This is a genomic window from Streptomyces sp. NPDC006529 (genome assembly GCF_040611795.1).
Taxonomy (GTDB): Bacteria; Actinomycetota; Actinomycetes; order Streptomycetales; family Streptomycetaceae; genus Streptomyces.
In genome coordinates this window covers 1-55,171 of sequence record NZ_JBEXPB010000036.1, presented here as the reverse complement: position 1 = coordinate 55,171, position 55,171 = coordinate 1, and the positions used below count along the sequence as shown (strand labels likewise).

At 74.3% G+C, this 55,171-nt stretch carries 54 protein-coding genes and 1 pseudogene (1 of these 55 cut by a window edge); 27 read left to right on the top strand and 28 right to left on the bottom strand.

Translation table 11 applies throughout. From position 1 onward, the window contains the following. The 5 genes from ABZY31_RS23045 to ABZY31_RS23025 all read right to left on the bottom strand — a co-directional run. Positions 1-32, bottom strand: the start of a protein-coding gene (locus tag ABZY31_RS23045; protein ID WP_356413202.1) for an acyl carrier protein. It extends 223 nt beyond the left edge of the window; 32 of the gene's 255 nt are visible here — the first part of the coding sequence; its start codon is at positions 30-32; its stop codon lies beyond the left edge, outside the window. A 38-nt stretch (positions 33-70) separates the two neighbouring features. Continuing rightward, on the bottom strand, positions 71-1,336 hold the full coding sequence (locus tag ABZY31_RS23040; protein WP_356413200.1) for a beta-ketoacyl synthase N-terminal-like domain-containing protein: 1,266 nt from the start codon (positions 1,334-1,336) through the stop codon (positions 71-73). Next, the gene (locus tag ABZY31_RS23035) at positions 1,333-2,604 is read right to left on the bottom strand and encodes a beta-ketoacyl-[acyl-carrier-protein] synthase family protein (RefSeq protein WP_356413198.1); all 1,272 of its coding nucleotides are present in this window, start codon (positions 2,602-2,604) and stop codon (positions 1,333-1,335) included. The genes ABZY31_RS23040 and ABZY31_RS23035 overlap by 4 nt, the downstream gene beginning before the upstream one ends. After that, positions 2,601-3,068 (bottom strand): cupin domain-containing protein, encoded by a 468-nt coding sequence (locus ABZY31_RS23030; RefSeq protein ID WP_356413196.1) that lies wholly within the window; start codon positions 3,066-3,068, stop codon positions 2,601-2,603. Before ABZY31_RS23030 ends, ABZY31_RS23035 begins: the two co-directional genes overlap by 4 nt. Positions 3,069-3,183: 115 nt before the next feature. Further along, positions 3,184-4,290, bottom strand: coding sequence for a SchA/CurD-like domain-containing protein (locus ABZY31_RS23025; protein WP_356413194.1), 1,107 nt, complete (start codon positions 4,288-4,290; stop codon positions 3,184-3,186). A gap of 228 nt (positions 4,291-4,518) precedes the next feature. On the opposite strand from ABZY31_RS23025, the gene ABZY31_RS23020 reads away from it, so the two are divergent. Next, positions 4,519-6,156 (top strand): FAD-dependent monooxygenase, encoded by a 1,638-nt coding sequence (locus ABZY31_RS23020; protein WP_356413192.1) that lies wholly within the window; start codon positions 4,519-4,521, stop codon positions 6,154-6,156. 102 nt (positions 6,157-6,258) lie between these two features. Here ABZY31_RS23020 and ABZY31_RS23015 read toward each other — a convergent pair whose 3' ends face one another. The 3 genes from ABZY31_RS23015 to ABZY31_RS23005 form a co-directional block, all read right to left on the bottom strand. Continuing rightward, on the bottom strand, positions 6,259-6,489 hold the full coding sequence (locus tag ABZY31_RS23015) for an acyl-CoA carboxylase epsilon subunit (RefSeq protein ID WP_356413190.1): 231 nt from the start codon (positions 6,487-6,489) through the stop codon (positions 6,259-6,261). Positions 6,490-6,665: 176 nt separating this feature from the next. Then, positions 6,666-8,135, bottom strand: a complete 1,470-nt coding sequence (locus ABZY31_RS23010) for a UDP-N-acetylmuramoyl-L-alanyl-D-glutamate--2,6-diaminopimelate ligase (RefSeq protein ID WP_356413189.1) — start codon at positions 8,133-8,135, stop codon at positions 6,666-6,668. Between the two features lie 218 nt (positions 8,136-8,353). Then, positions 8,354-8,521 (bottom strand): hypothetical protein, encoded by a 168-nt coding sequence (locus ABZY31_RS23005; RefSeq protein ID WP_356413188.1) that lies wholly within the window; start codon positions 8,519-8,521, stop codon positions 8,354-8,356. Positions 8,522-9,372: 851 nt separating this feature from the next. Between ABZY31_RS23005 and ABZY31_RS23000 the strand changes: the two genes are divergently transcribed. The 4 genes from ABZY31_RS23000 to ABZY31_RS22985 all read left to right on the top strand — a co-directional run bounded on the left by ABZY31_RS23000 (position 9,373) and on the right by ABZY31_RS22985 (position 14,720). After that, the gene (locus tag ABZY31_RS23000) at positions 9,373-11,232 is read left to right on the top strand and encodes a galactose oxidase early set domain-containing protein (protein ID WP_356413186.1); all 1,860 of its coding nucleotides are present in this window, start codon (positions 9,373-9,375) and stop codon (positions 11,230-11,232) included. 44 nt (positions 11,233-11,276) lie between these two features. Then, complete coding sequence (locus ABZY31_RS22995) at positions 11,277-11,840, top strand: GNAT family N-acetyltransferase (protein WP_356413184.1); 564 nt, start codon at positions 11,277-11,279, stop codon at positions 11,838-11,840. A 29-nt stretch (positions 11,841-11,869) separates the two neighbouring features. After that, positions 11,870-13,681 carry a glycoside hydrolase family 15 protein gene (locus tag ABZY31_RS22990; protein ID WP_356413182.1) on the top strand — a complete coding sequence of 604 codons (1,812 nt, stop codon included), beginning with the start codon at positions 11,870-11,872 and terminating at the stop codon, positions 13,679-13,681. A 154-nt stretch (positions 13,682-13,835) separates the two neighbouring features. After that, complete coding sequence (locus tag ABZY31_RS22985; protein ID WP_356413233.1) at positions 13,836-14,720, top strand: glycoside hydrolase family 19 protein; 885 nt, start codon at positions 13,836-13,838, stop codon at positions 14,718-14,720. Between the two features lie 45 nt (positions 14,721-14,765). Here the strand turns inward: ABZY31_RS22985 and cynS are convergent, their stop codons facing one another. Both cynS and ABZY31_RS22975 read right to left on the bottom strand, forming a co-directional pair. Next, a complete protein-coding gene (cynS, locus tag ABZY31_RS22980) occupies positions 14,766-15,236 on the bottom strand; it encodes a cyanase (RefSeq protein ID WP_356413181.1) in 471 nt (156 codons plus the stop codon). A gap of 74 nt (positions 15,237-15,310) precedes the next feature. Next, positions 15,311-15,886 carry a carbonic anhydrase gene (locus ABZY31_RS22975; protein WP_356413179.1) on the bottom strand — a complete coding sequence of 192 codons (576 nt, stop codon included), beginning with the start codon at positions 15,884-15,886 and terminating at the stop codon, positions 15,311-15,313. Positions 15,887-16,023: 137 nt separating this feature from the next. Between ABZY31_RS22975 and cynR the strand changes: the two genes are divergently transcribed. From cynR to ABZY31_RS22925, 10 genes are all read left to right on the top strand, one after another. Beyond that, positions 16,024-16,962: a transcriptional regulator CynR gene (gene cynR / locus ABZY31_RS22970; RefSeq protein ID WP_356413177.1), complete on the top strand. Its 939-nt coding sequence runs from the start codon at positions 16,024-16,026 to the stop codon at positions 16,960-16,962. A 125-nt stretch (positions 16,963-17,087) separates the two neighbouring features. Then, entirely contained in the window at positions 17,088-17,930 is an 843-nt protein-coding gene (locus ABZY31_RS22965; RefSeq protein WP_356413175.1) for a methyltransferase domain-containing protein, read from the top strand. Between the two features lie 258 nt (positions 17,931-18,188). Then, positions 18,189-18,857, top strand: coding sequence for a uracil phosphoribosyltransferase (upp, locus tag ABZY31_RS22960; protein ID WP_356413173.1), 669 nt, complete (start codon positions 18,189-18,191; stop codon positions 18,855-18,857). Continuing rightward, positions 18,854-19,819, top strand: a complete 966-nt coding sequence (locus tag ABZY31_RS22955; protein WP_356413172.1) for an EamA family transporter — start codon at positions 18,854-18,856, stop codon at positions 19,817-19,819. The genes upp and ABZY31_RS22955 overlap by 4 nt, the downstream gene beginning before the upstream one ends. Then, entirely contained in the window at positions 19,816-23,733 is a 3,918-nt protein-coding gene (locus tag ABZY31_RS22950; RefSeq protein ID WP_356413170.1) for an amino acid adenylation domain-containing protein, read from the top strand. Before ABZY31_RS22955 ends, ABZY31_RS22950 begins: the two co-directional genes overlap by 4 nt. Positions 23,734-23,762: 29 nt before the next feature. Next, positions 23,763-23,996, top strand: coding sequence for a tautomerase family protein (locus ABZY31_RS22945; protein ID WP_356413168.1), 234 nt, complete (start codon positions 23,763-23,765; stop codon positions 23,994-23,996). Then, complete coding sequence (locus ABZY31_RS22940) at positions 23,993-24,946, top strand: pseudouridine-5'-phosphate glycosidase (RefSeq protein WP_356413166.1); 954 nt, start codon at positions 23,993-23,995, stop codon at positions 24,944-24,946. The genes ABZY31_RS22945 and ABZY31_RS22940 overlap by 4 nt, the downstream gene beginning before the upstream one ends. After that, positions 24,943-25,620, top strand: a complete 678-nt coding sequence (locus ABZY31_RS22935) for an HAD family hydrolase (protein ID WP_356413164.1) — start codon at positions 24,943-24,945, stop codon at positions 25,618-25,620. The genes ABZY31_RS22940 and ABZY31_RS22935 overlap by 4 nt, the downstream gene beginning before the upstream one ends. 105 nt (positions 25,621-25,725) lie before the next feature. Continuing rightward, a complete protein-coding gene (locus ABZY31_RS22930; protein ID WP_356413162.1) occupies positions 25,726-26,706 on the top strand; it encodes a DJ-1/PfpI family protein in 981 nt (326 codons plus the stop codon). 96 nt (positions 26,707-26,802) lie between these two features. Next, a complete protein-coding gene (locus ABZY31_RS22925) occupies positions 26,803-27,432 on the top strand; it encodes an isochorismatase family protein (protein WP_356413161.1) in 630 nt (209 codons plus the stop codon). An 8-nt stretch (positions 27,433-27,440) separates the two neighbouring features. Here the strand turns inward: ABZY31_RS22925 and ABZY31_RS22920 are convergent, their stop codons facing one another. Further along, on the bottom strand, positions 27,441-28,103 hold the full coding sequence (locus tag ABZY31_RS22920) for an NAD(P)-binding domain-containing protein (protein ID WP_356413159.1): 663 nt from the start codon (positions 28,101-28,103) through the stop codon (positions 27,441-27,443). A gap of 179 nt (positions 28,104-28,282) precedes the next feature. Here ABZY31_RS22920 and ABZY31_RS22915 point away from each other — a divergent pair, with 179 nt between their 5' ends. Then, entirely contained in the window at positions 28,283-29,404 is a 1,122-nt protein-coding gene (locus tag ABZY31_RS22915; protein WP_356413157.1) for a glycosyl hydrolase family 18 protein, read from the top strand. A 47-nt stretch (positions 29,405-29,451) separates the two neighbouring features. Here ABZY31_RS22915 and ABZY31_RS22910 read toward each other — a convergent pair whose 3' ends face one another. Then, positions 29,452-30,681 (bottom strand): hypothetical protein, encoded by a 1,230-nt coding sequence (locus ABZY31_RS22910; RefSeq protein ID WP_356413155.1) that lies wholly within the window; start codon positions 30,679-30,681, stop codon positions 29,452-29,454. A gap of 145 nt (positions 30,682-30,826) precedes the next feature. On the opposite strand from ABZY31_RS22910, the gene ABZY31_RS22905 reads away from it, so the two are divergent. Beyond that, positions 30,827-31,225 carry a hypothetical protein gene (locus ABZY31_RS22905; protein ID WP_356413153.1) on the top strand — a complete coding sequence of 133 codons (399 nt, stop codon included), beginning with the start codon at positions 30,827-30,829 and terminating at the stop codon, positions 31,223-31,225. 58 nt (positions 31,226-31,283) lie between these two features. On the opposite strand, the gene ABZY31_RS22900 is transcribed toward ABZY31_RS22905, so the two are convergent. Then, positions 31,284-31,742: a MarR family transcriptional regulator gene (locus ABZY31_RS22900; RefSeq protein ID WP_356413151.1), complete on the bottom strand. Its 459-nt coding sequence runs from the start codon at positions 31,740-31,742 to the stop codon at positions 31,284-31,286. Between the two features lie 121 nt (positions 31,743-31,863). Here ABZY31_RS22900 and ABZY31_RS22895 point away from each other — a divergent pair, with 121 nt between their 5' ends. After that, the gene (locus ABZY31_RS22895; RefSeq protein ID WP_356413149.1) at positions 31,864-32,412 is read left to right on the top strand and encodes a DoxX family protein; all 549 of its coding nucleotides are present in this window, start codon (positions 31,864-31,866) and stop codon (positions 32,410-32,412) included. 57 nt (positions 32,413-32,469) lie between these two features. On the opposite strand, the gene ABZY31_RS22890 is transcribed toward ABZY31_RS22895, so the two are convergent. From ABZY31_RS22890 to ABZY31_RS22880, 3 genes are all read right to left on the bottom strand, one after another. After that, positions 32,470-33,531, bottom strand: a complete 1,062-nt coding sequence (locus ABZY31_RS22890; protein ID WP_356413147.1) for a GNAT family N-acetyltransferase — start codon at positions 33,529-33,531, stop codon at positions 32,470-32,472. Positions 33,532-33,620: 89 nt separating this feature from the next. Continuing rightward, positions 33,621-36,389, bottom strand: coding sequence for a LuxR family transcriptional regulator (locus ABZY31_RS22885; RefSeq protein WP_356413145.1), 2,769 nt, complete (start codon positions 36,387-36,389; stop codon positions 33,621-33,623). Between the two features lie 310 nt (positions 36,390-36,699). Further along, the gene (locus ABZY31_RS22880) at positions 36,700-38,433 is read right to left on the bottom strand and encodes a S8 family serine peptidase (protein WP_356413231.1); all 1,734 of its coding nucleotides are present in this window, start codon (positions 38,431-38,433) and stop codon (positions 36,700-36,702) included. Between the two features lie 651 nt (positions 38,434-39,084). Here ABZY31_RS22880 and ABZY31_RS22875 point away from each other — a divergent pair. The 5 genes from ABZY31_RS22875 (at position 39,085) to ABZY31_RS22855 (ending at position 42,614) form a co-directional block, all read left to right on the top strand. Then, the gene (locus ABZY31_RS22875) at positions 39,085-39,714 is read left to right on the top strand and encodes a sigma-70 family RNA polymerase sigma factor (RefSeq protein WP_356413143.1); all 630 of its coding nucleotides are present in this window, start codon (positions 39,085-39,087) and stop codon (positions 39,712-39,714) included. Then, positions 39,711-40,439: a zf-HC2 domain-containing protein gene (locus ABZY31_RS22870; RefSeq protein WP_356413141.1), complete on the top strand. Its 729-nt coding sequence runs from the start codon at positions 39,711-39,713 to the stop codon at positions 40,437-40,439. The genes ABZY31_RS22875 and ABZY31_RS22870 overlap by 4 nt, the downstream gene beginning before the upstream one ends. Positions 40,440-40,627: 188 nt before the next feature. Further along, positions 40,628-41,572 (top strand): SCO0930 family lipoprotein, encoded by a 945-nt coding sequence (locus ABZY31_RS22865; protein WP_356413139.1) that lies wholly within the window; start codon positions 40,628-40,630, stop codon positions 41,570-41,572. A 124-nt stretch (positions 41,573-41,696) separates the two neighbouring features. Then, positions 41,697-41,897: a DUF5302 domain-containing protein gene (locus ABZY31_RS22860; protein WP_356413137.1), complete on the top strand. Its 201-nt coding sequence runs from the start codon at positions 41,697-41,699 to the stop codon at positions 41,895-41,897. A gap of 225 nt (positions 41,898-42,122) precedes the next feature. Next, entirely contained in the window at positions 42,123-42,614 is a 492-nt protein-coding gene (locus tag ABZY31_RS22855; protein WP_356413135.1) for a hypothetical protein, read from the top strand. A gap of 28 nt (positions 42,615-42,642) precedes the next feature. Here ABZY31_RS22855 and ABZY31_RS22850 read toward each other — a convergent pair whose 3' ends face one another. The 8 genes from ABZY31_RS22850 to ABZY31_RS22815 all read right to left on the bottom strand — a co-directional run bounded on the left by ABZY31_RS22850 (position 42,643) and on the right by ABZY31_RS22815 (position 48,002). Next, a complete protein-coding gene (locus ABZY31_RS22850; RefSeq protein ID WP_356413133.1) occupies positions 42,643-43,350 on the bottom strand; it encodes a hotdog fold domain-containing protein in 708 nt (235 codons plus the stop codon). Continuing rightward, positions 43,347-44,084 carry a DUF1838 family protein gene (locus tag ABZY31_RS22845; RefSeq protein WP_356413131.1) on the bottom strand — a complete coding sequence of 246 codons (738 nt, stop codon included), beginning with the start codon at positions 44,082-44,084 and terminating at the stop codon, positions 43,347-43,349. Before ABZY31_RS22845 ends, ABZY31_RS22850 begins: the two co-directional genes overlap by 4 nt. Before the next feature lie 137 nt (positions 44,085-44,221). Beyond that, positions 44,222-44,479 (bottom strand): hypothetical protein, encoded by a 258-nt coding sequence (locus ABZY31_RS22840; RefSeq protein WP_356413129.1) that lies wholly within the window; start codon positions 44,477-44,479, stop codon positions 44,222-44,224. Between the two features lie 29 nt (positions 44,480-44,508). Beyond that, a complete protein-coding gene (locus ABZY31_RS22835) occupies positions 44,509-44,730 on the bottom strand; it encodes a hypothetical protein (protein ID WP_356413127.1) in 222 nt (73 codons plus the stop codon). Between the two features lie 476 nt (positions 44,731-45,206). Continuing rightward, positions 45,207-45,380 carry a hypothetical protein gene (locus ABZY31_RS22830; protein WP_356413125.1) on the bottom strand — a complete coding sequence of 58 codons (174 nt, stop codon included), beginning with the start codon at positions 45,378-45,380 and terminating at the stop codon, positions 45,207-45,209. A 72-nt stretch (positions 45,381-45,452) separates the two neighbouring features. Beyond that, positions 45,453-45,845 carry a hypothetical protein gene (locus tag ABZY31_RS22825; protein ID WP_356413123.1) on the bottom strand — a complete coding sequence of 131 codons (393 nt, stop codon included), beginning with the start codon at positions 45,843-45,845 and terminating at the stop codon, positions 45,453-45,455. A 30-nt stretch (positions 45,846-45,875) separates the two neighbouring features. Then, positions 45,876-46,790 carry an AAA family ATPase gene (locus ABZY31_RS22820; RefSeq protein ID WP_356413121.1) on the bottom strand — a complete coding sequence of 305 codons (915 nt, stop codon included), beginning with the start codon at positions 46,788-46,790 and terminating at the stop codon, positions 45,876-45,878. Positions 46,791-46,793: 3 nt separating this feature from the next. Beyond that, entirely contained in the window at positions 46,794-48,002 is a 1,209-nt protein-coding gene (locus ABZY31_RS22815) for an RNA ligase (protein WP_356413119.1), read from the bottom strand. A gap of 210 nt (positions 48,003-48,212) precedes the next feature. On the opposite strand from ABZY31_RS22815, the gene ABZY31_RS22810 reads away from it, so the two are divergent. Beyond that, positions 48,213-49,973 (top strand): immunity 49 family protein, encoded by a 1,761-nt coding sequence (locus ABZY31_RS22810; RefSeq protein WP_356413117.1) that lies wholly within the window; start codon positions 48,213-48,215, stop codon positions 49,971-49,973. A 21-nt stretch (positions 49,974-49,994) separates the two neighbouring features. Here ABZY31_RS22810 and ABZY31_RS22805 read toward each other — a convergent pair whose 3' ends face one another. Together ABZY31_RS22805 and ABZY31_RS22800 are read right to left on the bottom strand one after the other, a co-directional pair. Beyond that, a complete protein-coding gene (locus ABZY31_RS22805; protein WP_356413115.1) occupies positions 49,995-50,372 on the bottom strand; it encodes a hypothetical protein in 378 nt (125 codons plus the stop codon). A 110-nt stretch (positions 50,373-50,482) separates the two neighbouring features. Further along, positions 50,483-51,085 carry a cysteine hydrolase family protein gene (locus tag ABZY31_RS22800; protein WP_356413113.1) on the bottom strand — a complete coding sequence of 201 codons (603 nt, stop codon included), beginning with the start codon at positions 51,083-51,085 and terminating at the stop codon, positions 50,483-50,485. 71 nt (positions 51,086-51,156) lie between these two features. Between ABZY31_RS22800 and ABZY31_RS22795 the strand changes: the two genes are divergently transcribed. After that, on the top strand, positions 51,157-52,164 hold the full coding sequence (locus tag ABZY31_RS22795) for a helix-turn-helix domain-containing protein (RefSeq protein WP_356413111.1): 1,008 nt from the start codon (positions 51,157-51,159) through the stop codon (positions 52,162-52,164). 90 nt (positions 52,165-52,254) lie between these two features. On the opposite strand, the gene ABZY31_RS22790 is transcribed toward ABZY31_RS22795, so the two are convergent. Next, on the bottom strand, positions 52,255-52,740 hold the full coding sequence (locus tag ABZY31_RS22790) for a MarR family transcriptional regulator (RefSeq protein WP_356413110.1): 486 nt from the start codon (positions 52,738-52,740) through the stop codon (positions 52,255-52,257). Positions 52,741-52,894: 154 nt separating this feature from the next. Between ABZY31_RS22790 and ABZY31_RS22785 the strand changes: the two genes are divergently transcribed. After that, positions 52,895-54,400, top strand: coding sequence for an MFS transporter (locus tag ABZY31_RS22785; protein ID WP_356413108.1), 1,506 nt, complete (start codon positions 52,895-52,897; stop codon positions 54,398-54,400). A 24-nt stretch (positions 54,401-54,424) separates the two neighbouring features. Here the strand turns inward: ABZY31_RS22785 and ABZY31_RS22780 are convergent, their stop codons facing one another. Further along, on the bottom strand, positions 54,425-55,039 hold the full coding sequence (locus ABZY31_RS22780) for a HutD family protein (RefSeq protein ID WP_356413106.1): 615 nt from the start codon (positions 55,037-55,039) through the stop codon (positions 54,425-54,427). 37 nt (positions 55,040-55,076) lie between these two features. On the opposite strand from ABZY31_RS22780, the pseudogene ABZY31_RS22775 reads away from it, so the two are divergent. After that, positions 55,077-55,171, top strand: a pseudogene (locus tag ABZY31_RS22775) (SAM-dependent methyltransferase); the annotation flags it as partial.

Sequence of the window (55,171 nt, the reverse complement as noted above, 5' to 3'; positions counted from 1 at the left end):
GCCAGTTCTTCCAGGGTGAGTCGGTCGGACATGGTGGGTGCCTTCTCTCTGCGACTGCTTCTTCCGTGGGTCACGGGTGCTGACTGCGGATCACGAGCGCCGAGTTGGAGCCCATCAGGCCCCGGCTCAGCACGAGGGCGGTGCGCAGCTCCGCGGAGCGGGCGCCGCCCGTGACCACGTCCAGGTCGTGGCACACGTCGAAGACGTTCGGGGTGGGCGGGAGGATGCCGTGCTCCAGGGCCAGGACGGCGGCGGCGACGTCGAGGGTTCCGGCCGCGCAATAGGCGCGCCCGATGCCGCTCTTGGGGGCGGTGACGGCCACCTTGCGGCCGTGGGCCCCCAGGGCCGCGTGCAGCGCGCGGGCCTCGGCGGCGTCGGCCTCCGGGGTGCCGAGGGCGTCCGCGAAGACGACGTCGACCTCCTCGGGGGCGCAGCCCGCCTCGCGCAGCGCGCCGCCGATGGCCCGGGCGAGGCCCTCCGCGGACTCCGCCCAGCGGCCGGGTCCGGTGAAGGTCGCCGCGTGCCCGGCCAGTTCGGCGCGCACGGGGGCGCCGCGCGCCACGGCGGCCCGTCCGTCCTCGACGACGAACATGGCGCCGCCCTCGGCCGGGACGAAGCCGCAGGCCTTGTCGGTGAAGGGGCGGTAGGCCCGTTCGGGGTCGTCGCTGAGGCTCAGCCCCTCGTACCCGAGCTGGCAGACCACCGAGTACGGGGCCAGCGGTGCCTCCGTCGCGCCGACCAGCATGGCGCGGCTGCCCTGGCGGACGGCCCGGGCTGCGTGGGCGAAGGCGTCCAGGCCGCCCGCCTCGTCGCTGGCCAGCACCCCGCAGGGGCCCTTGAACCCGCGCCGGATGGAGACCTGGCCGGTGCTCGCCGCGTAGAACCAGGCGATGGACTGGTACGGGCCGACGTAGCGGGGGCCCTGTCCCCAGAGCCGCTGCAGCTCGCGCTGCCCGAACTCGCCGCCGCCGGAGCCCGCGGCGGTGACCACGCCCACGGAGTAGGGGTCGTCCTCGTAGTCCGCGCGGCCGAGCCGGGCGTGTTCCAGGGCGAGGTCGGCCGCGGCGAGGGCGTGGTGGCTGAACCGGTCGGTCTGGACGAGGAAGCGGTCCTCGACGAGGGTGCCCGGGTCGAAGCCGCGGACCTCGCCCACGACGCGCAGCGGCAGGTGTTCGCAGCCCTGCCGGGTGATCCGGCCGATGACCGCGTCCCCGGCCTGCGTGGCCTTCCAGAAGGCGTCGGCGCCGGTCCCGTTGGGTGCGACGACCCCGACGCCCGTGATGACGACCGCCGGGGGGCCGGGCGACCGGCCGCCGGTGCGGGGGGCGGCGTTCACACGCTCACCTCCTTCGGCTGGGACATGACCACCGCGGACTGGAAGCCGCCGAACCCGCTGCCGACGGAGAGCACGCTGCGCAGCCGGTGTTCCCGGGCGGTGCGCGGTACGTAGTCCAGGTCGCATTCGGGGTCGGGGGTCTCGTAGTTGGCGGTCGGGGGGACTACCTGGTGGCGGAGCGCCAGGACGCAGGCGGCCAGTTCGATGGCGCCGATGGCGCCGAGCGAGTGCCCCACCATCGATTTGATGGAACTCATCGGGGTCTTGTAGGCGTGGTCGCCCAGGACGCGTTTGACGGCCGCGGTCTCGTGCCGGTCGTTCTGCTTGGTGCCGGAGCCGTGCGCGTTGACGTAGTCGACGTCCGAGGCGGCGATCCGGGCCTGCCCTAGGGCGGTTTCGATGGCCCGGGCCATTTCCAGGCCCTCGGAGGTGAGCCCCGTCATGTGGTGGGCGTTGCCGAAGGTGGCGTACCCGCCGATCTCGCAGTAGACGGTGGCGCCGCGGGCCCGGGCGTGCTCCAGCTCTTCCAGGACGAGGACGGCGCCGCCCTCGCCGAGGACGAATCCGTCGCGGTGCGCGTCGAAGGGCCGGGAGGCGTGGGCCGGGTCGTCGTTGTTCGCCGAGGTCGCCTTGATGGCGTCGAAGCAGGCGACCGTGATGGGGGACACGGGAGAGTCGGAGGCGCCCGCGACGCAGACGTCCATCCGCCCCTCCTGGATGGAGTGGACGGCGTACCCGATCGCGTCGAGGCCGGAGGTGCAGCCGGTGGACACGGTCTGTACCGGCCCCCGCGCGCCCGTCTGCTCCGCCACCGCCGAGGCGAGGGTGGCGGGGGTGAACGCGCGGTGCAGGAAGGGCGAGGCGAGGTGCTCGTCCACGTCCCACCACTCGCCCCGCTGGCTGACGGCGACGTAGTCGTGCTCCAGGCGGGTGGTGCCGCCGACGGCGGTGCCGAGGGAGACGCCGGTGCGCCAGCCCGCGTCGCCGGTGAGGTCGAGGCCCGCGTCGGCCACCGCCTCCCGGGCGGCGACCAGCGCGAACTGGATGTACCGGTCCGCGCGGGCCGTCGCGTCCTCGTCGAGGCCGTGCGCGGCGGGGTCGAAGTCGACCTCCGCGGCGATCCGGGAGCGGAAGCCGGCGGGATCGAAGAGGGTGATCCCACGGGTCGCCGTACGCCCGTGGGACAGCAGGTCCCAGAAGGCGGCCGTGCCGATGCCGCCGGGCGCGACGACGCCGACTCCGGTGACGGCCACCCGGCGGCGGGTCACGACACCGCTCCCGTACGGTCCGGCGGGCGATCCCATTCGACGGCCGTCGTGTGCGCCGTCGCGTGGGTGGTCGCGTGCGCCGCCTCCTCGGTGTCGACGTGGCCCAGTTCGGGCCGGGGGGCGAGCGGGCCGAGGTGGAAGACCATGCGCGCCTCGGTGTCGCCGACGTTGCGGAACCGGTGGCGCACGTTGAGCGGAACCAGGAGCCCCTGGTCGGTGCGCAGCGGGTGGGGCTCGCCGTCGAGGTCGACCTCGAGGTGTCCGGCCACCACGTACACGAACTCCTCGGAGTACGGGTGGTAGTGCTCGGCGATGGATTCTCCGGGGGCCATCACCGCCAGGCCCATGAAACCGCTGGTGCAGCCCACCGACGTCGGTGTGAGCACGGCTCGCAGATCTCCTCCGCGCCGGGTGTTGGGCTGCGTCTCGCTGAGGTCGACGATGCGTGGGCGTTCTCTGGTCATGGCGGACTTCCTCCGGGCGGAGACGGAGCCTGCGCGAGGCTGTCGTGGCTGGGGGTACGGGGGTGGAAGGGCGCCGCGGGGCAACCGCCGTGTGCGGGCGGTCGCCGCGGCCGGATCAGGACGCCGCGGGTGCGTGGCGGTCCGTGATCAGCTTCATGGGGCGGGGCGCGGCCGGGGCGTGCCCGGCCGGTCCGGCGAGCAGCCGCGCCAGGACCGCCGCCGCGCGGGGTCCCTCGAGGCCGACGGCGGCCGCGGGGCGCGCCTCGGGGGGACCGCTCACGTCCAGGAGGCGCACGACGACGTCGTCGCGCTGGAAGATGCTGCTGCTGCGCACCGGCCCGCCGGGGCGCCGGGCCGCGGCCTCGTCCTGCCGGGAGAGGAACCGGGCGAGGGCGGGCCCGCAGCCGGGCTTGGCGGGGTAGAGGACGGCGTGGCGGTGGACGTCGGCCGCGCCCGGCTCCTCCTCGGGGGCGGCGATGTGGTGGACCGCGGGGAGTCCGGCGCGCATGAAGAACATGCGGGCCGATTCCGGGTCGGCCAGGTCCCGGTCCTGTTCCAGGTAGGGGTTCAGGGCCTCCTCCACGGCGCGGACCTCGGGCTGTTCGGACACGTGCCGCAGGGCCGCCATCAGGTCGCCCTGGACCTCGACCGTACGCACGACCCGGTTGCCGTGCATGAAGAGGGAGGTGCGGCGCAGCCGGGTGTGGTCGTCGACCCGGGCGGCCGGGGAGGCGTAGGAGGAGAGGATCTCCGCCACCGCGTCCTCGCTGCCGGGCTTGACCGTGAAGGTGAGGCCGTGGCGGACGATGCCGGCGCCGAGCCGGGGCGCGGGCTGGAGCCGGGCCCGTACCGCGGGGGCGGCGGGGGCGTCGTAGCGCTTGCCCGTCTCGCGCAGGACGGTGAACTTGAGCGGCTTCATGGCGCGGGCGCAGGCGCCGAGCGGGCGGACCTGTTCGGCGTGCGCCTCGCTGTTGACCCAGGCGAGGTACTGGGGCGCGCTCTCCCATTCGCTGGTGATGAGCCATTGGGAGGGGTTCTCGAAGGACTGGCAGAGCTGGTCGCCGAGGTGGCCCGGGACGGACGCGATGTCGTGGCGGAGCTGCTCGTACGCCTCGAAGAAGCGCTGCTGGGTCCCTTCGTGGAGGTCCATCAGCAGGACGACCCGGAGCATCGAGCCGTCGAAGGCGGACTGTGACACCCGTTCGGCCAGGGTGTTGGTCATCTGCTCGCTCCTTCGTGAAGACGTGGGGGCCAGCCCGTTCCGGTCCGGGGGCGGTGCCGCTGTCCCTCATGGTCATCCCGACCGCCACGTACCGCTACATCTCACAATCAAGCGGGTGACAACCGGCGAATCGCCCGGGCTTGCGGACGGATCCGGGCATAAAGGACTTCGCACAAAGGACTTCACCGCCCCGCACCGACCCGCACAGAAATCAGGAGCCCTTCGCCAATGGAAGAGAACGTCGATGTCCGCGTACCGGTCCTCGTCGTGGGCGGCTCCCTCGTGGGCCTGTCCACTTCGCTGTTCCTGAGCCGTCACGGGGTCAGGCACCTGCTCGTCGAGAAGCACGCCGGGACCTCGGAGCACCCGCGCGGACGCGGGATCAACGCCCGGACCATGGAACTGTTCCGCACGGCCGGAGCGGAACCGGCGATCCGGCGGGCCGCGTCCGTGCTGGAGGGCAACAACGGCATCCTGCAGACGGAATCGCTCACCGGCGACCAGCACAACTGGCTGGTCAAGGCCATCGACCCGGGCGGGGCGCTGGCCCGCTTCAGCCCCACCGGCTGGTGCCTGTGCAGTCAGAACAACATCGAGCCCGAACTGGCCGCGCAGAGCCGGGCGCAGGGCGCCGACGTGCGCTTCTCCACCGAACTGATGAGTTTCACCCAGGACGAGGACGGTGTCGACGCCCTGGTGAAGGACCGGGAGACCGGCGAGCACATCCGGGTGCGCGCCGACTTCCTGATCGCCGCGGACGGTCCGCGCAGCCCCGTCCGGGAAGCCCTGCGCATCCCCCAGACGGGTGGCGGCGAGCTGTTCCACAACGTCAGCATCACCTTCCGCTCGGAGCGGCTCACCGAGGTGCTGGGCGACCTGCGCTTCATCGTCTGCTACCTGATCCGGCCGGGCGCGGACGGGGCGCTGCTGCCGGTGGACAACCGGTCGCAGTGGGTCTTCCACGCCCCCTGGCACCCGGACCGGGGCGAGACGCTGGAGGACTTCACCGAGGAGCGGTGCGTGCGCCAGATCCGCGAGGCGATCGGCGTCCCGGACCTGGACGTGGTGATCGGCGGGAAGGCCCCGTGGCACGCGGCCGAACGGGTGGCCGTGCGGTACTCCTCCGGCCGGGTGTTCCTCGCCGGGGACGCGGCCCACGAGATGTCCCCCACCGGCGCCTTCGGCTCCAACACGGGCGTCCAGGACGGCCACAACCTGGCGTGGAAGATCGCGGCGGTGCTCGACGGATCGGCCGGCGCCGAACTGCTGGACACCTACGAGGCCGAACGGCTTCCCGTGGCCAAGGCCACCAGCGAGCGGGCGTCGGCGCGTTCGGCCGAACACAGCCACCCCGGGTACGCGCCGCCGCCGGTGATGGGCGGGGGCGGCCCCAAGAGCGGGGTGCTGCCCACGGCCATGGGCTACTGCTACCCGGTCGGCGCGGTCGTCGGCGGCGACCCCGGCCGTCCGGTCATCCCGGACGGGCTGCGCCTGACGGGTGACGTCGGCACGCGGGCGCCGCACCTGTGGCTGACCCGGGCCGGGCAGCGGATCTCCACCCTCGACCTGTACGAGCGCTCGTTCGTCCTGCTCAGCTCTGCGGGCACCCCGTGGGCGGCCGCGGCCGGGGAGGCGGCCCGGCGCACCGGCGCGCGGCTGGACTCCTACACGATCGGGACCGGGGACTCGGGGGCCGATCTGGTCCAGCCGGACGACGCCGACTGGGCGCAGGCCCACGAACTGCCGGCCGCGGGCGCCGTACTGGTCCGCCCGGACGGGTTCGTGGCCTGGCGCGCGGAGGGGGCCGCGGCCGACCCCGAGGCGGTCCTGGCCGACGTACTGCGTCAGGTGCTGCGCACGGCCTGAGGCCGGGCGGCGCCGGGCCCTCGCCGAGCCGGGTCACCGCGCCTCGCGGGGGCCCGGCCCGGGCGGGCCGGGTCACCGCTTGCGCGGGAGTGGCGGGCGCGGTCAGCCGCAGGCCCAGCATCCCGCCCAGCACCCGTGGCCCCGCGGCCCCGGATGGCGGTGGCGGGGGGCCCGGGCCGGCCGGTGGGCGGGGCGGGCTTCGCGGGCGGCGTGCGAGGCCCGGCCCACGAGGCAGGCCACCACGACCGCGACCGCGGCGAGTTCTTCGGGTTCGGCGGTGCCGCGGTGGACCCGCAGCAGGTTCGATATCGGCGCGTCCGACTGCATCGACATGGCCCCTCATCAGGAGAGTTCACCCTGTCGGGCCGCATGGGCCCCTGACGCTGACGACGCTACGAGCGCCGGAACGCCCTGTCGTGCCGGGGCGCTCCGTCCACACCCATCCGGGCGACACGCCCGAGCGCGCGGACCGTCTCGCGGCCGCCCGCTCGCGCCCGCCCGCGCCCGTGCTACGGCCCGACGAGTTCGCGGACCGTGGCCATGTCGCTGAAGGGGAACAGCCGGTCGCCGACGATCTGGTGCGGCTCGCTGCCCTTGCCCGCGATCAGGACCGTGTCCAGGGGACCGGCGACGGACAGGGCGTGGGCCACGGCCTCCCGGCGGTCGGTGAACCGCTCGAAGGGCGTACCGGTGGCCACCAGACCGGGCGCGATCTGGTCCAGGATCCCCTCCGGGTCCTCGTGGCGGGGGTTGTCCGAGGTCAGGACGCACAGGTCGGAGTGGGTGCCCGCGATACGCCCCATCTCGGCGCGCTTGGTGGTGTCCCGGTCCCCGCCGCAGCCGAAGACCGTGATGACGCGTCCGGCCGCGAACCCGCGGATGGCCGTCAGCACCTTGTCCAGCGAGTCCGGCGAGTGGGCGTAGTCCACGATGACCGAGGTTCCGTCCGGCGTCCGCATCCGCTCGAACCGGCCGGGCACCGGGGGCATCACGGCGAGCGCGGCCACGAGCCCGGGCAGGTCGTGCCCCAGGACGTGGCAGGCCGCCACGGTGGCCAGCGCGTTGGAGACGGAGAACCGGCCGGGGACGGGAAGGGAGGCGGCGTACCGCTGCCCGGCGTGGTGCAGGGTGAAGCGGGTGCCCGAGGCGTTTAGCACCAGATCGGTGGCCCGGTAGTCGGCCTCCGCGTCCAGGGCGTACGTGGTCACGGCGCCCGGCATCATCGCCCGGATGCCCGCGCCCACCGGGTCGTCGACGTTGACCACGGCGCGTCGGCAGAGCCCCTGGAAGAGGCGGAGTTTGGCGTCCCGGTAGTTGTCCATCGTGCCGTGGTCGTCCAGGTGGTCCTGGGTCAGGTTGGTGAAGACGCCCACGTCGATGAACGTACGGTCCACGCGGTGCGTCAACAGGGCCATCGAGGTGGCCTCCAGCACGGCGCTGGTGGTTCCGCGGTCGCGCATGGCGCCCAGCAGGTACTGCAGATCGGGCGATTCGGGGGTGGTCAGCGCCGAGCGGGGCATCGGGATCAGCTCGTCGCCGATGCGGCTGCCGGCCGTTCCGATGACGCCCACCTTCGCGCCCTCGGCGATCCGCAGCACCGACTCCACCATGTAGGACACGGAGGTCTTGCCGTTGGTGCCGGTGATGGCCACCACGTCCATCTGCCGCCCGGGTTCGCCGAAGTAACGGGAGGCGGCGACGGCGGCCGCCTTGCGGGTGTCCGCCACCCGTACGAGGCATCCGCCGGGCGCCGGGGCCGTCGGTACCCCCGCGCCGACGAGGACGGCGGCGGCGCCGCGCGCGAGGGCCGGGCCGACCGCGGCGGGGCCGCCCTCGACGTGCCCCGGAACCGCGATGAAGAGCGATCCGGGGGTCACCCGGTCGACGTCGAAGGTGGGCCCCGCGGTGATCGCCACCGCGTCAGGGTCGCCCCGGAGGACCTCGTGGTCGTGCCCTGCCAACAGCTCGCTGAGCTTCATGTGGTCCCTTCGAAGGTGGCGCGCGGCCCGGTCGTGCGGCGGCGGCCAGGCGGCAGCTCCGGCGGTGCGCCGGTGGCTGCGGTGAGAAGTGCGCGCACCCGCGGGCGGTACGTGGCTCCGCGGAGAGCGGGTGCGAACGGTGCGACCCGGGGAGCGACGGTGCGGGTGCGGGTGCGCTCTGCGGGGGTGGCGGTGGACGGTGCTGCGGCGGAAGACCGCTAGCCGTGGCCGTGCGGCGCCCCGCACCCGGCCCGGGGTGCCCCGGCCTCGTACGCCGCCGCCCCGCCGACCGCGGGGGCCCCGGGCCGCGCGGCCGCGGTCGCGCGCAGCGCGAGGGCGGCCCGGTGCGGGCTCTTCCCCGTGACGCGTGTGCGAGTGCGACCCATGCGCCGAGTGTACGTGCGGTGGAGCGGCCGGGATTCCGCGTGGCGGGGGGTCCCGCCGGTGGCCGGGGGCCGGGTCGGGGGATCGGGCTGGGGAATCCCGAAGTGGATCCCGCCCGGTCGGGCATCTGGCTCGGGGCACCGGCCCGGGGCCTGCGCCCGGGGAGCGGGCTCGGGGAGCGGGCTCGGGGCTCCGGACCAGAGCTCCGGCCCGACGTCCGCCCGGGCCCCGGCCGGGCATCCGGCCCGGGGGGCGAACCCTGGTCTCCGGCCCGGGGTTCCCGCCCGGGGAGCGGGCCCGGGACTCCGGCCCGACTTCTGCCCGGGGCACCGGCTGACCATCTGAGCCGGGGCTTCGGCCACAGACTCCCGCCCGGGGCACCGGCCCGAGGCTCCGGCCGGGGCCCGCTCGGGGAGTGCGCCCGACGTCCGCCGGGGCCCGACCGGGCATCTGGCCCGAGGACGGACCCGGGGCTCCCGCCCGGCGCACCGGCTCCCGCCTGGGCATCCGGCCCGGGGAGCGGGCCCGAGCATCCGGCCCGGAGGCGAACCCGGGCATCCGGTCCGGGCATCTGGCCCGAGGGCGAACCCGAGACTCCGGACCCGGGGTTCCCGCCCGGGGAGCAGACGCGGGGAGCAGACCCGGGGCACCGGCCCGGGGAACGGGCCGGGGCATCCGGCCCCGGGGCTCCGGCCGCCCGGCTGCCCCGTCGCCGCAGGGTCTGCGTGCGACAGGGCGGCACCGCGCGCGGCACACCGAGGGCGCCGTCCCTTTTCTCCTACTATGGGCCGCGATTCGGCCCGAGGGTGCGGGAGATCACCCGGTGGCGTCCCCTCTCGTGTCCAGGAGCCCCATGCCCCGCGCGCACCGGCCCGCCGTCCACTCCCCCCTCCGCTCCGCCGTCCTGGCCGCCTGCCTGGTCCTCGGCGCCGCCGGCGCCCTCGCGTCCGGCGGCGGGACCCTGGCCGCCGCCCCCGCCGCGGCCGCCTCCGCCGCTCCCCCCGTCCCCGACCCCGGCGAGGTCGCCCTGCTGGGCGAGGAGCACGCTCGGGAGCACGCCCGGCGGCGGTCCGCCGTCGGGAACGCGGGCGCCCCCGAGTACCCGCAGGCCGCACGCAGCGCGAGCCTCGATTCCCTGGCGGCCTCGCAGCGGGCGGCGAACGCGGCCTTCGACGCCGCCGCGTCCGGCCGGTTCACGGAGTACTTCCCCTCCCCCGACTTCGGCGTCCACGTGGCCCAGCTGCCGACGGGCAAGGTGCTGCTCTTCTCCTTCGAGCGCGTCAACACCGACCCCACCAAGGAGACCGGCCCCACCGACCGGATCGGCCGCACCAACGCGGGCCGCGCCTACCTCTGGGACCCGGCCAGGGGCACCGGCCCCCGCGCCTTCAAGAAGGTCGAGCCGCCGACCGTCCTGATGCCGGACGGGACGTACGTGCCCCGGCCGGCCCCGTTCTTCTGCGCCGGCCACGCCTTCCTGCCCAACGGCATGGTCGCCGTGTTCGGCGGCAACGTGGGCGGGAAGGGCGGGACCGGCGCCAAGCTGTCGTTCGTCTTCGACCCGTGGACCGAGACCTGGTTCCGCAACCGCGACATGTCCGTGGGCCGCTGGTACCCCTCGGTGGTGACCGGCGCGGACGGGCGCCAGCTCATCATGTCGGGCCAGTCCGAACGCGGTACGGGCACGCCCACCCCGGTCGTGGAGCGCTTCCCCGCGCGCTCGCGCCCCGTGCCGTGGCGCAGGTACGACCTCCCGGTCAACCTCCCCGTGGAGCGGTTCGGGGCGGACGCGCCCTTCCGCAACGACTACCCGCACCTCTTCTCGCTGCGGGACGGCATGATCTACGGGCTCGGGCGCGACGCGGACCAGCAGTGGCTCTTCGACCCGGTGAAGGAGACCCGCACCGGGCTGGCCCGGCGGCCCGCCGACTTCCGCGGATACGGCTCGGCCGTGCCGCTCCCCGCCGGATTCCGCGGACCGGACTCGGTCCTCGTCCTCGGCGGGGACCCGCACGACCCGAACACCTACCGGCTCTCGGGCGGGACGTGGACCGCCGAGGAGCCGCGGGCCTTCGGGCGGACGCAGGACGACACGCTGATCCTGCCGGACGCCACCCTGCTCACGGTCAACGGCGCCCTGGACACCCGCAACTACGGCAACGGCCCCTTCAACCCGCGGGCCGACCTCAAGTACCGGCAGACCGAGATCCGCGGCGCGGACGGACACTGGCGGCTGGGGCCCGCCCAGCGGCTCCCCCGCGGCTACCACTCCAACGCCCTCGTGCTGCCCGACGGGCGGATCATGGTCACCGGCGACGAACTCCAGCAGATCGCCAACGACCCGGACATCCACGACGGCATGGACGGCAGCATCGAACTGTACGAGCCCGCCTACCTGCATCGCGGCCCGCGCCCCTCGCTCGACCGCGTACCGGCCCGGTCCCTCGGCCACGGCACGGAGTTCCGCGCCGGGACCTCGACCCCCGGTGAGGTCCGGCGCGCCGTGCTGCTCGCCCCGACGACCGTCACGCACGCCGTGAACACCAGCCAGCGCCACCTCGAACTCCGCATCACCGCCGTCCGGGGCGACGGCGTCATCCTGCGCACGCCCGCCACCGCCGCCGACGCCCCTCCCGGCCACTACATGCTCTTCCTCCTCAACGCCCGCGGCGTCCCCAGCCGCGCCCAGTGGATCCAGCTCGGCACCCACTGACCCGCGGAGGCCGCCCGCCTTCCGCGTCTTGGCAGAATGCGGGCATGCGCTCCGACGTGGCCCTGCGACAACTCGACCCCGACCTGCTCGACGCCCTGCTGGACACCGCGGTGGCGGACGCCGATCCGCTGGAGGTGATGCCTGCGGTGCCCGGCTCCACCGGATGGACCGCCGAGGCCCGGGCGGCGTTCCTCCGCTTCCACCGCACGCGGTCCCTGTCCGCCGAGCCCGTGGAGGCCACCTTCGCCATCCTGGTCGGGACGGACGTGGTGGGGGCCGCCCGGTTGTGCCCGGTCGTACCAGCCCCTGCCCCGGCCGTGGCCGGCTCTACGGAAACGGCCGGCCCGTCGGGGACCGCCGATCCGGCGGAAGCCGTCGAGGCGGGGGTGTGGATCGGGCGGCGGCACCGGAGCGCGGGGGTGGGCGGCGCAGTGCTCCGGCACCTGCTCGACCGCGCCCGGGCGGACGGCTTCAGGACGCTGCTCATCAGCACCAGCCGGGACAACACCCGCGTCCACCGCATGATCGCCGGCCTCGGCGCCGACCTCGTCCACGGGCCGGACGGCGTGAGCGCGCGGGTGGATCTCACCCCCGGTCGGGCCGCTTAGTGGGTGGATCACCGGGGAACACGACTCGCGTGAACCAACGCATCGAGGACTACGCGCTGATCGGCGATCTGATGACCACCGCCCTGGTGGGCCGGGACGGATCCATCGACTGGCTGTGCCTGCCCCGCTTCGACTCGGGCGCCTGCTTCGCGGCGCTCCTCGGGGACGAGGAGAACGGCCACTGGCGGATCGCTCCGGCCGTGGCGGAGGCCGGCGCCGGGTGCACGCGGCGCGGCTACGTCGGCGACTCCCTCGTGCTGGAATCGGTCTGGGAGACCGACGAGGGCACCGTCAAGGTCACCGACTTCATGCCGCAGCGCGACGTCGCCCCCGATGTCGTCCGCATCGTCGAGGGCGTCTCCGGTGCGGTGCCCATGGCGGCGTCGCTGCGTCTGCGCTTCGACTACGGCGCCGTCGTCCCCTGGGTGCGGCGCAGCGACGGCCACCGGGTGGCCGTCGCCGGGCCCGACTCGACCTGGCTGCGCAGCGACCCGCCCGTGGAGACCTGGGGCGAGGACAACAGCACCCGCTCGGAGTTCACCGTCGAGGCGGGCGAGCGGGTGGCCTTCGTCCTCACCTGGCACCCCTCGCACGAACCGCGCCCGGACCTCGTCGACCCCTACGAGGCGCTGGAGCACAGCCTGGAGGACTGGCGGGAGTGGTCGGCCCAGTGCCGCTACGAGGGCCCCTACCGCGAGGCCGTCATGCGCTCGCTGATCACGCTGAAGGCGCTGACCTACGCTCCGACCGGCGGCATCGTCGCCGCGCCCACCACCTCGCTCCCGGAGGAGATCGGCGGCGTACGGAACTGGGACTACCGCTACTGCTGGCTGCGCGACTCGACCCTGGCCCTCGGCTCGCTCCTGCAGACCGGTTTCCTGGAAGAGGCGCGCGCCTGGCGCAAGTGGCTGCTGCGCGCGGTCGCGGGCAATCCGGCCGACCTCCAGATCATGTACGGCATCGCGGGCGAGCGCCGGATTCCGGAGACGGACCTGCCGTGGCTGGCGGGGTACGAGTCCTCCGCGCCGGTCCGGGTCGGCAACGCGGCCGTCGACCAGCTCCAGCTCGACGTGTACGGGGAGGTCATCGACTCCCTCTACCTGGCCCGGACCTCGGGGCTGGTCTCCGAGGCGCACGCCTGGCAGATCAACCTGGCCCTGCTGCGGTTCGTGGCGGAGAACTGGCGCCGGCCCGACGAGGGCCTGTGGGAGGTGCGCGGCCCCCGGCGGCACTTCGTGCACTCCAAGGTGATGGCGTGGGTGGCCGCCGACCGGGCGGTGCGCACCCTGGAGGCCCACCCGGATCTGGAGGGCGACGTCGAGGCCTTCCGCGCGATGCGCGACGAGGTCCACCGCGATGTGTGCGAGAAGGGCTTCGACCCGGTGCGGAACACCTTCACCCAGTCGTACGGCTCCACGGAACTCGACGCGGCGACCCTGCTGATCCCCCGGGTCGGCTTCCTGCCGCCGGACGACCCCCGGGTCATCGGTACGGTCGACGCGGTCCGCGAGGAACTGGGCCACGGGGGGCTCGTCCGCCGCTACTCGACGGAGGGCCCCTCCGTGGACGGCCTGCCCGGCGCCGAAGGCACCTTCCTGGCCTGCTCGTTCTGGCTGGCGGACGCGCTGCTGATGACGGGGCGGGAGAAGGAGGCGCGCGAACTCTTCGAGCGGCTGCTGGAGTTGCGCAACGACGTGGGGCTGCTGGCGGAGGAGTACGACCCGGTCGCGGGGCGCCAGCTGGGCAACTTCCCGCAGGCCTTCAGCCACATCGGCCTGGTCGGGACGGCCCTCGCCCTCGGCGGCGCCTGGCCGGTGGCCGACGGCCCGGCCGACCGCTAAGCGGAATCCCGGGCCCGCACACAGGACGAAGCTGGTCTAGACCTTGACAGGTCCAGACCAGCTTCGCTTGAGTGGCGGTAGTTGCCCCCACGGCAACTCCCCCCACCCAAGGAGCAGTTCCGTGATACGTGCGCTACGCCGCCGCGCCCTCGCCCTGGCATCCGCCGCGGCCGTGACCGCCGCCCTCGCCCTCGCCCTGCCCGCCACCCCCGCCGCCGCGGCCACCGCCTGCGCGGGGCCCTGGGCCTCCGCCGCCGTGTACACGAACGGGATGACCACCTCGTACGGCGGCCACAACTGGCAGGCCAAGTGGTGGACGCAGGGCGAGACGCCCGGCACCACCGGCCAGTGGGGCGTCTGGGCGGACCAGGGGGTCTGCGGAGGCGGCCAGGACCCCGACCCGGACCCCGGAACACCGTCCGGATTCGTCGTGTCCGAGGCCCAGTTCCGCCAGATGTTCCCGAACCGGAACCCGTTCTACACCTACAACGGGCTGGTCGCGGCCCTGTCCGCCTACCCCGCCTTCGCCCACACCGGCGACGACACCACCAAGCGCCGCGAAGCCGCCGCCTTCCTGGCCAACGTGGCCCACGAGACCGGCGGGCTGGTCTACATCGTCGAGCAGAACACGGCCAACTACCCGCACTACTGCGACGCTTCCCAGCCCTACGGCTGTCCGGCCGGGCAGGCCGCCTACTACGGCCGCGGCCCCATCCAGCTCAGCTGGAACTTCAACTACAAGGCGGCCGGCGACGCCCTGGGCATCAACCTGCTCGCGAACCCGTACCTCGTCGAGCAGGACCCGGCCGTGGCCATGAAGACGGCCCTCTGGTACTGGAACACGCAGAACGGCCCGGGCACCATGACCGCCCACGCGGCCATGGTCAACGGAGCGGGCTTCGGCGAGACCATCCGCTCCATCAACGGCTCGCTGGAGTGCAACGGCGGCAACCCGGCCCAGGTGCAGAGCCGGGTGGACAGCTACCGCGCCTTCACCCAGCTGCTGGGGGTCACCCCGGGCGACCGGCTGACCTGCTGACCCGCCGATCCGCCGAGGCGCCGGGGCACCCCGGCCCGGCCGCGCTCAGAAGGGCTTCGTCGGCAGGTACTTGCCGTCGAGCGTGATGACGGCGCGCTCCCCGCCCTCCGGGTCGGCGACCTTCTTCACGTCGAGCCGGAAGTTGATCGCGCTGATGATGCCGTCGCCGAACTGCTCGTGGACCAGGGCCTTCAAGGTGGTTCCGTAGACCTGGAGCATCTCGTGGAACCGGTAGATCGTCGGGTCGGTCGGGATGCCGCCCGGGATCGAGCCGCGGGTCGGCACCGTCTGCAGGAGGCGTACGGCGTCGTCGTCCAGGCCGAGCAGGCCGCCGACGGCGACGGCCGCGTCGGCCGGAAGGGGGTGCTGGCCGAGCAGGGCGGCGGTGACGAAGGCGACCGACAGACCCGTCACGTCGGCGATCTCCTGCCAGGACAGGTCCTTGCGGGTCTTGGCCTCGACGGCCGCGATCGCGAGGGCCTGCCGGGCGGAGGGGTCGAACTGGGCGTGCAGCATGGGGCTCTTCTTTCGTCGTGAGGGTGGAGACGTCGTGAGGGTGAAGGGGAAACAGCGGAGGGAAGGACGGGCGGTCAGGCCGCGGCCGTGAAGTCCTCGACGGCTCCCGTGGGGATGTCGTAGACCCAGCCGTGCAGGGTGACGCTGCCGGCGGCCAGCGCCCGGGCCACCGAGGGGTGGGTGGCCAGGTTGGCGAGCTGCGCGGCGACGTTGTCGCGGACCAGGGCGCCGACCCGGTCCGGGCCCGATCCGGCGCGGGCCACGGAGGCGTCGGCGTGCCGCAGCCAGCGGGCCACCGCGGGCAGGGCGGCCAGGTCCTGGTGCTCGGCGAGCGCGGTCATCGCGCCGCAGGCGGAGTGCCCGCAGACCACGATGTCGCGGACGCCGAGGACCGCGACGGCGTATTCGATGCTGGCCGCCACCCCGTCGGAACCGGGGGCGTAGGCGGGCACCAGGTTCCCGGCGGTGCGGATGACGAACAGCTCCCCCGGCTCCCGCTGCGTGAGCAGCTCGGGGACAACCCGGGCGTCGGAGCACCCGATGAACAGCGTCTGCGGCTCGTGGGTGGTCGCCAGGCGGGCGAAGAGGGCCGCCTTGGCCGGAAAGACGTCCTGCTGGAAGTGCGCGACACCTGCGGTGAGATCGTGCATGGCCACTCCTTCTTCGGGGTGCGTCGGTAGGGACGGGCTGACATGTTCCACCATGCATGAGCTGCCGCTATAGAGTCCAAGTCGCACTGATCATGACTCTTATAGGTGTCATCTATAGGCGGGTCTATGCTGGAGTCATGGCCCCCGAACTGCGCCACCTGCGCTACCTGCTCGCCGTCGCCGAACACGGCAGTTTCACCCGCGCCGCCGAAGAACTGCGCGTCTCCCAGCCGACCCTTTCGCAGCAGATCCGCCAGCTGGAGCGAGCGGTGGGGGTCCAGCTCCTGGACCGCAGCGGGCGGAGCGTGCGGGCCACCGACGCCGGGAGCACCTACCTGCACTACGCCCGCCGCGCGCTGCGGGACCTGGCCGCGGCCGAGCGGGCCGTCCTCGACGTCGCCGACCTGTCCCGGGGCTCGCTGCGGCTCGCGATGACCCCGACCTTCACCGCGTACCTGCTCGGGCCGCTGGTGGCCGAACTGCACCTGCGCCATCCCGGAATCACCCTGGACGTCCAGGAGATGACGCAGGCGCAGCTGGAGTCGGCGCTGCTGGCGGACTCCCTGGACCTCGCGATCGCCTTCGCGGGCCCGCACCTCGCGGGCATCGCCGCCACCGCCCTCTTCACCGAGAACCTCGGCCTCACCGTGGGCGCCGCCCACCCGCTCGCCGGGCGGACCGCTCCGCTGACGGCCGCGGAGCTGGCGGAGTGCGATCTGGCGCTGCTGAGCGGCGAGTTCGCCACCCGGACCCACGTCGACGGCTATTTCGCCGCACAGCGCATCGCGCCCCGCGTGGTGATGGAGGCGAACTCCCTCGGCGCCCTCACGGAGATCGTCCGGCGCACCGCCCTGGCCACGGTGCTGCCCGACGCCCTGGCCCTCGACCGCCCCGGGCTGCATCCCGTCGCCCTCACCCCGGCGCTGCCCGCCCGGGGCGTCGTCCTGCTGCGCCGTGAAAGCGCGTACGAGAGCGCGGCGGCCCGCGCCTTCTCGGCGCTCGCCATGCGCTGGACACCGCCCGGGCCGTCCGGACCGCAGGAAGAGCCGGGGCCGGCGGAGAAGCCCGCGCCGTAGGAGCCACCCGGGCCGCCCGCCGGAAAACCCGGTGACGCGGGGCCGCGGACGTGATGTCGTTCGGAACGGTCCACCATCAATGGCCCGCTCGAACCACCGTCTCCCACACAGAATCCGAGGACCACATGCCCCACGTCCCACCCGACCGCATCGCCGCGCTCACCACCGCCATGGCCGCCTCCGAGCTGGACCGCGAGGCCCAGGAGGTCCAGACCCGCTACCGGGCCGAGCTGGTACGCCGCTGGGACATCGCGCCCGGCGACCGGGTGCTGGAGATCGGGTGCGGGCAGGGCGACATGACCGCCGTGCTCGCGGACGCCGTGGGGCCGGACGGCCACGTGCTGGCCGTCGACGTCGCCGACCCCTCGTACGGCGCGCCGGTAACGGTCGGCGAGTCCGCCGCCCGGCTGACCGCCGGCCCGCTGGGCCCCCGCATCGACTTCCGCTTCGGCTTCGACGTACTGGACGAGGAGGCGGCGGGCATCCCGGACGGCGCCTTCGACCACGTGGTCCTCGCCCACTGCTCCTGGTACTTCGACTCGGCCGCGCGGCTCGGCCGCACCCTGGCCCGTGTGCGCCCGTGGGCCCGTACGCTCCGCTTCGCCGAATGGGACCTCACGCCGCGCGCCGCCGACCGCGTCCCGCACCTGCTCGCCGTACTGGCCCAGGGTCAGGCGGCCGCTTACGGGCACGGCGAGGGGGCCAATGTGCGCACCCCGATGTCCCGCGAGGCCCTGCGCGCGCTGCTCGGACCGGCGGGCTGGGAGCCCGTGGCGGAGGAGGGCGTGGAGAGCACCGGGCTCCAGGACGCCGACTGGGAGATCGCCATCTGCCGGGAGATGTACGCGGCCCTGGAGCCCGGCTCGGCGGTCGCCCGCGCCCTGCGGCCGACCCTGGACACCCTCGACGCCCTCGCCCTCCCGCGGGGCAACGCCACCCTCGACGCCTACGTGCTGACGGCGCGCTAGGCCGGCTCCTTGGCCCGTATCCGCTCCCCGCCCGACCGGATTCGGCCAAGGCGGGGAGCGGGGGCACGGGCCCCGGGCGAGCGGCGCGAGGAAGCAGGGGCAGGTCGCGCGGCCGGGGCGCGGGGGCGCGCGACCCGCCAGGGGGTCGCGCAAGGCGGGATTCGGTCAGGCGTGCGGAAGCCGGACCCTTGCGCACACCAAGTCACAGAGTGTTTGCTCTGTTTCCGACCGCGCCCCCACCGACGAAGAGCAGGACCCATGTCGACGACCCCGAAAGTCCACGAGCTGCCCCAGACCAACCAGCTGCGCGCCCTGCACACGGTCATCCGGGACCGTGGCGCCAGCCGCGCCGACTTCGTCCTGTACTCGCGCCGCGTGATCCGATTACTGCTCGAATCGGCGCTCGACCTGCTGCCGTTCGACAAGCACGAGGTCGTCACCCCTGTCGGCGAGACCTACCACGGGCTCAAGTTCACCGGGAAGCTGTGCGCCGTCCCGGTGATCCGCGCCGGGGACGCGATGGCCGAGGCGCTGCGGGAGTTCATCCCCGGCATCCGCATCGGCAAGATCCTCATCCAGCGGGACAAGACCACCAAGCTGCCGCACCTGCAGTACTGGAACCTGCCCGACGACATCGCCGAGCGGCACGTCCTGCTTCTGGAGCCGATGCTCGCCACCGGCGGCAGCGCGAACGCCGCGATCGGGGTGCTGACCGACGCCGGGGTGCGCGAGGAGAACATCGTCCTCGTCGACTTCCTCGCTGCGCCGGAGGGGATCGCCGCCGTCCACCGCGAGCACCCGGCCGTCACCATCATCACCTCGTCCATCGAGGAGTGCCTGAACCCCAACGCCTTCATGATCCCGGGCATCGGGGACTTCGGTGACCGCTTCTTCGGCACCACCGACTCGGCCGTGGCCGCGCGGTGAGCGGCCACCGGGTCGCCGCCGATTCCGCCGTCACCGCCCTCGCCCCCGCCGTGTGGGGATCGACGTATCTGGTGACGACCGAATTCCTGCCGCCGGACCGGCCGTTGCTCGCGGCCACCGTCCGGGCGCTGCCCGCCGGGCTGATCCTGCTCCTGATCGGACGCACGCTGCCGCGCGGGATCTGGTGGGCGCGGGCACTGGTCCTGGGCGTGCTGAACATCGGCGCGTTCTTCACGTTCCTCTTCCTCGCCGCCTACCACCTCCCCGGCGGCGTCGCCGCGCTGGTCGGTTCGGTCCAGCCGATGTTCGTCCTGATCCTGTCGGCCCTGCTCCTGGGGGACCGGATACGGGCCGTGCACGTGGTGGCCTGCGTCCTGGGCGCGGCCGGCATCGGGCTGCTCGTGCTCCAGCCGAACGCCGGGCTCAACGCGACCGGGGTGACGGCCGGCCTGCTGGCCGCGGTGAGCATGGCCTGCGGCATCGTCCTCACCAAGCGCTGGGGCCGCCCCGAGGGGGTCGGCCTGCTGACCTTCACCGGCTGGCAGCTGACCGTCGGCGGACTGGTCCTCGCGCCCATCGCACTGCTCGGCGAGGGCCTGCCGGACGCCGTCACCGGGCGCAACGTCGCCGGGTTCGCCTACCTCGGCTTCGTCGGGGCGCTGCTGGCCTACGCCGTCTGGTTCCGCGGGGTGGAGCGGCTGCCCGCCCTCGCCGTGTCCTTCCTCGGTTTCGTCTCCCCGCTCGCCGCCACCGCGCTCGGTTATCTGGTGCTGGACCAGACCCTGTCGCCGCTCCAGCTGGCCGGCGCCCTCGCGGTCGTCGCGGCGGTCGTGGTCGCCCAGCCGCGCGGCGGGCGCCGGGGGCCCGAGCGGCCCGCGCCGCCGTCGCCCGGCGAGCGTCCCCCCGTGTCCACCGGACGTACGGCGCCCGCCACGTCCCGACCGTCCGGAGTGGTCAGATGAACGCGGACCCGATCGACGCGCCGGCCGGCCCCGCCACCGTGCTGGTGGACCTGCTCGCCGCGCAGGTGCGGACCCGGCCCGGCGAGGTGGCCGTGAGCTGCGGCAAGGACCGGCTCACCTACCGCGAACTGGGCTCCGCGGCGGCCCTGTTGGGACGCCATTTGCGGCGGCTGGGGGCAGGGGCGGACACGCCGGTGGGGCTGTACGCGGAGCCCTCCCTCGACCTGATGACGGGGGCGTGGGGCATCCTCGCCTCCGGCGGGGCGTACCTGCCGCTGTCGCCGGACTATCCGGAGGACCGGCTGCGCTACATGATCGAGGACTCCGCGATGGGGATCATCGTGACGCAGCGCCACCTGGTGCCCCGGGTCCGCGAGCTGGCACCGGCCGGCACGACCGTGGTGGCCCTGGGCGGCGAACTGCCCGGGGCCCCGGACGGCGCGGACCTGGACGGCCCCCGGGCCTCGACGGGGCGGCCGGGTGACCTCGCCTACGTCATCTACACCTCGGGTTCCACGGGCCGCCCCAAGGGCGTGCTCATCGAACAGCACAGCATCGTCTCGCAGCTGCGCTGGCTCCTGGCCGAGGGCCACCTCGGTCCCGGCACCAGCGTGCTCCAGAAGACCCCGATGAGCTTCGACGCCGCGCAGTGGGAGATCCTCGCGCCCGCCGCGGGCGGGCAGGTGGTCATGGGGGCGCCCGGCTGCTACCGGGATCCCGAGGACCTCGTCGACACGATCACGGCGCACGGGGTGACCACCCTCCAGTGCGTGCCCACCCTGCTCCAGGCGCTGCTGGACACCGAACGCCTCGGCTCCTGCACCTCCTTGCGGCGCGTGTTCTCCGGGGGCGAGGCGCTGACCGTCAAGCTGGCCCGCGCCTTCGCGGCGCAGCTGCCCGGCACCCGCCTGGTGAACCTGTACGGGCCCACCGAGTGCACGATCAACGCCACCGCCCACACCGTCGACCTCGCGGCCCTCGACGGGGAGGAGGCCTCGGCGATCGTCTCCGTCGGCGTGCCGGTGGCGCACACCCGGTGCTTCATCCTGGATGTGGACCTGCGCCCGGTGGCCGGCGCCGGTGAGAAGGGCGAGCTGTACATCGGCGGGGTGCAGCTGGCGCGCGGCTACCTGAACCTGCCCGAGCAGACCCGCGAGCGCTTCCTCACCGCCCCCTTCCTCCCGGGCGAGCGGCTGTACCGCACCGGCGACCTCGCCTCGTGGAACGAGGACGGCACGATCCGATTCCGCGGCCGCGCGGACACGCAGGTCAAGCTGCGCGGCTACCGCGTCGAGCTGGAGGAGATCACCTCCGCCATCGAGGAGCACACCTGGGTGCGGCGGGCCGCCGCGGTGGTCACCGACGATCCGCGCACCGGTTTCCAGCAGCTCTCCGCGCTCGTCGAACTCAACCCGCGCGAAGCCTCGTTGATGGACCAAGGAGCACACGGCTCGCACCACCAGTCCAAGGCCAGCAAGCTCCAGGTCAAGGCCCAGCTCTCCAATCCGGGCCTGCGCCCCGCCGCGGACCTCGCGGGCCTGCCCGTGATCCCCTTGCCCGGCCGGGAGGCCACGGGCGACCAGCGGCGCGCGGCCTTCGCCCGCAAGACCTACCGCTTCTACGAGGGCGGCAAGGTCACCCGGGCCGATCTGCGCGAGCTGCTGGAGAGTCCCGCCGCCGTCGTGCCGCGGCCCGCGCGGTCGGCCGCCGACCTCACACGCGCCGAACTCGGCGAGCTGCTGCGCTGGTTCGGCCCCTTCGGCAGCGGCGAGCGGCTGCTGCCGAAGTACGCCTACGCCTCCCCCGGCGCGCTGTACGCCGTGCAGATGTACCTGGAGAGCGCGGGCGGCGTCGCCGGGCTGGCGGCGGGGATCCACTACTTCCACCCCGTCGACCACACCCTCGTCCGCATCGGTGACGCCCCGTCCGGCGCCGGCGCCCCTGGCCCCGGCGCGCTGCGGGTGCACTTCCTGGGGCGCCGCGCGGCGATCGAGCCGGTCTACAGCACCAACATCGAGGAGGTGCTGGAGTTCGAGACCGGTCACATGCTGGGCGTCTTCGAGGAGGTGCTCCCGGCGTACGGACTGACCGTGCGGCCCGCCGCGCACGGCGGCGCGGCGGTGCGGTCCGCCCTCGCGGTGGCGCAGGAGGACCACTTCGTCGGGACCTTCGAGCTGGTCCCCGCCGACCATGCCGCGCCGCCGGAGCCCGTGGACCTCTTCGTCCAGGCCCACCCGGGCCGGGTGCTCGACCTCCCGGGCGGCCTCTACCGGCTGGACGGCGGGGAGTTCACGCCCGTCGCCGCCGACGTGGTCGAAAAGCGGCACGTCATCGCGATCAACCAGGGCGTGTACGAGGCCGCGAGCTTCGGCGTCAGCGCCGTCAGCCGGGCCGCGGACGAGCGGCTCGCCTACGTGAGTCTGGGCCGGACCCTGCACCGGCTCCAGCGCAACGCCCTGCGGCTGGGCCTGATGTCCTCCGGCTACTCCTCCCGCTCGGGGCATCCCCTGCCCACCGCCCAGCGCATCGACGCCGTCCTCGCGGAAGCGGGCATCCCGTCGGGGCCCTCGTACTTCTTCCTCGGCGGCAAGGTCAGCGAGGAGCAGATCACCTCCACCGGGATGCGCGAGGACTCCGTCCACATGCGCGGCCCGACGGAGATGATCCGGGACGACCTGGCCCGGCTGCTGCCCGACTACATGATCCCCAACCGGGTGCTGGTCCTGGACGCGCTGCCGCTCACCGCCAACGGGAAGATCGACTACGCGGCGCTGACCGCCCGCGAGGAACTGACCGCCCCGGCCCGCGGTACCGGCGATCCCGTGCCGCCGCGGACCCGGACCGAACGCCTGCTCGCCGGGGCCTGGGGCAAGGCGCTCAAGTACGCGGACGTGTCCGGCGTCTCGATGACGGACAGCTTCTTCGCCTCGGGCGGCAATTCGCTGATCGCGATGACGCTCACCCGGTGGATCAACCGGGAGTTCGGGATCTCGCTGCCCATGCAGACGCTCTTCGGCCATCCCCGGCTGGCCGATCTGGCCGACCGGATCGCGGACGCCGATCCCGAACCGGCGTCCCGGCTGGTGCTGTTGCACGACAGCGGTCCGGCGGGCGGGCGGTACGCGCAGGGGCCCGGCTCCCCCGTGTTCTGCTGGCCCGGGCTCGGCGGCTACCCGATGAACCTGCGGCTGCTGGCCCGCGAAGCGCGTACGCAGGGCCCGTTCTACGGGGTCCAGGCGGCCGGCATCAACGCGGGCGAGGCCCCGTACCGGACCATCGGGGAGATGGCCGCCGCGGACGTGGCGGAGATCCGGCGGATCCAGCCCGACGGCCCCTACACGCTGTGGGGCTACTCCTTCGGGGCCCGGGTGGCCTTCGAGAGCGCCTGGCAGCTCGAACAGTCCGGCCAGCGGGTGTCCGACCTGCTGCTGATCTGCCCGGGCAATCCGAAGCTGCGCGACGCGCGCGGACGGCCGTACGGCCGCGAGTCCTCCTACGCCAACCCGGGTTACGTGACGATCCTCTACTCGGTCTTCGCCGGCGCCATCGCGCACGGACCGGACCTCGATGCGTGCCTCGCGGCCGCCGTGGACGAGGACGCGTTCGTGGAGTTCGTGGCCGGGCGCTTCCCCGAGCTGGACCCCGGCACGGTCCGGCGGATCACCCGGATCGTGGAGGAGACGTACGAATTCGACTACAGCTTCCACGAGATGGCCGAGCGGTGCCTGCGCGCTCCGGTGACCGTCATCCGGGCCGCCGGGGACGACTACTCCTTCATCGAGGGGCGCTCGGGGTACTCCGCCGCCCCGCCGGTCGTCATCGACCTGCCCGCCGACCACTACCAGGTGCTGCGCCGCGAGGGCATCGAGGCACTCGCGGCGGCCGTCCGCACCCGCATCCCGTCCCACGCCTGAACCGAACGCCGCCCGAAAGGAGGGGCCCCGTGCCCCACGTCCACATCCGCCACTTCCCCAAGGACCTCCCGCCCGAACGGCTCGCCGCCTTCGACGAGGCGCTCACGGCGGCCGTCATGGAGACCTTCGACGTCGGCGAGGAGGCCGTGTCCATCTCGCTCGAACCGGTGGCCGCCGAGGACTGGGACGGCCTGGTGCTCACCGACATCGCCGCCCGCCGGGAGCTGCTGCTGAAGGCACCGGGCTACTGGGACGGCGCGTGAGCGCCGCCGCGGGGGTCCCCCTCGTGTACACGGAGGAGGTCCGCGAGGCCCTCCACGAGGGCCGGCCGGTGGTGGCCCTGGAGAGCAACGTCATCACGCACGGCCTGCCCTACCCCGACAACGCGGCCACGGCCCGCAAGGTCGAGGACGCCGTCCGCGCGGGCGGGGCGGTGCCCGCGACGGTCTGCGTGGAGGACGGCGCCGTCCGCGTCGGCATGAGCGACGCGGACATCGAGCGGTTCGCGTCCCGGCCGGGCATCCCCAAGGTCTCCAGCAGGGACCTGCCGGTGGTACTCGCCCGGGGCGGCCCGGGCGCCACCACGGTCGCCTCCTCACTGGTGGCGGCCGAGCTCGCGGGAATCCGCTGGTTCTCCTCCGCGGGCATCGGCGGGGTCCACCGCGGCGCTCAGCAGACCTTCGACGTCTCCTCGGACCTGATCCAGTTCACCCGGTCCCGGGTCGCGGTCGTCTCCGCGGGCGCCAAGATGATCCTGGACCTGGGCCTGACCCTGGAGTACCTGGAGACCCACTGCGTGCCGGTGGTGGCGTACGGCTCGGACGACTTCCCGGCCTTCTACTGCCGTACGAGCGGCCACCGCGCCCCCCACCGCATCGACGACCCGGGCACCCTGGCCCGCGCCGTCGAGACCCACCGGGCGCTGGGCGGCCCGACCTCGTTCCTGATCACCACCCCGGTCGCCGAGGAGGACGCCATCGACTCCGCGGAAGTGGAGGCGGCCATCGCGCGGGCGGTGACCGCGGCCGGCCGGGACGGCGTCTCGGGCCAGGGGCTCACGAAGTACCTGATGCGGGCCGTCGACGCGGCCACCGACGGGCGGGCGGCCCGGGCCAACATGGCCGTGCTCGTGACCTGCGCCGAAGCGGCGGGCCGCCTGGCCGCCGCCCACACCGCACTGCTGCGGAAGACCCCGATAGGTTCACCCTCATGATCAGACTGGCCGTGTTCGACCTGGACGGAACGCTCGTCGACTCCCCGCGCGCCATCGTGGCGACCTTCGGGGCGGCCTTCGACGCCCTGGGCGTCACCCGCCCCGCGGACCTCGCCGTCCGGGCCACGATCGGGCTCCCCCTGGAGCGGGCCTTCGCACTCCTCCTGGAAGCACAGCAGGGACGGGGGGCGGACGAGATCCTGGTCGCCGAGGCCGTCCGGCTCTACCGGCGGTTCTTCGACACCATAGTCCTGCCACAGGCCCCTGACCTGGTCTTTCCCGGGGTCGCTGAGGGTCTTGCCCGGCTGCGGGAGGACGGGGTGGCGCTCGCCGTCGCCACGAGCAAGTACCACCGCCCCGCGGACGCGCTGCTCACGGCGGCCGGGCTGCGGGAGTACTTCGCCGAAGTGATCGGCGCGGACGAGGTCAGCCGGCCCAAGCCCGATCCCGAGTCCGGACAGGTGATCCTGGACCGGCTGGGGATCGTCGCCGAGCACGCGGTGATGGTCGGGGACACCACCCACGACCTGCTGATGGCGAAGGCGGCCGGGATGCGGTCGGTGGCCGTCACCTACGGAGTGCACTCCCCGGCCGAACTGGCGGTGGCCGGGCCGACCTGGGTGGCCGACACCTTCCTGGACGTCGTCGCCCACCTGGCGCCCGTCCCGGCGTAACGGCCGGGCTCCGCGCCGCTGCCCGCGCACGTCCGGTGGTCCGGTGTCCGGATGTGACAGAGAACCGTCATTGCGGCCCTCGGGGCGGGCGGTGAGGATGGACGCATGCCCACTCCCCACCGTGTCGTCATCGCGGTCTTCCCGGACGTCGACCTGCTCGATGTCACCGGGCCCGCCGAGGTCTTCGCGCTGGCCAACCGCGAGTCGGCCACCGCGGCCTACGAGGTGCGCCTCGCGGGACCCGGATCCGCTCTGGTGACCACCTCGGCCGGGGTCCGCCTCGCCGTCGACCTGACCTTCGCGGAGGTCGGCGCGGCGGTGGACACCCTGCTGGTGCCCGGGGCGGTGGAGCCGGGCCCGGCCGGGCCCGTTCCGCGCATCGACGACGAGGTGGTCGAGTGGATCAGGGCCACCGCCCCGCACGCCCGGCGGGTGGCCTCCGTCTGCGTGGGCGCGCACCTGCTGGCCGCGGCCGGTCTCCTGGACGGGCTGCGGGCGACCACGCACTGGTCCACCGCCGCGCGGCTGGCGGCCGACCACCCCCGGGTGCGGGTCGACCCCGACCCCGTCTTCGTCCGCTCCGGGCGGGTGTGGACCGGGGCCGGGATCAGCGCCTGCATGGATCTGGCGCTCGCCCTGGTCACCGAGGACCTCGGCGAGGAACTGGCCCTGGCCGTGGCCCGCCAGCTGGTCATGTACCTCAAACGACAGGGCGGCCAGAGTCAGTTCAGCGTCCCGCTGAGCCGCCCGGCCGCCGCGCGCCGGGACATCGACGAGCTGTGCGCGTACATCGCCGACCACCTCGACGGCGACCTCTCCGCGGCGGCGCTGGCGGAGCGCATGTGCGTCAGCGAGCGGCACTTCGCCCGCACCTTCCGCCGCGAGACGGGCGTCGGAGCCGCCGGTTACGTGGAGGCCGCCCGGGTGGAAGCCGCCCGGCGGCTCCTGGAGACCACCGACGAGCCGCTCGAACTGGTCGCGGCGGCCGCCGGCCTCGGGTCGGTCGAGACCCTGCACCGCGCCTTCCGCAAGCAGATCGCCACGACACCGGCCGCCTACCGGCGCCGCTTCCGCAGCGCGCTCTGACCCTCCCGCTCCCCCGACGCCGCGTCCGCGGCTTCGCCGTGCCCGTTTTCCATGAACGAACCAGCCGCACCACCGTCGAACGAGAGGTCTTCTCCCATGTCCGTCACCGCCACCGGCACGACCACCTCCGCCACACTGCGCGAACTGATCGGCCTCGACCCCGCGCTCCCCCGGCTCGGCGCCGGGACGACCGTCCTCCTGATCGACTTCCAGCAGACCTACCGCACCGGTGTGATGGAACTGGCGGGCGCCGAGGCCGCCCTGGCGGCGGGCGCGCGGCTGCTCGCGGCCGCCCGCGCCGCGGGGTCCGACGTGGTGCACGTCGTCAACGACGGCGGCGAGGGCGGCCCGTACGACATCCGCGCCGAGATCGGTTCGATCAGCCCCGAGGTCGCGCCCCGGGACGGCGAACCGGTGGTGGTCAAGACGGTTCCGAACGCCTTCCACGCCACGGACCTGGAGCAGATCCTGCGGGAGCGGGGCGCGGGCCCGGACCTGGTGCTCGCCGGGTTCATGACGCACATGTGCGTCACCTTCACCGCGCAGGGCGCCTTCAACCTGGGCTACCGGCCCGCCGTGGTCGCCGAGGCGACCGCCACGCGTACGCTGAGCGCGCCCGACGGGACCGTCGTGCCCGCCGCGGTGCTCCAGAGCGCGAGCCTGGCCACCATCGGCGACCTCTTCGGAGTGGTGGCCGGGACGGTCGCCGACCTCCAGGCCCGATAGGTGCGTCCTCAGCCCTTGAAGCTGTCCTTGCGGACCGGGGAGGCCTCGGCGAGGGCCTTGGTCACGGCCTCGACGCCCGCGCGCAGCCCGTACACGGGGGTTTCGGGCTGCTGGCGCCAGGAGTCGTCGAGGCCACCCGCGTCGACGGAGTCGAAACCGAGTTCGTCGATGAGGGCGCGGACGGTCTTCTTGGCCGCCTCGTCGTCACCCGCGACCGGCAGGGCGATGCGGCCGGGGTCGCCCGCCGGCAGCGGCCGGGCCAGCAGGTCTTCGGCGTAGGTGCCGTTGAAGGCCTTGACCACCGGGTGGCCGAGGTGACGCTCGGTCCAGCGGCTCTCGGTCAGGCCCCCGTCCTCGATGGCGTCGATCCGGCCGTCGCGCTGCTGCGGGTAGTAGTTGCCGGTGTCGATCACGACGAAGCCGTCGGCCGCGCCGTCGAAGAGGCCGGACGGCAGGTCCGGCACGTTCTTCAGGGGGATGGTGACGACGACGACCTCCGCGCCGCGCGCCGCCTCGGCGACGGTGACGGGGGTGGCCCCGGTCTCCTCGGCCAGCGCGGTCAGGGTCTGCGGGCCGCGCGAGTTGGCCACGGACACCTGGTGGCCGAGGGCGGTGAGACGACGCGTCAGGTTGCCGCCGATGTTGCCTGCGCCGATGATGCCGATCTTCATGGACTTCTCCAGTGCGTGCGGGTGGCCGGGTTGCCGATGATGATCCGAACCCCCGGCCGCCGCCGCGCATTCCCCCCGGGGCGGCCCTTCCTCCGAACGGGTGGCCGATCCGCATGCGCTCGGCCCCTTACGGCGCGTCCGGGGCCCTCCCGGGGGAAGCGGCGGGCGAGGTTCGCCCCATGACGACCGCACGCTTCCCGGCCCGGCCCCCGTCCGTGTCCCTCTCCCTGGCCCTGCGGTGCGCCGCCGCGCTGGCCGCCGTGCTGCTCACCACGGCGAGTGCGCCCGCCGCGCCGGCGGGTGCGGGGGCGGGCTCCGGCGGTGCGTCCGCCGATGCGGGACGCGCGGGCGCCCGTACGACGTCCGCGTGGCTGCCGTACTGGGACACCGAGGCCGGGTACGCCTCGGCCCTGGCCCACGCCGGCCAACTGCACACCGTCAGCCCCTTCTGGTACACGGCCTCGGCGGCCGGCACCATCGCGGGCGAGGCGGGCGCGGGTGACCGACGGATCATCGACGGCCTGCACGCCGAGGGGATCAAGGTCGTGCCGACCGTGGTCGAGACCCCGGGACCGGCCGCCATGGCGGCGTTGCTCGGGGATCCGCGCGAGCGCGCCACGCACGTGGACGCGCTGATGGACGTGGTGACGAGCCGGTCCTACGACGGTCTCGACCTCGACTACGAGCGGATGGCGGAGACCACCGACCCGGCGCTGGTCGAGCGCGTCCGCGAGGGGTACGACCGGCTCACCGAGGAGCTCTGCGCCCGGCTGCACGCGCGGGGCAAGACCTGCGTCGTGACGGTCGTGCCGCGGGTGGACGGCGAGGGGCTCGCCTTCGACTACGCGCACCTGGGAAAGGTCGCGGACACGCTGCGGATCATGGGCTACAACCTGCACAATGCGCTGGCCGAACCGGGCCCGCTGTCCTCGCTGGAGTGGTACGACCGGTTCGTCGGGTACGCCGTCGGGGTCGTCCCGCGCGAGAAGCTGGAGGTGGCGCTGCCCGCGTACGGCTGGAACTGGACCGTGGGCTCGGGGACCCGCGCGGGCCACGTGACCAGCCGGGAGGCCGAGGCCCTGCGCCGGACGGTGGGCGCGCCCTACACGTACGACCCGGTCTCCGGCACCCCCCACTTCGACTACACCGACGACGAGGGCGAGGAGCACGAGGTCTGGTACCAGGACGCGAAGGGTTCGGCGGCGCACCTGGCCGTGCTGGCCCGCCACGGGGTGCGGGGCAGCGGGCTGTGGGCCCTCGGTTTCGAGGACCCACGGCTCTGGGACGTGCTGGGGCGCTGAACAGCGCCGCCGGCGCCGCTCGGGGGCTGGAAGGGGTCTGGAAGGGGTCAGGAGGGGTTCAGCTTGATGGCGAACGCGTTGAAGACGGACCACACGTCGACCCAGGCCAGGCCGGTGCTGCACTCCTGGGAGGCGTTGCAGCCGTACCCGTAGCTGACGATGCCGTTCAGCTGGCGGGAGTTCTGGTCGTTGATGGAGATGACGGGGCCGCCGCTGTCGCCGCCGCGGCCGACGATGCCCCCGTAGTGGGGCACGCCGTAACTGCCGTTCACGGTCGTACCGTTGACGTTCCAGGCGGCATTGCCCGCGTAGACCGTCCTGATGTTGCAGAAGACCTTGGTGTTGTAGCCGAGCTGGCAGGTGAAGTCGCCGACGGCGACGTTGCGCACGCCGCCCAGGTAGCGGGTGTAGCCGATGGCGTCGAGGCCGTCCCAGGTGTAGCGGTAGGTGGGGGCCTCGATGAACGCGGAGTCGACCGCGGGGAGTTTGTACTTGACCTGGCCGATGTAGTTGCCGCCCATCGTGTAGACGTAGTCGTTCACGTTGTGGCAGTGGCCCGCCGTGACCAGCCACTGGCGCCCGTCCCAGGTGCTGACCGCCGGGATGCCGCTCGTGCAGTGGGCCTTGCCGCCGATGTTGGGTCCGAGCGCCGCTCCGGCGTAGAAGGGCGAGCTGTCGTTCTCCCGGGTCAGGGGCCGGGAGGGGGGTGCCTGGGTGAGGTGGACGGGGGTGGCCGCGGCCGCGGAGCGCCGCTGCGCGACGGCGGGCGACGCGAAGTACTTCGCGGCCGTTGCCGGGTCGTCGACGGCGAGCTCGATGACTGCGCCGTCCGGGGTGCTGCCCGCGAGGGCGACCTTGAAGGGGAGGGCGGCCGCGTCGGCGATCTCCCTGATCTCCTTCTTCAGCTGTACTCCGGATTTCTTTCCCTGGACGATGTGAAGGAGACGGGTGTCGGCCTTCGGATTCACCGCGCGGACCGCGGAAAGGAAATTGCGGCCTTGCGCGACATCGGTCAGATAAACATTGACCGACCGATAGGTGGGTGCGAGTTCGACCTGGGTGTACACATCCGCGCGCGCCCCTCGGCCCACCTGCGCCACGGCGTCGGCCGCCAGCCTCAGCGGCCCCAGCACCTCCGCCTGCCGCTCCGGTGACATGGCCGCCACCGCGTCGGCGGACAGCGGACCGGGCGTTTCCGCCCGTGCGGACACCGTCATGAGCGGAAGGACGGCCAGCGCCCCCGCGAGTGCGATGGAGCGCCGGATTCCGATGTTCATTCATCCCCCTCGCCGGACCCGTGCGTACGGGCCCTTTATGTGGACGCGGGAGACGTTAGCGGGATGAACGCGGGCCGATAAGGGGGAATACCGCTTTGTTCCGGAAGGGATTTCCGACTCGTACGCATGTGTTTCAATGGGCCGTGTGATCGAGTTCGTATGCGTGCTACTCGTGGCCGGCGGCGCCGGCTGGCTCGTCCGGCGCCGGCTCCGGCGGCGCGCCGCGGCCGGGCCCGACGCCGCCCCGCTCGGCATCCCCGGCATGGCCCGGCTGCCCGCCGGTCAGGGGCGCTGGCGGATGGGCCGGGTGTGCGGCGGTCCGGGCGAGGTGCGCTGGGTGCCGGCGCGCGGTGAGCCGGTGGCGCTGGACGGGGTCCGGTCCACGGGGGTGCGCAGTCCGTCCGTACGGGAGGGCATGAGCATCAACCCCGGGTCCCGGATCCTGTCGTGTGTCCACGCGGGCGGGACCGCGGACATCGCCGTCATGGCCCTGGACCTCGCCGAACTGCGCGGGCTGGTCCCGCAGTCGCCCGAGGCGACCTGACTCTCGCCCGGGCGGGCGGAAGAGGACGCCCCAGTCGCCCCGTCGGCCCGCGTCGCCGTCAGGCCTCGCGGAGGCGGCGGGCCACTTCGCCGAGGCCCGTGGCGAGGGCGGTGCGCTGCTCCGGGGTGAGGACGTCGATCAGGGCCTCGCGGACCGCGGCGACGTGGCCGGGGGCCGCCGCTTCGAGGCGGGCGCGGCCCGCGTCGGTGAGGACGGCGTAGATCCCGCGCACGTCGGAGGGGCAGCTGCGGCGGCGGACCAGCCCGGCCTTCTCCATCTGGTTGACCTGGTAGGTCAGCCCGCTCTTGGAGTTGATCAGGCCGTGGGCGAGTTCGGTCATCCGCAGCTCGCCGTCCTCTGCGCCGGCGAGGCGGACGAGGATCTCGTACTGCGCGTGCGAGAGGCCGGAGTCGTCCTTCAGCTGCTGGTCCAGGCGCCGGTTCACCAGTGCGGACGCGGCGAGAAAACCCTCCCATGCGCGCATTTCTTCGTCATCCAGCCATCTCGTTTCAGCCATGCCACCAGCTTACGCCTGGTTGTTCCAATTTGAATCAAGGGTTAGGGTCGATCCAGTTCGTTCAAATTCGAAGGACTCCACCCCTTCTACGGCCGGTCCCCACCCGGAAGGATCTCCCCCCATGACCCCCACCCCCACCGCCACGCAGGCCCCCGACCGCTCCCCCACCACCGCCGCGCCCGCGCACCCCTACGCGGGCAGCGGCCTGCTCATCCTGCGCCTCGTCCTCGGTCTCACCATGGCCGCCCACGGCTCCCAGAAACTTTTCGGCTGGTTCGGCGGCGGCGGGATCAGCGGCACCGGGAAGTTCTTCACCGCGAGCGGCTACCCCGCGGGCAACACCATGGCGGTCGTGGCCGGCCTCTCGGAGACCCTGGGCGGGCTCGGCCTCGCGGCCGGTCTGCTCACCCCGCTGGCCGCGGCCGCCATCGTCGGCACCATGATCAACGCGATCGCGGTCAAGGGCACCGGATCCTTCTTCGCCCCCGCGGGCATCGAGTACGAACTGCTGCTGACGGCCGCCGCCGCGGCCCTCGCGCTCACCGGCCCCGGCCGCTTCGCCCTCGACCGCTTCCTGCCGGTGCTGCGCGACCACCGTCCCGCGTTCGGCGCGCTGGCCGTGGTCCTCGGCGTCGTCCTCGCGGGCGCGGTGCTCCTCGCACGCTCCTGATCCCGGCCGGTGCGGCCGGTCACGGCTGATCCCCGTCGGCAGCGACCGGTCCCGGCGTCAGACGCCGGTGCGGGTGTAGCGGACCTGTCCCTCGCCCGCACCGGCGCGCGTGAATCCCGCCCGGCCGAGGACGGCGTGCGAGGCGAGGTTGTCGTCGTCGACCGTGGCGTGCAGCGTGGTCAGGCCGCGCTGCGCGAGGGCCCAGGCGGCCAGCGCCCGTACCGCCTCGGTGGCGTAGCCGTTCCCCCGGGCCGAGGGCACCAGGTCGTAGCCGATCTCCGCGTTGCCGTCGCCGTCGGGGGCCGCGTGGAAACCGATGCCGCCCACCGCGAGGCCGTCGGCCGCGCGGACGATCGCGTACGCACCCCAGCCGGGCCGGTACGTCCCCGCCTCCTTCGCCTGGGCCACCATGCCGCCGGCGAACCGGGTGCCCTCGAAGGGCCCGTCCTCGGTCCACGCGAACCCGCCCGTCCCCCCGCCCTTCAGCTCGGCGCCGGTCACCGGGGAGATCTCGCACAGCACGAGCCGCTCGGTGCGGATCGGATCGGCGTGCCAGCGCCACGCCGCCAGGCGGGGCAGGCCCGGCAGGTCGCCCCGCCCGGTCGCCCACAGCAGGGTCGGCCAGGGCGCGGCCGTGCGCGGCGCGTGCGGGAAGAGCCGGTCCAGGACCGCCGCGCACAGCTCCGCGGACGGCTCCCAGCCCGCGGACCCCAGGCCGTCGAGGACATCATGAGTGTGGACGAGCGCCTCCAGGACGCCCATGGCGGCGAAGGCGTCGGCGCCGCCCGCGCCGTAGGGGTGCCAAGCACGCGCCTCCGAGGGGCTGGTGGCGACGGCGGCGGAGAGGATGCCCCCGGTCGCCTCGATGATCCGGACCACCCCCGCGGGCGTGGTCCCCGGATCGGCGGTGATCTCGAAGGGCACCCACCCGTCGGCCGCCCGGGCGGCCAGCTGACCGGCGTAGGCCGTGAAGTCGCCCGCCACATGGACGGCGGTGTCGTAACAGCTCCAGTCCAGTCCGGCGGCCGGGACGCTCCAGTCCCGGTCCGCTACACCGCGCAGGGCCGCCGTGGTGAGGGACACCGCTTCGTCTATGTGCTGAGCACGCATGATCGTCATGCGCGCACCCTAGAGCGGGCCGCCCTCGCGGGGCCATCCGATTTCGTGCTCCCGCCGCGCCCGGACCGTCCCCCTTTTCGCGGACGCGCTCAGCGGGCCCGCAGCGCGGTGGCCAGCTGGGCGCGGGAGCGCACGTCGAGCTTCTGGTAGATGCGGGTCAGCCGCGCCTCCACCGTCTTCACGCTCACGAAGAGCCGGTCCGCCGCCTCCTGGTTGCTGGCCCCCTGGCCGACGAGCAGCGCGAGCCGGGTCTCCGCCTCGGTGAGCGCCGCCGCGCCCGGATGACCGGGCGCGCCGTCCGGGCCGGCCGCCGGGCCGGCCGGAGCCTCCGTGGCCAGGTCCGTCCACGGCTTCGCGCCGGCCTGGGCGAAGATCTGGGCCGCCGTGCGCAGGGCCGCGCGGGCCGGGGCGCGGCGGCGGCGCCTGCGCTCCACCCGGGCGAGGGCGAGCAGGGTCCGGCCGCGCTCCAGGGGCAGTTCCAGGCCGTCGAACCGGTCCGCGGTCTCCTCCAGCAGGGCGACGGCCGCATCGGTCTCGCCGCGCGCCGACAGCACCAGGCCGCGGGCCCGGTCGAGGGCGGCGACCACGCCGGCGCGGCCGAGGCCGAGGGCGACCGTACGGACGGAGCCGACCAGGTCGGCGGCCTCCTCGGGGGCGTCGGCGGCCACCAGCGCCTCGGCGAGTTCCCCGTGCCAGCGCAGCACCGAGGGGTCGACGACCTGCTGGGCGGCCTCCAGTTCGGCGACCCGGCGCAGGGTGGCCACGGCCCGCGCGGTCTCCCCCGTGGCCAGTTCGACCTGGCCGAGGGCGAAGAGGCTGCGCGAGAGGAAGACCTGGTCGTGCTCCTCCTCGGAGGCCTGGATGCCGCGCCGGGCGTAGCCGGTGGCGCGCGCGAAGCTGCCGGCCGTGGCCTCGGCGGTGGCGGCGACGTACCAGGCCGGGCCGGGCGAGAGTCCCGCCTCGATGGTCAGTTCCAGGGCGCGGCGGGCGTGGTCCCGGCCCGCCGCGCAGCGGCCGCGGCGCAGTTCGACCTCGGTGAGGCTGCGCAGGACCTCGAAGACGTCCTCGGCGGAGCCGGTGCGCCGTACGGCGGGCAGCAGGACCAGGAGCTGTTCGTGGGCGTCGGCGAGCCGGTCGTCGAAGAGGGCGTGGCGCACGGCGAGGTACTGCGGGGCGTTGCGCATGCCGAGCGGCACCTCGGGGGCGGGCAGCCGCAGGGCTTCGGCCAGGATGTCCTCGGCGGCCGGGTCGCCCAGGATCCGGCCCATGCGCGCCCGGACGGTCAGGGCCATGGCCTCGGCGACCTGGTCGCCGCCGGTGGCCGCCAGCACCCCGGCTTCCGCGGCGGCCGCGCGGGAGCGGACGGGGTCGCCGTCGCTGAGGTTGAGCTTCCACGCGATCCGCAGCTGTACGGCGGCTTGCAGCGAGGGGTCGGCGGCGGCGTCGGCGCGAGCGTGGGCGAAGGTCTCGTCGAGGTCGGCGAGGGCCTGCCCGGCGGCGTCGATCACGGCGAGCCGGGCCCGTACCCGGTCGGCGGGCGAGGCGTCGCGGGCCAGGACGGCGCGGGCTGCGCGGCGGGCGAGGTCGGCGCGGCCGGCCCAGCCCGCGTCCTCGGCGGCGCCGACGAGGCGGGCCAGTTCGGCGGCCGGGCGGCCGGGCGGGGTGCGTTCCGCGGCCAGCAGGCCGAGTTCGGCGGCCAGGGCCCGTCTGCCGCGGCGGCGGCTGGCCGCGGCGGCCTCGGTGATCTCGGCCGCGAGCTCCTCGTCGGGGGTGTCCACGGCGAGGGCCCGGTGCCGGACGGCCTGGACGGGGTCGTCGACGGCGGCGGCCAGCGCGGCGTGCCCTGCCGCCCGTTCGGGCCAGCCCGCGTCGGCGGCGAGGGCCGTGGGCAGGGCGCCGGCGGTGAACTCGACGGCGCCGTCGTCGCGTACGGTCACCAGCGCGGCCCGTTCGGCTTCGGCCAGCTCGGCCTCCGCGTCGGGGCGTCCGGCCCGGCGCAGCAGTGCGACGGTGGGGCGGGCCGCGAGGGCGGCGAGGAGCAGCGTGCGGTGGGCGCGGGCGGGGGCCTCGGCGAGCAGCCGCCGGGCCACCTCGCGGGCCTGTCCGGACAGGGGAAGGGTGTCGGCGTGGTGGGCGGCGCCGTCGCGGGCCTCGGCGAGGGAGTGGCCGAAGGCGAGGGCGAGGCGCGGGTTTCCGCCGCTGGCCTGGTGGATCCGGCCGGCGAGGCGCGCGGGCAGGCCGTGCCGGGCGAGGAGTTCGGCGACCTCGTCGGCGCCGAGCGGCGGCACCCGCACCGTGGGGGCGCCCGGTCCGCAGAGGGTTTCGGCCACCGGGGCGCCGCCCTGGACGCATTCGGCGACCAGGACCCGGACGCCGGCGGGGGTGAGGCGCAGGGCGAACCGGAGCAGGTCGGTGGTCTCGGCGTCCAGCCACTGGGCGTTGTCGAGCACGAGGAGCAGGGGGCTGCGGTCGGCGAGGGTGCGCAGGACCTCGACGACGGCGAGGCGCAGGGCGACGTGGTCGCGCCCGGCGCCGGGGGCGTCGGCCTCGCGGCGGAGCAGGGCGATGGCGGCGCGCTGCGGCGGGGCGAGGCGCTCCAGGGCGCTGTGCGGGACGCCGGCGAGGAGGGCGGCCGCGCTGGCCTCGGGTATCCACTGGTCGGCGGCTTCCGGGGCGAGGCGGAGCACGCGTTCGCGGCGGCCGGTGGCGGCCGCCGCGACGGCGAGCAGTACTTCGGTCTTGCCCGAACCCGCCGGTCCGGTGAGGACGGCGCGGCCGTGCGCGGTCAGCGCACGCTCGACCGTCTCGATGAGTTCACCGTGTCCGACGGTCGTGTCAGCGTTCCCCGTCGCCGCCACGCACAGCCACCAGCCTCTCGGTCCCCAGTTCCTGTGCCGCTTCTGTGAGCGCGACAATACGAGGTCCGCCGCCGGACGGACCCGGATTGTGACGCAGAAATCAGTCAGGTGACCGGAAAGCCCGGCGGACCTGCCGATACGCGGTGTATCAGCAGGTCCGGGGGCCGGCTTGGTCCGTACTATCGGTGCGTCAGGCCGGGGTGGTCAGTCGGGGCCGATGACGCGGGCCGATGGTTTCGGGCCAACCGGGTCGGGTGGTTGTGGCGGTGCCCGTGATGCCCGTGGTGCGGGCCGGGCCCGTCGGGCCGGATCAGAAGCCGAGGCTCCAGGAGTCGATGTAGCCGGTGTCCGCGGCGGCGACGTCCTGGACCTTCAGCTGCCAGGTGCCGTTGGCGGGCAGTGCGGACGCGTCCACGGTGTAGGTGGTGAGGACGTTGTCGCCGCTGTCGCTCGACGAGCTCTGCAGTCGCTTGACCACGGCGCCGCCGGGGCCGACGAGGTCGATGACGAGGTCACCGCGGTAGGTGTGCTTGATGTCCACGGACACCTTGAGCGTGGCCGGGGCGTTGCCGCTGCGGCCGGAGACGGTGATCGAGGAGGAGACCGCGCCGCCGTTGTCCGGGATGGCGACGTCGGTGGTGTTCGCGTAGGCCGGGGCCGGGGTGGTGGAGGTCACCGCGGCCACGGTCGCGGCCGCGTCCGCGAGACCGGCGCCGCAGCCTCCGGTGCAGGTGCCGGCCAGCGGGCGGGCGTTGGCCTTGATGGCCGCCTCGACCTGGGCCGGGGTGAGGGAGGACTTGGCGGAGACGAGGAGCGCGGCGAGCCCGGCGACGTGCGGGGCGGCCATGCTGGTGCCCTGGTAGGGCTTGTAGATCTCGGCGCCGGGGGTGGTGGTGCCCGCGTTCAGCGAGGACAGGATGCCGTTCTCGGGGGTGGTGACGGTGCCGGGCGTGTCGGTGGCGCGGCGGGTCTCACCGCCCGGGGCGGCGACGTCGATGAGCGAGCCGAAGTTGGAGTAGAAGGAGCGGTCGCCGGTCCGGTTGGTCGCGGCCACGGAGACCACGTTGCTGCAGCTGGCGGGAGTGAAGCCGGCGGCGTCCGCGTTGCTGTTGCCCGCGGCGACGACGACGGTGGTGCCGCGCGCGACGGCGGCGTTGATGGCGTTCTGGTAGCTGCTGCCGCAGGTGCCGGAGCCGCCCAGGCTCATGTTGATGACCTTGGCGGGGGTCGCGTTGGCCGGGACGCCGGCGACGGAGCCGCCGGAGGCCCAGGTGATGGCGTCGACGATGTCCGAGGTGGCGCCGCCGCACTTGCCGAGGACCCGGACGGGCTGGATCTTGGCGCCGTAGGCGATGCCCGCGATGCCCTTGGCGTTGTTGGTGGCCGCGGCGATGGTGCCCGCCACGTGGGTGCCGTGCCAGGACGAGTCGCTGGCCTTGGAGCCGGTGCCGCACTCCTCGGCCGCGCTCCAGTCGCCCTGGTCGGCGGGGTTGTTGTCGCGGCCGTTGCCGTCACGGGCGGCGCTGGAGCTGGAGATGAAGTCGTAGCCGGCGACGATGTTCGGGGCCACGTCGGAGTGGGCGACGTAGCCGGTGTCGATGACGGCGACGGTGACGCCGGAGCCGGTGGTCTTGGCCCAGGCACCGGGGACGTTCATGCCCGCGGTGGGCTCGAAGAGGTCCCACTGCTTGGCGTACTCGGTGTCGTCCGGGGTGGCCATGGCGTAGGCGCGGGAGTCCGGCTCGACGTAGGCGACGTCCGGGTCGGCGCGGAACTGGGCGATCACGCCGGCCGCCTCGGCCGGGGCGACGGCTCCGCCGAGGTTGACCAGGGCGGCGCCGGTGCCGAGGCGGCGCTCGAACTTCGCCTTCTTGCCGCTCTGGTGGCCCTTGGCGGTGGCGTCGGCGGCGGCGGCCGTGTTCGAACTGGCCTCCGAGGCGGAGGACTTGTATCCGACGATGAGGTTCTCGACCGGGGCGGTCCCCGCCGCCGGAGCGGCCGGAGCCACCGGAGCCGGAGCCGCGGCCGGGCGGCCGAGGGCCATCGAGGTGGTGGCGGTGCCGCCGAGCAGGGTGACGGAGATCGCCACCACGGATATGAGCCGACGTCTGGATGCGTGCACGGTGTTCCCTTTCGCGGGCCGTCCCCGGCGGACCGGGGACGGCCGGTGTGGTGCTGTGTGGGAGGTTGCGTGGGGGGTGGGCATCGGGGAGGAGGCGCGGTTCCCGCACGGCGGTGTGCGGGAGGGGACGGGGCGTAGCCGGAAGAACGGAGAAGACGGATGTGCGGGGAGGGGTGTGTGGGGCGGGCCCGCCGCGTCGGCGGCGGCGACCGGAGAGGGCTCCTCCACGCGCCCCGGCCACCACCGCTCGCCACGGCCCCGCTCGCGTCGACGAAGCGGGGCACCGGCGGTACCGGGGAAGCGCCGGGCCGCGGAGCGCCGCGCCATGTGGGGTTGGCGGTGCGGACCTTCGACCCGGGCGAGACCGCCGGTGGGCAGACAGTAGGCAACGCCGGGTTGAACTCGATACGGGGAAAACCCTTGCGCGGCCCCTGCCGCTCCCCCGCGACCCCCCGCCCCGACGGCCCCGCGGCCCGCCGACCGGTGCTGTGACGCGGGCCACATGAACCGCGGCCTCCCGGGCAGCGTGTACCGACCGCACCACGCACGCGAGCACGACGGAGAGGGTGTGAGATGGCCGGACCACTGTGGCCCCGCGGACGGCGGGGCTCGACCGACGAGGCACTGATCAGGGCGGTGTACGAGGAGCACGGCCACGCCCTGCTCGCCTACGCGACCCGGCTGACCGGGGACCGGGCCGCCGCCGAGGACGTCGTCCAGGAGACGGTCATCCGCGCGTGGCGGCACGCCGAGGTCCTGGTCAACGGGAAGGGTTCGGTGCGGGGCTGGCTGCTCACCGTGGCCCGCAACATCATCACCGACCGGTACCGCGCCAAGGCGGCCCGGCCGCCGGAGGTGTCCGGATCCGCGGCCGCGCCGCCGGTGGAGCAGGACCACGCCGACTCCGTCGTGGACTCGATGACCGTGCTCGGCGCCCTGGACCGGCTGACTCCGGAACACCGTGAAGTGATCAAGGAGTTGTACTACCGCCAGCTCAGCGTCACGGAAGCCGCGGACGTCCTCGGCATCCCCGCGGGCACCGTCAAGTCCCGTTCGCACTACGCCCTCAAGGCGCTCCGCGAAGCGTTCCGGGACGGCGGCGGCGCGGGCAGTGGCAGGGACGGCAGGAGCCATCGGGGCAGCAGGGGCAACCGGACGGGCAGGCCGCCCCAGCAGCCCGGACTGCGGGAGGTGGTGGCATGAACCGGGAGGTGCACGAGGAGGAACTGCTCGGCCCCTACGTACTGGGCGTGCTCGACGGGGCCGAGGTCCGCCGCGTCGAGGAACACGTCGGCGGCTGCGTGCGGTGCCGCGAGGAGGTGGCCGCGTTGCGTGAGATGGAGGCCGTGCTCGGCGAGGTGCCCGAGGAGGCGTTCCTGGACGGGCCGCCGGAGGGCGGCGACCTGCTGCTCCAGCGGACGCTGCGGCAGATGCGGGGCGAGCGGGCCGGCCGGGCCCGGCGCCGTACGGCCCTGGTGGGGCTGGCCGTCGCGGCGACCGTCGCGGCCGTGTTCTGGGCCGGGACGCGGCTGGGCGCGGCGGACGGCCGGGAGGTGGCCGCGGACCCGCCCCCGCCGCCCACGGCCACGGCCTCGCCGCAGCCGCCGCCGGGGACCCGGGTGGCCTCGGCCACCGATGCCGGGACGGGGGCGCGGATGACCGTACGGCTGACGCCGGCCGCTCGCTGGGTGCGGGTGCACGCGGCGGTCACCGGTGTGCCCGCGGGCGAGCGCTGCCTGCTGGTGGTGGTCGCCCGGGACGGCACCCGTACGACGGCGGGCAGCTGGGTCGTGGGCGCGCCGGAGAACGGCGCCGCCAAGGGCGCCGGCCTCGACGGTTCCGCGGCCGTCGACCCCGCGGAGGTCAAGGAGGTCGTGGTGCAGAACGAGGCGGGCACGCGGTTCGTGTCCGTACCGCTGCCGGCCTGAGTGACGCCGACCGCGGCGCGTACGGGAGCGCCGGTCGGGGGACGCCCCGACCGGCGCTTTCGCGTGCGCGAGCCGAATCTGCCGGGCGCGGCGGAGAAAGCCCCCGAAGTCCGTTGAACCCGCCCGCGAGGGGCCGCGTGTCTGGGGTGCGACCTTGCCGAACGAACCACCGGATTACGGGAGTTGTCATGATGAACCTGCGCGAGCTCACCCTCGCCGGAGCCGCCGCCGCACTGCTCCTCGGTGCGACGGCCTGCGGGACGCAGGTGAGCGGCACGAAGGACGCCGCGGCCGTCGGCGCACAGGTCCCGGCGGCCGCGCGGTCGGCGGCGGCCGACCCCTACGGCTCCGGCGCCGCGGGGGCGGCCCCCGCCGACGCCGCCGCCGGCCCGCTGCGGGTCCGTACGGACGCCGGGCTCGGCCGGGTCGTGACGGACTCCGCCGGGTTCACGCTCTACCGCTTCGACAAGGACACCGCCAAGCCCGCGTCGACCTCCGCGTGCTCCGGCGAGTGCGCCACGGCCTGGCCCCCGGCCCCGGCGAAGGGCGTCACCGCGGGCCCGGTGCCCGCCGCCTCCGTCGGCAGCCTCAAGCGGGCGGACGGCACGGAGCAGGTGACGATCGCGGGCCGGCCGGTGTACCGCTTCGCGAAGGACACGGCGCCCGGCCAGAGCAACGGCCAGGGGGTGGGCGGTACGTGGTTCGCGGTCACCCCGGAGGGCGGGAAGGCGGGCGCCCCGGCGACCGGGCAGGAGCAGCCGGCCGCGCGGCAGCCGGCCCTGCCCGCCCTGTCGGCCACGCCGGACAAGGCCCTCGGCAAGATCCTCCGGGATGCCAAGGGCCGTACGCTCTACCGCTTCACCAAGGACACCGCGTGGCCGATGAAGTCGAACTGCGAGGGTGCGTGCCTGGAGAAGTGGAAGCCCGCCCTGCCGGTCGACGCCGGTACGGCCGAGGGTGTCGACCCGAAGCTGCTGAGCACGTACACGCGTGCGGACGGCACGCGGCAGCTGGCCGTCGCCTGTCGGCCGTTGTACTGGTTCACCGGTGACCGCAGCCCCGGTGACACGGCCGGTCAGGGCGTGGGCGGCAGTTGGTTCGCCGTCACGGCGGACGGCGGACTCGCCATGTGACGGGGGCGACGGGGGCCGGGTGGCCTGTGCCAGACTGGGGAGCGCCGCCCTTCGGGAAACGCGCTGGTCAGCGAGCGCACAGGCTGACAGACTGAAACGGTTTCAGATCAACCCAGGAGGACACATGGCAGACACCGAGGACACCCCGGAGACCCCGGAGGACACCTCCCCCGCCGCCGAGGCCAAGCGCAAGTTCCGGGAGGCCCTGGAGCGCAACGAGCGCAACGCCCAGTCCCAGCAGGCGCACCAGAGCCGCGCCAAGATCTCGGGCACCAGCAGCGGTGGCAGCGGGAAGAACAAGAAGGTCCGCCGCAAGACCGGCTGACCCGTGCCCACGGCCGGGCCTCCGCTGACCGCGGGGACACTGCCGCTCCGGTCCCTGCGGGGTCACCGGGGCGGCACACGTGTATCCGGGCCCCTTTTCCGCGCGAAGCAGCTCGTTTTCGGCCATTCAGGGCAGGTCGAGAACCGTCCCGCGCGCTCCCCGCGTCGTTGCGTGCAGTGACAGTGAGCACACTGCACCCACCCGGAACGGGGAAAGGTACCCACCATGCTCCAGCGCCCGTCCAAGCGCACCGCCGCCGTCCTCCTCGCGGCCACCGCCGCCACCGCGGCCCTCTCCCTCACCTTCGTCACCACCGCCTCGGCGTCCGGCGACGGCACCCCGAAGGCCGCCCCGGCCGCGGCCGCCGCGCTCCCGTCCGTGTCCGGCAGCCCGGAGGCCGCGTTCACCCGGATCGCCGACTTCTACGGCGCCTACATCGACGCGGTCTACGACGGCAGCGACACGGCGGGCGCGCTGCGCTCCGCGTACCTCTCCAAGCCGCTCCAGGCGGAGCTGAAGCAGTGGGAGGAGGCCAACCACGCGAACGGCGTGCTGCGCGCGCAGAACGTGCCGTCGCAGTGGAAGGTCACCTCCACGGGCAGCGGAGCGGGCAAGACCAGTGCCACGGTCACCCTCACGTGGGGCGGCGGCTCGACGACCCTGATCCACGTCCAGGCCGATCTGGCGACCCGGAAGATCACCTCGATCAAGGACTGAGCCGTCGGGCACCGGCCCCCCTCGGGCTTCAGCTGCGGGGGTCCACCCACAGGGCCTCGCCGACGGCCAGCACCTCGCCCCCGGCCGTGGCCAGCGCCGTGCCCACCCGGTGCTTGCGGCCGGACTCGCCGAGCAGCCAGGCGTACGAGACGAGCCCGTCGGCGGCCGGCGCGGGGCCCAGCAGCCGTGCGGTCAGCGAGGCCGTCACCGCTCCGGCGCGCTGACTGCCGAGCAGCCGCCCGGCCGCGTTGCCGGGACAGTCCAGCGCGCCCCACACCAGGGCGGGCGGGAGCATGCCGTCGGCGTCGAGGAGCGCGGCCCCCGGGGTCCAGGCGGTGGCGACGACGTCCCGGCCCGGCACCCGGCCGCAGTGCAGCCGCAGCCCCGTGTCGGGGGTCCGCCCCAGCCCGCAGCCGAAGCAGTCGGCCACCTCGTCCGGCGGGGCCGCCCGGTAGGCCTCCGCGGCGGCCAGGGCCTCGTCCCAGGAGGGTGCCCGCGGGGCTTCCGCGTCCGCCTCGGCGGGGGTGGCGACGGCCAGGACCAGGACGCCGTTGGTCAGCTCGCTGCCGCCGTCCGGGGTCTCCGTGAGCCCCAGCGGGACGCCGGTGGGGGTGGGCCGCCGGAAATCCACCCGTACCGTCTTCGCGGCCGCCCGACCGGCCAGCACGCCCGCGACGTAGCCGCCGAAGGCGATCCCGGGATAGCCGTGCAGGGCGGCCGGCACCGTGAGGATCACAGGTCGCCCCGGTCTCTGAGCTTGCGGAAGTAGGTCCAGCTGGTCTCGTTCGGCTGGCTCCACGCGTCCGGGGCGTGCGCGAACTCGGGGTGGTGCGCGGCGATGTACGCGCGGGTCCGCTCCGGCACCTCGTCGTAGGAGTCCAGCTTGCGGCCGCGGCAGTGGAAGGTCAGGCCGCCCGGCCGCTGACCCTGTTCCATCCAGGGGAGCCAGGGCGACATGCGGGTCCACGACATCGTGGAGGGCACGCTCGGCGCGTCGGTCTCGAAGACGGTGGCCGGGGCGAAGAACTGGAAGAGTTCGAGCGCCTTGTAGGTGTCGTCCGCCGAGTTGGCCGGGAACTGCGCGACCGGCAGCGGCGACGGATAGGCGAGCGGGATCTCCAGGCTGAAGCAGACCTGGTCGCCGAGCCGGGTCAGCGGCACGGGGAAGGGCCGCCACCGCTGGTTCGCCGGGTCGTTCCAGACGTGGACGACCGGCTTGCCCTCCCAGGTCTCCAGGATCTCCCCGGTGTCCGGATCCAGGTAGAACGCCGCCTCGCGGGTCAGCAGTTCGTAGCCGTCGTCCGTGGTGACCAGGCGGGCCACGTTCAGCCCTTCGAACCCGAACACGCGTCGGTAGGGCTCGTCCGGGGACCAGGCGTGGACATGGCCGGACCACCAGAAGGTCACCTCCGCTCCGTCGAGCGAGGCGCGGGTACGGACGAAGGCTTGGAAAAGATCGGCCGGATTCATGGCGCCCACTGTGCAAGGTCACCCGTGCGCTCGGCAAGGACCCGGGCCTGCCGCCCCGCACGGACGTCCCCGGTCAACGGGGTTCGTAGAGCCCGTGGAACTGAGCGAGGAGCGCCCGCACCGCGACGTCGTGCCGGCTAGGCCTGCGGGGCGAAGGGGTCACGGAACCGGTCCCCGTCACCGGGGTCGTCGTCGTCCGTGAAGGAGGAGTCCTCGGGGCCGAAATCGGGGGCCCTGAAGGGGTTCGTCGTCGCCGGGAGCCGCGATGCGGGCGTCGTGGCGTAGGTCCGTACCGGTTCGGGTGCGGAGAACAGCGGGGATCCGTCGATGAGGGCGCTGCCTTTCGTGGTTCGGGATGCCGGTCTCGGGTGGGACCGAGCGGAGGCATGGCTCATCGCCACACCTCCACTCGGCTCTCACCGTTTCAGAGAGCGGTCATCTTGGTGTACGGGCTCAGGATCCGCATCCGCGACGAGCCGAAATCGACGAGTACCGCGATTCCGTCCTCGATCGCGATCACGCGGCCGAGGCCGTGCTGATCGTGTGTGACCCGGTCACCGACGGCGAACACCCTGAGAGGCGGAGCGGTCGCGGCCTTGAACGGGCTTGCGGGCAGGTGGCGCCGGGTTCCGGCTGACTTTGTCATTGTCACCAGTATGCGCCTGTCGCGCCGTCGTGCCGCCCGGTGCGGTCGTCTCTCTCATTGCGCCCTGATAACGCCGGGGCCGGATTCTGCCGGTTGGACCCGATCGGTCCCGAGCCGGGCCGCCGCTACGGACCCGGTCCGGCGCTCCCCCCGCCGCCCGTATCGCTCCCCGTACGCGCGAGCGGCCCGGAGGCCGGCGCGGGACGGGTGGCGCTCAGTAACCGTCCACGTCCAGTTCGGTGATGCCAACGAACACGTGCTCCCAGACCCCCGCGGCGGCCAGGTCCCGGTCGAGGGCGTCCGGCGCGATGGCGGCCACGGCGGCTAGGAAGGCCCGCGGCCCGTCCTCCGCCGGGTAGGGGTCCCAGACGCGCCCATGTGCCGCCGCACGGCCTCCAGCAGCCGCAGGAACGTTTCCGTATCCCGCGCGAAGGGGAACGGGGACAGCTCCTGGCCGCCCTCGGGGTCGCCCCGCGTCAGGACACCTCGCCGGTCTCCGGCCGCAGGAGGACCCTCCCCCGGTCGCGGTAGCCGAAGCCGAAGGTGCCCAGGTGGAGGAGCCCCCCGCCCCCGGGTGCGCCCGGGCCCTCCTCGCCGAAGGCCAGGGCGAAGTCGCACACCCCGACCGCCCAGTGCCGCGGCAGTCCCACCGCGGCGAGGAGGGCCCGGGTGGGCAGGTGGGCCAGGGGCCGCGGGCAGCCGCTCCCCGGGCACCCGGACCATCAGGCCGGCGCCGAAGGCGGCGTCCACCCGGGCCGCGTCCAGGGGCGCGGGCGCGGCGTCGGCGGACGGCGCCTCGTACCAGTCAGGCGCCGTGGCCTCTTCCCACGCACGGTGGTCGGCGCCGCCGGCCGCCACCACGCCCGCACCGTCCGCCAGGGCAGGCCCGGTTCGGCGGCGGCCAGCTGGTCGGCGTACGCGCGCCGCCCGAGCACCGTGGCCGCGAAGTGCAGCCGGGAGGCGAATTCGGCCCGCGTCACCTCCGCGGACCCGAAGACGGCCTCGGCCTGGGCGAACACCTCGCGCCCCCGCTCCGACGGGGACGCCGCATCGGCGAGTTCACGTGCGCGGGCGGGGCCGGCGGACCGCAGGGTGGCGGGACCGTCACAGGTCACCGGCCCATCCTGCCACCGGCTCGAACCCGCTCAGAAGGCGCCGTAGTTGACCTGCCAGGTGGGCAGGCCCATGCGGCGCCAGATGGCGACCACCCGGTCGCGGTCGTCCAGCGAGAGCCGGACCGCGAAGCGGTGGCGGACGTGGCGGTCGAAGAGTTCCGCCTTGACCACGTCGTCCTGCCGCTGGTCGCCGGAGGCCCGCATCCACAGCTCGTCGTAGGGCACGTCGTGGCGCGCCAGCCACTCCTGCGTCTGCGGGCGGTGCTCCTCGCTGCGCCCGGACAGCAGCACGACCGCGTCGCCGTCGGCCCGCCGGAACGCGGTCAGAGCGTGCCGGACCGACGGGTTGAGGAGGTCGGTGCCGCAGCGCGAGAAGTCGTACGGGCCGCGGTCGCCGCGCAGCGCGAGCGTGCCGTCGATGTCGCACAGCACGGCGGCAGGCAGGGCCGGGTCGGCCACGTAGGGCACGACCTCCGGCTGGTCGTTGAGCCAGGCGTCGGTGAGCCGCCAGCCGCCCTTGGTGGCCTTCCGGTGCTTCTCGGCAAGGATCCGGATGATCTCCTCGCCGACGGACCGCTCCCGCGCGGCGTCCCGGCGTACGCACTCCTCGACCGGGACGTCGGTGAAGTCGTGGACGACGAAGTCGGCCCGTCCGGCGACGGCCGCCTTCAGCCGCTTGGGGACGTGGCGCGTCAGGTGGGTGTTGTCGACGACCACGTCGAACCCGCCGTCGATCGCGGTCCGCACCGCCGCGTCCTGGATCGCAAGGACGGTCTGCTCGTGCGCGAACGACCGCTCCTGCGCGAGGCCGGGGACGTCGAGCATGGCCCGCAGGTCGTCGAGGTTGACGCGGCGCATCCGGCCCCCGGACTCCTCCTGGAGCGAGCGCGCGGCGGTGGTCTTGCCCGAGGCGGGCAGCCCCGTCATGACGTGGACGACAGGCACTGGTCAGTTCTCCTCATCGGTCGTGAACGGGTCGGACGCCCGCGGCCGCACCGCCCGCCAGGTGACGAGGTCGGTCGGCCGCCCGTCGAGCCGCAGGAACAGGGCCGCCCTGATGCCCGGGTCGGGCACCGCACGGGCGGCGCGGGCGAAGGCTCCCCGGTCGTCGCCGAGGTGCGCGATCTCCCGGAAGGCCCCGTCGATGGCGCGTTCGCGGTCGGCCGCGGCGCGTTCCATCCCCGCGATCATCTCCCGGACCCAGGTGTCGAACTCGTCCGGGACCTGTTCGAGGAGCGCGTCGAGCGGTGCGCCGCCGTGGGCCCGTACCTCGGCGAGGGAGCAGCCGAGGCCCTGGGCGACCTGGCGGGCGGGCAGGGCGGCGAAGCGCTGGATGCCGTGCCCGCGCCAGATGTCGCGTTCGGTGACGCCCGTGAGCACCTTGTGGAGCCGCACGTACTCGGCGATCTTGGCCTTCACCCGGACACCGGACGCGTAGCGCAGGACGAAGCCCTCGGCGTCGGTGCCGGTCGCGGCAGCGCCTCCCGGCAGGGTGCTGGATTCGGTGAGGGCGATCAGCTCGGCCAGCGGCAGGGCGGGCCGGGCCGTGACGACGGAACCGATCCCGTGCCACGCCCGGGCCGCGCTCGCCAGCGGCAGTTCGGCGCCGTCGCGGCCCATCGCGGCGAGCAGGACGAGGTCGCGGCGGTCGCCGTAGTCGACGACGATCCGGTTCTGCGGGTAGAGGGCCTCCGCCAGGTAGGTCACGCCCGGGGTGAGCGCGGAGGTGTCCCGGGTGTCGAGGTGGCGCCGTGCCCAGGTGGCCTGTTCGCTGATGAAGGACCCCTTGGAGGCGACCCGCCAGGCTCCCGCGTAGTGGAAGACGACCGCGAGGCTCCCGTCGACCTTGTCGTACACCTCGAACGGCTCGTCCGGCAGGGCGGGCGCGTAGGGCTGACCGGTCGTGTGCTCGCCGACGTTGAAGAACTTCGGCAGGGGCAGCGCGACGATCTCGCCGGTCGCGTCGTCCGCGACCAGCCCCCGGCAGCGCGTGGTGACGCGGTTCCAGATCCGCTCGTACTGGCACGTCCGCGTGTAGGTGTAGATCGACAGCGGCAGTTCGGGATGGGACTTGCGGGTGACGTGCCCGGCGTCGAGGGCCGCGGCGAGTTCGTCCGGCGGCATCAGCTCTTCGAGAGTCAGGGGCGCCTGGCTCATGGGATTCCTCCTGGTTGCGAGCCCACAGTCTGCCCCGGCAAGCGCGCCGACCGGTACCGGTTTTGGGCGCGCGGGCCACGGGGCGGGGGGCCGGCCGCGGCGGCGGAGACGGCCGCGGACGCGATGTCGGAGGCGGTGTCGGAGGTCGCTCCTATGCTGGACGGACATGATCGGGTGAGGGCATCCGGCGGGGAGTCGTGGGAGGTACGGGTGCGCATCGAGCGCCACGCGGTCGGGGAGGCGGCGCTGTCCGCCGCCGTCGGGGACTTCGCCGAGCGGATCGCCGGTGACGTGCACCGGATGCAGCACGACGAATCCCCGCGGTACGGCTGGGAGATGGTCTGCGCGTCCTTCCTGGACTACGTCGGTGCCCGGTCGGTGGAGAACCCGGCGCTCGCCGGCAGGGACTGCAGGCTGGCCCTGGAATCGGCCGCCGCGGCGGCGACGGGCGCCCTCGCCCTGACCGCGCGGCCGCGGGGGGTGGGGGACGTCTTCATCGAGTACACCGGCACCGGCGTGGTGTACGACCGGGAGGAGTCCGGCAGCGAAGTCCCGGCCGCCGACTGGCTGGACGCCTTCTTCCTCGCGTTCGTCGCCGGTGACACCGACCGGGACGGCAGGCTGTTCGTCGACGCCGCGCTCTCGCGCGCGGGCCGGGAGGACCGCGCCGACGTGGCCCTCGTCCACGCGCTGCTGGCCTACGTCCACGGCCACATCGAGGCGGCGCGGGTGCCCGGCGGACCGGGGGCCGTGTCCGACGAGCAGCGCGCCGCGTACGTCGATTCGCTGGCCCGGGACGTGGCGCCGGGCACCGACCGGGCCCCGCACCGGGCGGCGCTGGCGACCCTGCGGGCCCTGGCGGCGGGTGACCGGGACGGCTTCTCGGCAGCGCTGGCCGCGCAGTTGACGCATCACCGGGCGCGGCACGCGGCGGCGGCGAACCCGCGGCCGCGCACCCTGCTGCCGCTGGACGCCCTCGCGCTCGCCGCGATGGCCCGGCGGTGGAACGGCTGGGAGCCCGGGGTCGACTCCGCGTACCTGCCCGCGGCAGCGGTCGGCGGGTTCGTCCCGCCCGCCCCCCGGGTCCGGGCATTCGGCGCGGACAAGCGCGCGGACGCCGTCGCGGCGCTGGCGGCCGGGCCGCTGGTGGTGGACCGGCCGCGGCCGCCCGAGCGGCCGGGATCCGGTGATCCGGCGGACCACGAGCGGTTCCCGCAGCGCCGCGCGGCGGCCTTCGCCGACCCCGCCGAGGACCCCGAGGACCTCGCGTTCGGGCTGCCGCGGGTGATGGAGGACCAGTACCGGATCTTCCTGCGCCGGACGGCGGGCGACCCGGACGGTCCCGGCGAGCGCGCTCGCGCCGCGCTGCGCCTGGGCGCCGAGGCGGGGACGGCGGCGTTCCTGCTGGCCGCGGCGGAGCCGGGGACCACGGCGGAGGTGACCGTCGGGGGCGTGACGCGCGCGCTGCCCGCGGGGGGCGGCCGGGACCGGGTGGGCCCGGTCCAGTGGCTGCGGGCGACGGCGCTGGCCGTGGTCGCCGGGGAAGCGGACCTGCTGGCCGCGTGCGTGCGGATCGGTCCGGATCCGCTCGGGCCCGGCGGATACGCGTCGGCCGCCCGGGAGTACGCGACGGCGCTGTGCGACCACCTGCGCGGGGCCGACGCCGCGCCCGCCCTGCGCCGCGCGGCGACGGAGGCGTTCCGGATGCGGGGCGTCAACCACCTCGCGCCGCCGGTGGTGCTGCTGTCGCAGCTGGCCGCCGGGGACAGGGAGGGCTTCGCGCTGGCGCTGGCGGACGCGCTGGAGGAACACCGCGACCACTACGGGGTCGGCGCGAACGCCTGCGACCCCGACGCGCCGCTCAACCTGGACGTCCTGGCGCTGGTCTGCCTCGCCCGTCGCAGCGGCTGGGACGTGCCGGTGCTCTCGCCGTACCTGCCGCCGCGGCTGGTCGCCGCTCCGGTGGGCTGAGCCGGGCGGCCGGTCCCGCGGTCAGGCGGCCCGCCGCTGCCGGCTCACGCTGCGTGCCCAGAGGACGAGGGGGGCCTGGAGCGGGATGCGGCCGAGGGCCACGGCCTTCGCCGCGGTGGAGCGGTGGCGCCAGTCCCAGGCCATCTTGACGTGGGCGGGGAAGACCCCGACGAAGAAGAGGGCCGAGGCCCGTGCGGCCTCCGCGCGGGTCGCGGGGTGGACGAGGCCCGCCGCCAGCGCCAGCTCGACGACCCCGCTGGCCTTCGTCCAGCCCCGGGGCGTGCCGGGCAGCGAGCGCGGGACGAGCTGGTCGAAGGCGGCGGGCATCGCGAAGTGGGCGGCTCCGGCGGTGGCCAGGAGCCCGGCCAGCAGCAGGGGGGAACGGGAAGCGGGGCTCATCGGACCTCCGGGGACGACGGCTCGTTACCGCCGGGTAGCGGCCGGGCCCCGCCAGTCTGCGCGAGCGGCGCCCGCGGGGCAACGGGTTCCCGGGATCCGCGGCGGTGCGCTCAGGACGTGCCCGCGGAGGCCGCGAGGACGGCTTCGGTCGTGACCACCTTCGCGAACCGCATCTGGTGCAGGACGGCCGAGGTGGCGCGGGCGAGGTCCTCGGCGGCGATGGTCTCCCCGTCGGGGCCGGCCATGTCGAAGGTGTGCATCGCGTCGGCCGGGAAGACGGCGTCGTAGCCGAGGTTGCCCGCCATCCGGCCGGTGGTCTCGTTGCAGACGTTGGTCATGATGCCGATGATCACCACCTGCTTCGCGCCGCGCTCCGTGAGCCAGGCGTGCAGGTCGGGGGTGCCGTAGAAGGCGCTGTTGACCGTCTTGGTGATCTGCAGATCGGCCCGGACGGCGGCGATGTCGGGCTTCAGCTCGTACCCCGGCGTGCCCGGCATGAGCGGGCCGCCTTCGCTCGCGTGCCGGACCACGACGACCGGGCGGCCGGTGGCCTGCCAGGCGTCGGTGAGGGCGGTCATGTTCTTCTCGGCGCCCGGGTTGTCCCGGCGTCCCCAGAAGGCGTGGTCCTCGAAGCCCTGCTGTACGTCGATGACGATGAGGACGGCGTCGGAGTCGAGGGCGAGGGGGGCGTCGAAGGCGCTGGTGTTGGTCATGGGTCCATCGTGGTGGGCGCGTGTCGGGGCCCGTGAGGGGAGCGGCCGCCGGTGATCGATAGATTCCTGCCATGTCCCGCGACCCCCGCCCGCTGCCCGCCGCCGACCCCGACGCCGTCCCCGCCCTGCGGGCGCTGCGGACCGTCGGCTGCCTGCTCTTCGACGGGGTCCGGGCCTTCGACTACGCCGTCATCAGCGAGGTGTGGAGCCACCGGGAGGGGATCGAGCTGCGCGTGTGCGGCCCGGGCGCGCGCCGGGTGCACCTCGGCGGCGGCCTGGAGCGGGTGCCCGACCACGGCCTCGACGCGCTGCTGGAGTGCGATCTGATCCTGGTCCCGGGGGTCGAGGAGCCCCTCGCGGCCCGGGATCCGGCCGTCCTGGAGGTGCTGCGGGAGGCCCGCGGCCGGGGCGTGGCGCTGGCGTCCCTGTGCGCGGGCGCGTTCGTGCTGGCCGAGGCGGGACTGCTGGAGGGCCGTACCGCCACGACCCACTGGGCGCTCGCGGAGCAACTGGCCGCGCGCCATCCCGGGATCGACGTGCGGCCCGAGGTGCTGTTCACCGGGGACGGGGAGATCTGGACCTCGGCCGGGGTGGCGGCGGGCATCGACCTCTGCCTGCACCTGGTGCGCTCCGCGCACGGGCAGCGGGCCGCGGCGGCGATCGCGCGGGCGATGGTCACCGCGCCGTTCCGCCCGGGCGGCCAGGCCCAGTTCATTCCGTCGCCGGTTCCTCCGGAGCCGGGGGGCGGGCAGGGGGACCGCCTCGCGGGGGCGCGGGCCGCGGTGCTGGACGCCCTGGGGAGCGAATGGACCGTGCGGCGGATGGCGGACGCGGCGCTGATGTCCGAGCGGACCTTCGCGCGCCGGTTCGCCCTGGCCACGGGGACGACGCCGCTGCGCTGGCTGCTGGAGCAGCGGGTGCTGGCCGCACAGCAGTTGCTGGAGGAGACGGACCTGCCGGTCGAGGAGGTCGCCACGCGCTGCGGTTTCGGGTCCGCCGTGTCGTTGCGGCCCGCCTTCGTGCGGCGGCTCGGACTGTCCCCGCGCGCCTACCGGCAGGCCTTCCGCGGCACGCCGTGATCCGCCCGCGCGTCGGCTGTACGGAGCCCGCGCTTTCGCCGGTACGGAGACGGCGGCCCGCGGTGAGGCGGCCTTCGGTGAGGCGGCCGGTCAGAGCGCCCTGGCCTCCATCGCCGGGCGCAGCCGCTCCAGCAGGGTGCAGAGGGCCGCGCTCTCCTCCTCGTCGAGGGTGTCGAGCGCCCCGTGCGTGGCCTGCATCTCCTCGCGCACGCGCCGGATGATCTCGCGGCCCGCCTCGGTGGCCACGACGTTCTTGACCCGGCGGTCGGCGGGGTCCGCCTCGCGCCGCACCAGCGCGCGGGCTTCGAGCCGGTCGACGATCCCGGTGACGTTGGACGCGTCACACACCAGCAGGGTCGCGAGGCCCCGCATGGGAACCGGCGCGTCGAGCTGGGCGAGGGCCTTGGCCTGGGTGGAGGTGAGGCCGTGCCGGGCGGCCGCGGCGGCGAAGTCCCGCCACTGGGCGGTGGCGATGGCGGCGAGCAGCTCCAGCAGCTGGAGCTTGGCGGGCGGGTGCGGGGCGCTGACGCCGGTGCCGGGGCCGGGGGCGTCGCTCACGACGGGAGTGGTGCTCATGACCGAAGTGTACGGCGAGTGCTTGAGGTCATCAATCATTTACTTGACGTCCTTAACTATCTCCGTCTAACGTCATGCTCCTGACCAACTGCTTGATGCACTCGAACATCTGCGGTCTGAAGCACTCTGAAGCCATGAGAAGGTCCCGCCAGCCATGAGCACCCCCGCATCCGCCCCCGCCGCCGGGCACAGGAACGAGACGGTCATCGTCTTCGCCCTGAGCCTCGCCGCCATGGTCGTGTCGATGATGCAGACCCTGCCCGTCCCGATCCTGGGTCTGATCCGGACCGATCTCGGTACGTCCACCGCCAACGTGAGCTGGGTGACCACGGCCACCCTGCTCTCCGCCGCGGTCTTCACCCCGCTGCTCGGCCGCTTCGGCGACCAGCACGGCAAGAAGCCGACGCTGATCGCCGTGCTCGGCGTCATGGTCGCCGGATCGGTCATCGCAGCGCTGGCGACCTCCCTCCCGCTGCTGATCCTGGGCCGGGTGCTCCAGGGCGCCGCCACCGCGATCTTCCCGCTGGCCCTGTCGGTGCTGCGCGAGGAGGTCCGCCCGCAGAAGCTTCCCGGGGCGATGGCCCTGGTCAGCGGCACGCTCGCGTTCGGCAGCGGGCTCGCGCTCGTCGCCACCGGCCTGCTCACCTCCGGCGCCGACGCCGACTACCGCAACGCCTTCTGGATGGCGACCGGCTTCGCCGTCCTCGCGCTCCTCGCGGTCGCCTTCCTGGTCCCGGCCACCCGCCACAAGACCGGCGGCCGCACCGACATCCTCGGCGCCCTGACCCTCGGCATCGCGCTGCTGCTGCTCCTGCTGCCGATCTCCCAGGGCCACGAGTGGGGCTGGTCCTCCGGCCGTACGCTGGGCAGCTTCGCCGGCGCCGTGGTCATGGGCGGCGTGTGGGTGTTCACCGAGCTGAAGGTCCGCGAACCCCTCGTCGACATGCGGATGTTCGTGCACCGGCCGGTACTGATGGCCAACCTGGCCGGGATCCTCGTCGGCTTCGGCATGTTCGCGAACTTCCTCGGCGTCTCCTACCTCGTCCAGATGCCGAAGGCGCTCACCGGCTACGGCTTCGACGCGTCCATCCTGCGCGCTTCCGTCCAGTTCCTGCTGCCCGGCGCGATCGTCTCCCTGCTCGCCTCCCCCGTCGGCGGCCAGCTGGTCCGCCACCGCGGGCCGCGGATCGCCCTCGCCGTGGCCGCCGGGCTCGGCGCCGTCGGCTTCGGCTGGCTGGCCCTGGACCACGCGCACACCTTCTCGGTGATCGGCGCCGGAGTCGTCGTGGGCGCGGCCGTCAGCTTCGGTTACGCGTCCATGCCCGCCGTCATCATGGCGAGCGTCCCGCACCACCAGAGCGGCATCGCCAACGGCATCAACTCGATCTCCCGCTCGACCGGCAGCGCGATCGGCAGCGCCATCGTCACCACGATCCTGGCGTCCAAGACCATCGAGCACCTGCCCGCCGGGGTGCCGCCGCTGCCCGCCGAATCCGGCTTCACCCTGACCTTCGGCATCGGTGCCGTCGCCTTCGCCCTGGTCGCGGTGATCAGCTGGCTGGGTCTGCGCGGCCGCACCGGCCCGCGCGTGGTCGAGGCGAGCATTCCGGCGGCGCGCACCGCGCCCGTGAAGACGCCGGAAGGCGTCGACGCGGTCTGAGGCGCCCGGCCCGTACGCCCCGCCCTACCCCGCCGGTGTGAACCGGACCACCGCCGCGCGGCCTTCCGCGCCCAGGTGCAGGACGCCCTGCTCGCCGCCCGTCGCGAGCAGGGCGTCGTACGTTCCCAGCCGCGCCCCGCGGCCGAGGGACGCGCCCTCCACGGACACCTCCCCCGCCAGGGCGACGACGAGCAGTGCACCACCGGTGCCCGGCGGGACGGTCAGCGCGAGGTCGCCGCGTACGACGGCCACCCCCGCCCGCGCGGCGTCCCGGCGGTACATGACGTTGAAGTTCACGACGGGCCCGTCGAGCAGTCGGCAGTCGGTCGCCACGTCCCCGGGGAAGCGCTGCGGCGCGAAGCGCTCGTCCACCAGGCGTCGTACGCCGTCCACGGTGAGGTCCATCCCGGCGCCCTCGGCGAGGGTGAGCGTGCGGTCCACCCCGGGAAAGCCGGAGAAGGGCCCGTCGGCGGCCACCTCCGCGAGGCTGACCCGCCAGACGAAGTCCCCCGCCGCGGATCCGGTCGACGGGGCCCGCGGCGCCGCCGCGATCTGCCGGGTGACTCCCCCGCCGTTCCTCCAGGCCTCGGCCGGCCGCCCGGCGGCGCGCAGGATCCGTACGTCAGGTTCGCTCGTCATGGTGCCCAGGATGCCCTGCCCCCGCGCGCGCCGGAGGGCCGGCGCCTCCACCGGCGGGTTCACCGACGTGCTGCTGCGCTCCGGCGTCGCGCACGTCGTCGCCGTCGACGTCGGCTACGGGCAGCTCGCCTG

Bases quoted from the DNA above. Each gene is read 5' to 3' on its own strand.
- ABZY31_RS23015 (WP_356413190.1), bottom strand. From the start codon at position 6,489: ATGTCGATGCAGTCGGACGCGCCGATATCGAACCTGCTGCGGGTCCAC.
- ABZY31_RS22870 (WP_356413141.1), top strand. From the start codon at position 39,711: ATGAACCGGGAGGTGCACGAGGAGGAACTGCTCGGCCCCTACGTACTG.
- ABZY31_RS22975 (WP_356413179.1), bottom strand. From the start codon at position 15,886: ATGCACGATCTCACCGCAGGTGTCGCGCACTTCCAGCAGGACGTCTTT.
- ABZY31_RS22900 (WP_356413151.1), bottom strand. From the start codon at position 31,742: ATGGCTGAAACGAGATGGCTGGATGACGAAGAAATGCGCGCATGGGAG.
- ABZY31_RS23025 (WP_356413194.1), bottom strand. From the start codon at position 4,290: ATGACCAACACCCTGGCCGAACGGGTGTCACAGTCCGCCTTCGACGGC.
- ABZY31_RS22840 (WP_356413129.1), bottom strand. From the start codon at position 44,479: ATGAGCCATGCCTCCGCTCGGTCCCACCCGAGACCGGCATCCCGAACC.
- ABZY31_RS22800 (WP_356413113.1), bottom strand. From the start codon at position 51,085: ATGACCAACACCAGCGCCTTCGACGCCCCCCTCGCCCTCGACTCCGAC.
- ABZY31_RS22890 (WP_356413147.1), bottom strand. From the start codon at position 33,531: ATGACGATCATGCGTGCTCAGCACATAGACGAAGCGGTGTCCCTCACC.
- ABZY31_RS22895 (WP_356413149.1), top strand. From the start codon at position 31,864: ATGACCCCCACCCCCACCGCCACGCAGGCCCCCGACCGCTCCCCCACC.
- ABZY31_RS23020 (WP_356413192.1), top strand. From the start codon at position 4,519: ATGGAAGAGAACGTCGATGTCCGCGTACCGGTCCTCGTCGTGGGCGGC.
- ABZY31_RS22880 (WP_356413231.1), bottom strand. From the start codon at position 38,433: ATGGCCCTCGGCCGCCCGGCCGCGGCTCCGGCTCCGGTGGCTCCGGCC.
- ABZY31_RS22920 (WP_356413159.1), bottom strand. From the start codon at position 28,103: ATGAAGATCGGCATCATCGGCGCAGGCAACATCGGCGGCAACCTGACG.
- ABZY31_RS22795 (WP_356413111.1), top strand. From the start codon at position 51,157: ATGTCCCGCGACCCCCGCCCGCTGCCCGCCGCCGACCCCGACGCCGTC.
- ABZY31_RS22835 (WP_356413127.1), bottom strand. From the start codon at position 44,730: ATGACAAAGTCAGCCGGAACCCGGCGCCACCTGCCCGCAAGCCCGTTC.
- ABZY31_RS22935 (WP_356413164.1), top strand. From the start codon at position 24,943: ATGATCAGACTGGCCGTGTTCGACCTGGACGGAACGCTCGTCGACTCC.
- ABZY31_RS23010 (WP_356413189.1), bottom strand. From the start codon at position 8,135: ATGAAGCTCAGCGAGCTGTTGGCAGGGCACGACCACGAGGTCCTCCGG.
- ABZY31_RS23005 (WP_356413188.1), bottom strand. From the start codon at position 8,521: ATGGGTCGCACTCGCACACGCGTCACGGGGAAGAGCCCGCACCGGGCC.
- ABZY31_RS22875 (WP_356413143.1), top strand. From the start codon at position 39,085: ATGGCCGGACCACTGTGGCCCCGCGGACGGCGGGGCTCGACCGACGAG.
- ABZY31_RS22930 (WP_356413162.1), top strand. From the start codon at position 25,726: ATGCCCACTCCCCACCGTGTCGTCATCGCGGTCTTCCCGGACGTCGAC.
- ABZY31_RS22860 (WP_356413137.1), top strand. From the start codon at position 41,697: ATGGCAGACACCGAGGACACCCCGGAGACCCCGGAGGACACCTCCCCC.
- ABZY31_RS22805 (WP_356413115.1), bottom strand. From the start codon at position 50,372: ATGAGCCCCGCTTCCCGTTCCCCCCTGCTGCTGGCCGGGCTCCTGGCC.
- ABZY31_RS22865 (WP_356413139.1), top strand. From the start codon at position 40,628: ATGATGAACCTGCGCGAGCTCACCCTCGCCGGAGCCGCCGCCGCACTG.
- ABZY31_RS22785 (WP_356413108.1), top strand. From the start codon at position 52,895: ATGAGCACCCCCGCATCCGCCCCCGCCGCCGGGCACAGGAACGAGACG.
- ABZY31_RS23000 (WP_356413186.1), top strand. From the start codon at position 9,373: ATGCCCCGCGCGCACCGGCCCGCCGTCCACTCCCCCCTCCGCTCCGCC.
- ABZY31_RS22845 (WP_356413131.1), bottom strand. From the start codon at position 44,084: ATGAATCCGGCCGATCTTTTCCAAGCCTTCGTCCGTACCCGCGCCTCG.
- ABZY31_RS22790 (WP_356413110.1), bottom strand. From the start codon at position 52,740: ATGAGCACCACTCCCGTCGTGAGCGACGCCCCCGGCCCCGGCACCGGC.
- ABZY31_RS22855 (WP_356413135.1), top strand. From the start codon at position 42,123: ATGCTCCAGCGCCCGTCCAAGCGCACCGCCGCCGTCCTCCTCGCGGCC.
- ABZY31_RS22910 (WP_356413155.1), bottom strand. From the start codon at position 30,681: ATGAACATCGGAATCCGGCGCTCCATCGCACTCGCGGGGGCGCTGGCC.
- ABZY31_RS22950 (WP_356413170.1), top strand. From the start codon at position 19,816: ATGAACGCGGACCCGATCGACGCGCCGGCCGGCCCCGCCACCGTGCTG.
- cynS (WP_356413181.1), bottom strand. From the start codon at position 15,236: ATGCTGCACGCCCAGTTCGACCCCTCCGCCCGGCAGGCCCTCGCGATC.
- ABZY31_RS23030 (WP_356413196.1), bottom strand. From the start codon at position 3,068: ATGACCAGAGAACGCCCACGCATCGTCGACCTCAGCGAGACGCAGCCC.
- ABZY31_RS22995 (WP_356413184.1), top strand. From the start codon at position 11,277: ATGCGCTCCGACGTGGCCCTGCGACAACTCGACCCCGACCTGCTCGAC.
- cynR (WP_356413177.1), top strand. From the start codon at position 16,024: ATGGCCCCCGAACTGCGCCACCTGCGCTACCTGCTCGCCGTCGCCGAA.
- ABZY31_RS22925 (WP_356413161.1), top strand. From the start codon at position 26,803: ATGTCCGTCACCGCCACCGGCACGACCACCTCCGCCACACTGCGCGAA.
- ABZY31_RS22965 (WP_356413175.1), top strand. From the start codon at position 17,088: ATGCCCCACGTCCCACCCGACCGCATCGCCGCGCTCACCACCGCCATG.
- ABZY31_RS22915 (WP_356413157.1), top strand. From the start codon at position 28,283: ATGACGACCGCACGCTTCCCGGCCCGGCCCCCGTCCGTGTCCCTCTCC.
- ABZY31_RS22815 (WP_356413119.1), bottom strand. From the start codon at position 48,002: ATGAGCCAGGCGCCCCTGACTCTCGAAGAGCTGATGCCGCCGGACGAA.
- ABZY31_RS22780 (WP_356413106.1), bottom strand. From the start codon at position 55,039: ATGACGAGCGAACCTGACGTACGGATCCTGCGCGCCGCCGGGCGGCCG.
- upp (WP_356413173.1), top strand. From the start codon at position 18,189: ATGTCGACGACCCCGAAAGTCCACGAGCTGCCCCAGACCAACCAGCTG.